48 protein-coding genes and 1 pseudogene (2 of these 49 cut by a window edge) are annotated in these 57,671 nt (G+C 72.7%); 25 read left to right on the top strand and 24 right to left on the bottom strand.

Features of this window, described 5'->3' with window-relative positions; translation table 11 throughout:
• From PUR61_RS44610 to PUR61_RS44595, 4 genes are all read left to right on the top strand, one after another.
• Window positions 1–831: the 3' portion of a nucleotidyltransferase domain-containing protein gene (locus PUR61_RS44610; RefSeq protein WP_329885680.1), read on the top strand. The gene continues 165 nt to the left of window position 1, outside the view; only the last 831 of its 996 coding nucleotides appear in the window; its start codon lies off the left edge, out of view; it ends in the stop codon at window positions 829–831.
• Window positions 832–841: 10 nt separating this feature from the next.
• Window positions 842–1,516: a histidine phosphatase family protein gene (locus tag PUR61_RS44605; RefSeq protein ID WP_329885679.1), complete on the top strand. Its 675-nt coding sequence runs from the start codon at window positions 842–844 to the stop codon at window positions 1,514–1,516.
• Window positions 1,517–1,525: 9 nt separating this feature from the next.
• Window positions 1,526–2,662, top strand: a complete 1,137-nt coding sequence (locus PUR61_RS44600; protein ID WP_329885678.1) for a hypothetical protein — start codon at window positions 1,526–1,528, stop codon at window positions 2,660–2,662.
• Between the two features lie 92 nt (window positions 2,663–2,754).
• Window positions 2,755–3,222 (top strand): NUDIX hydrolase, encoded by a 468-nt coding sequence (locus tag PUR61_RS44595; protein WP_329885677.1) that lies wholly within the window; start codon window positions 2,755–2,757, stop codon window positions 3,220–3,222.
• A gap of 39 nt (window positions 3,223–3,261) precedes the next feature.
• Here PUR61_RS44595 and PUR61_RS44590 read toward each other — a convergent pair whose 3' ends face one another.
• A complete protein-coding gene (locus tag PUR61_RS44590) occupies window positions 3,262–4,650 on the bottom strand; it encodes a Shedu anti-phage system protein SduA domain-containing protein (protein WP_329885676.1) in 1,389 nt (462 codons plus the stop codon).
• A 186-nt stretch (window positions 4,651–4,836) separates the two neighbouring features.
• Between PUR61_RS44590 and PUR61_RS44585 the strand changes: the two genes are divergently transcribed.
• Both PUR61_RS44585 and PUR61_RS44580 read left to right on the top strand, forming a co-directional pair.
• Window positions 4,837–6,513, top strand: coding sequence for an Eco57I restriction-modification methylase domain-containing protein (locus PUR61_RS44585; RefSeq protein ID WP_329885675.1), 1,677 nt, complete (start codon window positions 4,837–4,839; stop codon window positions 6,511–6,513).
• Between the two features lie 12 nt (window positions 6,514–6,525).
• On the top strand, window positions 6,526–7,296 hold the full coding sequence (locus tag PUR61_RS44580) for a PaeR7I family type II restriction endonuclease (RefSeq protein ID WP_266270908.1): 771 nt from the start codon (window positions 6,526–6,528) through the stop codon (window positions 7,294–7,296).
• A gap of 243 nt (window positions 7,297–7,539) precedes the next feature.
• Here PUR61_RS44580 and PUR61_RS44575 read toward each other — a convergent pair whose 3' ends face one another.
• From PUR61_RS44575 to PUR61_RS44565, 3 genes are all read right to left on the bottom strand, one after another.
• Window positions 7,540–8,808 carry a sugar ABC transporter permease gene (locus PUR61_RS44575; protein WP_329885754.1) on the bottom strand — a complete coding sequence of 423 codons (1,269 nt, stop codon included), beginning with the start codon at window positions 8,806–8,808 and terminating at the stop codon, window positions 7,540–7,542.
• 56 nt (window positions 8,809–8,864) lie between these two features.
• On the bottom strand, window positions 8,865–9,644 hold the full coding sequence (locus PUR61_RS44570) for an ATP-binding cassette domain-containing protein (RefSeq protein ID WP_380357017.1): 780 nt from the start codon (window positions 9,642–9,644) through the stop codon (window positions 8,865–8,867).
• 136 nt (window positions 9,645–9,780) lie between these two features.
• Window positions 9,781–10,887, bottom strand: a complete 1,107-nt coding sequence (locus PUR61_RS44565; protein WP_329885673.1) for a sugar ABC transporter substrate-binding protein — start codon at window positions 10,885–10,887, stop codon at window positions 9,781–9,783.
• Between the two features lie 338 nt (window positions 10,888–11,225).
• Between PUR61_RS44565 and PUR61_RS44560 the strand changes: the two genes are divergently transcribed.
• Both PUR61_RS44560 and PUR61_RS44555 read left to right on the top strand, forming a co-directional pair.
• Window positions 11,226–11,711, top strand: a complete 486-nt coding sequence (locus tag PUR61_RS44560; RefSeq protein ID WP_329885672.1) for a nuclear transport factor 2 family protein — start codon at window positions 11,226–11,228, stop codon at window positions 11,709–11,711.
• Window positions 11,712–11,851: 140 nt separating this feature from the next.
• Window positions 11,852–12,868, top strand: coding sequence for a DUF2332 domain-containing protein (locus tag PUR61_RS44555; protein ID WP_329885671.1), 1,017 nt, complete (start codon window positions 11,852–11,854; stop codon window positions 12,866–12,868).
• Between the two features lie 173 nt (window positions 12,869–13,041).
• Here PUR61_RS44555 and PUR61_RS44550 read toward each other — a convergent pair whose 3' ends face one another.
• On the bottom strand, window positions 13,042–14,589 hold the full coding sequence (locus PUR61_RS44550) for an MFS transporter (protein WP_329885670.1): 1,548 nt from the start codon (window positions 14,587–14,589) through the stop codon (window positions 13,042–13,044).
• 129 nt (window positions 14,590–14,718) lie between these two features.
• Between PUR61_RS44550 and PUR61_RS44545 the strand changes: the two genes are divergently transcribed.
• The 6 genes from PUR61_RS44545 to PUR61_RS44520 all read left to right on the top strand — a co-directional run bounded on the left by PUR61_RS44545 (window position 14,719) and on the right by PUR61_RS44520 (window position 31,043).
• On the top strand, window positions 14,719–15,711 hold the full coding sequence (locus PUR61_RS44545; RefSeq protein WP_329885669.1) for an Lrp/AsnC family transcriptional regulator: 993 nt from the start codon (window positions 14,719–14,721) through the stop codon (window positions 15,709–15,711).
• Between the two features lie 189 nt (window positions 15,712–15,900).
• Window positions 15,901–16,779: a sterol desaturase family protein gene (locus PUR61_RS44540; protein WP_329885668.1), complete on the top strand. Its 879-nt coding sequence runs from the start codon at window positions 15,901–15,903 to the stop codon at window positions 16,777–16,779.
• Between the two features lie 269 nt (window positions 16,780–17,048).
• Window positions 17,049–26,792 carry a non-ribosomal peptide synthetase/type I polyketide synthase gene (locus tag PUR61_RS44535; RefSeq protein WP_329885667.1) on the top strand — a complete coding sequence of 3,248 codons (9,744 nt, stop codon included), beginning with the start codon at window positions 17,049–17,051 and terminating at the stop codon, window positions 26,790–26,792.
• Between the two features lie 127 nt (window positions 26,793–26,919).
• A complete protein-coding gene (locus PUR61_RS44530; RefSeq protein ID WP_329885666.1) occupies window positions 26,920–28,110 on the top strand; it encodes a cytochrome P450 in 1,191 nt (396 codons plus the stop codon).
• Between the two features lie 63 nt (window positions 28,111–28,173).
• A complete protein-coding gene (locus tag PUR61_RS44525; RefSeq protein WP_329885665.1) occupies window positions 28,174–29,988 on the top strand; it encodes a phytoene desaturase family protein in 1,815 nt (604 codons plus the stop codon).
• A complete protein-coding gene (locus PUR61_RS44520) occupies window positions 29,985–31,043 on the top strand; it encodes an MDR family NADP-dependent oxidoreductase (protein ID WP_329885664.1) in 1,059 nt (352 codons plus the stop codon). The genes PUR61_RS44525 and PUR61_RS44520 overlap by 4 nt, the downstream gene beginning before the upstream one ends.
• Window positions 31,044–31,129: 86 nt before the next feature.
• Here the strand turns inward: PUR61_RS44520 and PUR61_RS44515 are convergent, their stop codons facing one another.
• From PUR61_RS44515 to PUR61_RS44505, 3 genes are all read right to left on the bottom strand, one after another.
• Window positions 31,130–31,714 (bottom strand): TrmH family RNA methyltransferase, encoded by a 585-nt coding sequence (locus tag PUR61_RS44515; protein WP_329885663.1) that lies wholly within the window; start codon window positions 31,712–31,714, stop codon window positions 31,130–31,132.
• Window positions 31,711–32,355: a class I SAM-dependent methyltransferase gene (locus PUR61_RS44510; protein ID WP_329885662.1), complete on the bottom strand. Its 645-nt coding sequence runs from the start codon at window positions 32,353–32,355 to the stop codon at window positions 31,711–31,713. Before PUR61_RS44510 ends, PUR61_RS44515 begins: the two co-directional genes overlap by 4 nt.
• A 138-nt stretch (window positions 32,356–32,493) precedes the next feature.
• Complete coding sequence (locus PUR61_RS44505; protein ID WP_329885661.1) at window positions 32,494–33,036, bottom strand: carboxymuconolactone decarboxylase family protein; 543 nt, start codon at window positions 33,034–33,036, stop codon at window positions 32,494–32,496.
• A gap of 210 nt (window positions 33,037–33,246) precedes the next feature.
• Between PUR61_RS44505 and PUR61_RS44500 the strand changes: the two genes are divergently transcribed.
• Window positions 33,247–33,438, top strand: a complete 192-nt coding sequence (locus tag PUR61_RS44500; protein WP_329885660.1) for a hypothetical protein — start codon at window positions 33,247–33,249, stop codon at window positions 33,436–33,438.
• An 86-nt stretch (window positions 33,439–33,524) separates the two neighbouring features.
• Here the strand turns inward: PUR61_RS44500 and PUR61_RS44495 are convergent, their stop codons facing one another.
• Window positions 33,525–36,107, bottom strand: coding sequence for a lysylphosphatidylglycerol synthase domain-containing protein (locus PUR61_RS44495; RefSeq protein WP_329885659.1), 2,583 nt, complete (start codon window positions 36,105–36,107; stop codon window positions 33,525–33,527).
• A 205-nt stretch (window positions 36,108–36,312) separates the two neighbouring features.
• Here PUR61_RS44495 and PUR61_RS44490 point away from each other — a divergent pair, with 205 nt between their 5' ends.
• From PUR61_RS44490 to PUR61_RS44480, 3 genes are all read left to right on the top strand, one after another.
• Window positions 36,313–36,579: a UBP-type zinc finger domain-containing protein gene (locus PUR61_RS44490; protein ID WP_329885658.1), complete on the top strand. Its 267-nt coding sequence runs from the start codon at window positions 36,313–36,315 to the stop codon at window positions 36,577–36,579.
• 174 nt (window positions 36,580–36,753) lie between these two features.
• A complete protein-coding gene (locus tag PUR61_RS44485) occupies window positions 36,754–37,026 on the top strand; it encodes a hypothetical protein (RefSeq protein WP_329885657.1) in 273 nt (90 codons plus the stop codon).
• Between the two features lie 293 nt (window positions 37,027–37,319).
• On the top strand, window positions 37,320–38,336 hold the full coding sequence (locus PUR61_RS44480) for a sigma-70 family RNA polymerase sigma factor (protein WP_329885656.1): 1,017 nt from the start codon (window positions 37,320–37,322) through the stop codon (window positions 38,334–38,336).
• 183 nt (window positions 38,337–38,519) lie between these two features.
• Here the strand turns inward: PUR61_RS44480 and PUR61_RS45685 are convergent.
• A pseudogene (locus PUR61_RS45685) lies at window positions 38,520–38,747 on the bottom strand (hypothetical protein); the annotation flags it as partial.
• A gap of 140 nt (window positions 38,748–38,887) precedes the next feature.
• Between PUR61_RS45685 and PUR61_RS44475 the strand changes: the two are divergent.
• Both PUR61_RS44475 and PUR61_RS44470 read left to right on the top strand, forming a co-directional pair.
• Entirely contained in the window at window positions 38,888–39,325 is a 438-nt protein-coding gene (locus tag PUR61_RS44475) for an SRPBCC family protein (RefSeq protein ID WP_329885655.1), read from the top strand.
• A 221-nt stretch (window positions 39,326–39,546) separates the two neighbouring features.
• Window positions 39,547–40,038, top strand: a complete 492-nt coding sequence (locus PUR61_RS44470; protein ID WP_329885654.1) for an NUDIX hydrolase — start codon at window positions 39,547–39,549, stop codon at window positions 40,036–40,038.
• Between the two features lie 57 nt (window positions 40,039–40,095).
• Here the strand turns inward: PUR61_RS44470 and PUR61_RS44465 are convergent, their stop codons facing one another.
• The 3 genes from PUR61_RS44465 to PUR61_RS44455 all read right to left on the bottom strand — a co-directional run bounded on the left by PUR61_RS44465 (window position 40,096) and on the right by PUR61_RS44455 (window position 42,255).
• On the bottom strand, window positions 40,096–40,845 hold the full coding sequence (locus tag PUR61_RS44465) for a Clp protease N-terminal domain-containing protein (protein WP_329885653.1): 750 nt from the start codon (window positions 40,843–40,845) through the stop codon (window positions 40,096–40,098).
• Window positions 40,846–40,996: 151 nt separating this feature from the next.
• Window positions 40,997–41,704, bottom strand: a complete 708-nt coding sequence (locus tag PUR61_RS44460) for a class I SAM-dependent DNA methyltransferase (protein ID WP_329885652.1) — start codon at window positions 41,702–41,704, stop codon at window positions 40,997–40,999.
• 107 nt (window positions 41,705–41,811) lie between these two features.
• On the bottom strand, window positions 41,812–42,255 hold the full coding sequence (locus tag PUR61_RS44455; RefSeq protein ID WP_329885753.1) for a GNAT family N-acetyltransferase: 444 nt from the start codon (window positions 42,253–42,255) through the stop codon (window positions 41,812–41,814).
• Between the two features lie 54 nt (window positions 42,256–42,309).
• Between PUR61_RS44455 and PUR61_RS44450 the strand changes: the two genes are divergently transcribed.
• Window positions 42,310–42,882, top strand: coding sequence for a GNAT family N-acetyltransferase (locus PUR61_RS44450; protein ID WP_329885651.1), 573 nt, complete (start codon window positions 42,310–42,312; stop codon window positions 42,880–42,882).
• A gap of 22 nt (window positions 42,883–42,904) precedes the next feature.
• Here PUR61_RS44450 and PUR61_RS44445 read toward each other — a convergent pair whose 3' ends face one another.
• Together PUR61_RS44445 and PUR61_RS44440 are read right to left on the bottom strand one after the other, a co-directional pair.
• On the bottom strand, window positions 42,905–43,642 hold the full coding sequence (locus tag PUR61_RS44445) for a tyrosine-protein phosphatase (RefSeq protein WP_329885650.1): 738 nt from the start codon (window positions 43,640–43,642) through the stop codon (window positions 42,905–42,907).
• A gap of 242 nt (window positions 43,643–43,884) precedes the next feature.
• Entirely contained in the window at window positions 43,885–44,619 is a 735-nt protein-coding gene (locus PUR61_RS44440; RefSeq protein WP_329885649.1) for a hypothetical protein, read from the bottom strand.
• A gap of 491 nt (window positions 44,620–45,110) precedes the next feature.
• Between PUR61_RS44440 and PUR61_RS44435 the strand changes: the two genes are divergently transcribed.
• The 3 genes from PUR61_RS44435 to PUR61_RS44425 all read left to right on the top strand — a co-directional run bounded on the left by PUR61_RS44435 (window position 45,111) and on the right by PUR61_RS44425 (window position 49,401).
• Entirely contained in the window at window positions 45,111–45,938 is an 828-nt protein-coding gene (locus PUR61_RS44435; RefSeq protein WP_329885752.1) for an RNA polymerase sigma factor, read from the top strand.
• On the top strand, window positions 45,935–47,296 hold the full coding sequence (locus PUR61_RS44430; RefSeq protein WP_329885648.1) for a hypothetical protein: 1,362 nt from the start codon (window positions 45,935–45,937) through the stop codon (window positions 47,294–47,296). Before PUR61_RS44435 ends, PUR61_RS44430 begins: the two co-directional genes overlap by 4 nt.
• A 557-nt stretch (window positions 47,297–47,853) precedes the next feature.
• Window positions 47,854–49,401, top strand: coding sequence for a protein kinase domain-containing protein (locus PUR61_RS44425; protein WP_329885647.1), 1,548 nt, complete (start codon window positions 47,854–47,856; stop codon window positions 49,399–49,401).
• Between the two features lie 185 nt (window positions 49,402–49,586).
• Here the strand turns inward: PUR61_RS44425 and PUR61_RS44420 are convergent, their stop codons facing one another.
• On the bottom strand, window positions 49,587–49,892 hold the full coding sequence (locus PUR61_RS44420; protein WP_329885646.1) for a cupin domain-containing protein: 306 nt from the start codon (window positions 49,890–49,892) through the stop codon (window positions 49,587–49,589).
• A 104-nt stretch (window positions 49,893–49,996) separates the two neighbouring features.
• On the opposite strand from PUR61_RS44420, the gene PUR61_RS44415 reads away from it, so the two are divergent.
• The gene (locus PUR61_RS44415; protein WP_329885645.1) at window positions 49,997–50,368 is read left to right on the top strand and encodes a VOC family protein; all 372 of its coding nucleotides are present in this window, start codon (window positions 49,997–49,999) and stop codon (window positions 50,366–50,368) included.
• A 64-nt stretch (window positions 50,369–50,432) separates the two neighbouring features.
• On the opposite strand, the gene PUR61_RS44410 is transcribed toward PUR61_RS44415, so the two are convergent.
• The 8 genes from PUR61_RS44410 to PUR61_RS44375 form a co-directional block, all read right to left on the bottom strand.
• The gene (locus PUR61_RS44410; protein ID WP_329885644.1) at window positions 50,433–50,957 is read right to left on the bottom strand and encodes a potassium channel family protein; all 525 of its coding nucleotides are present in this window, start codon (window positions 50,955–50,957) and stop codon (window positions 50,433–50,435) included.
• Between the two features lie 160 nt (window positions 50,958–51,117).
• On the bottom strand, window positions 51,118–51,858 hold the full coding sequence (locus PUR61_RS44405; protein ID WP_329885643.1) for a response regulator transcription factor: 741 nt from the start codon (window positions 51,856–51,858) through the stop codon (window positions 51,118–51,120).
• On the bottom strand, window positions 51,855–53,105 hold the full coding sequence (locus PUR61_RS44400) for a sensor histidine kinase (protein ID WP_329885642.1): 1,251 nt from the start codon (window positions 53,103–53,105) through the stop codon (window positions 51,855–51,857). The genes PUR61_RS44405 and PUR61_RS44400 overlap by 4 nt, the downstream gene beginning before the upstream one ends.
• Before the next feature lie 67 nt (window positions 53,106–53,172).
• On the bottom strand, window positions 53,173–54,657 hold the full coding sequence (locus PUR61_RS44395; RefSeq protein WP_329885641.1) for a hypothetical protein: 1,485 nt from the start codon (window positions 54,655–54,657) through the stop codon (window positions 53,173–53,175).
• A gap of 196 nt (window positions 54,658–54,853) precedes the next feature.
• Window positions 54,854–55,123, bottom strand: a complete 270-nt coding sequence (gene tatA, locus PUR61_RS44390) for a Sec-independent protein translocase subunit TatA (protein ID WP_443035345.1) — start codon at window positions 55,121–55,123, stop codon at window positions 54,854–54,856.
• Window positions 55,124–55,357: 234 nt separating this feature from the next.
• Window positions 55,358–55,831: a YidH family protein gene (locus PUR61_RS44385; protein WP_329885639.1), complete on the bottom strand. Its 474-nt coding sequence runs from the start codon at window positions 55,829–55,831 to the stop codon at window positions 55,358–55,360.
• A 198-nt stretch (window positions 55,832–56,029) separates the two neighbouring features.
• Window positions 56,030–56,668 (bottom strand): class I SAM-dependent methyltransferase, encoded by a 639-nt coding sequence (locus tag PUR61_RS44380; protein WP_329885638.1) that lies wholly within the window; start codon window positions 56,666–56,668, stop codon window positions 56,030–56,032.
• A 164-nt stretch (window positions 56,669–56,832) separates the two neighbouring features.
• Window positions 56,833–57,671 carry the 3' portion of an MFS transporter gene (locus PUR61_RS44375; protein WP_329885637.1) on the bottom strand. It continues 685 nt past the right edge of the window, so the window shows 839 of its 1,524 coding nt (coding positions 686–1,524); its start codon lies off the right edge, out of view; it ends in the stop codon at window positions 56,833–56,835.

Below are 57,671 nucleotides of genomic sequence, written 5' to 3'. Positions count from 1 at the left end.
GGCAGGCCGGAGTGCTACGTCTACTCCGACACCCTCGGCTGCGTCATCACCGGCATCCCGCGCGAGGACGTGGCCGTCCACTACTCCTGCCGCCAGGCCCTCGCAGCCATCCACGAGGCCCCCGGCGCGGTCGCCGACAACCCGGCCGGCAAGGACCTCCTGGCCATCACCGAGTGGATCACCGCGAACGACGCCCAGGGCCTGATCGGCGTCACCGGCTCCTTCCTCGTCGGCTGCTTCAACGAGCGCTCCGACATCGACCTCGTCTGCTACGGCCCCGAGGGCTACCAGGCCGCACAGGAGCTCTTCCAGCAGACCGACCTGATCCGGCCGTACGACGGAGACGACCTCACCCGGCTGTACATCCGCCGGGCCAAGTACATGGAGGGCAGCTCATTCGACGCCCTCATCAAGCAGGAACGCCGCAAGCTCCAAGGACTCACCGCCAACGCTGGCGCGCACATCAACTGCGAACCCATCCGCTCCGACCGCGACAAGACCTTCGCTCGGATCTCCTCTAAGGAGATCGGCGAGATCTCGCTCCTCGCCAAGATCACCGACCACGCCGAGGGTCTCACCACCCCGGCCGTCTACGGGATCAAGGTCAAGACCATCCTCAGCTCGACCATCGACGAGGCTGACTCCTTCGCCCGCCGGATCACCCACATGCGCTCGTACCTCGGCGCCTACACCGGCGCCTTCAGGTCCGGCGACACCGTGCACCTGTCCGGCAAGCTCGTCCACACCCAGGACGGCGAACACAGCGGCTTCGGCATCGAACTCACCCCTTGGACCGTCAGCGGCTCCTACGTCGCCAACCTCGCCGGATAGGAGCCTCGTCTTGCCCCTGCTCGTCATCCGACACGCCGAGTCCGTCGAGAACGCCGACAAGTACAACGGCTTCTACCAGGACCCCCGCCCCTACAGCGGAGCCGCCGCCCATGCGATCTCCCGCACCATCGTCGGCCTGACCCCGCGCGGCTTCCGGCAGGCCCAGTGGCTCGCCGAGGTCCTCCCGCAGCTCGCGAGCTCCGACCTGCACGTCTACACCTCGACCTACCGCAGGGCGATCGACACCGCCGCGATCGCCCTGCCAACCCTCCCCGATGGCTGGCCCCGGCAGACCGCGCTCCTGGACGAGCAGCACTACGGCGACGCCACCTACATGACCAAGCGCGAGCTCTACGACAGCTACCCCGCACTCGCCGAGGACCGCCGCCGGCGCAAGCACATCTGGACCGCGCCGGGCGGCGGAGAGTCGCTCGCCGAGGGCGTGCTCAAGCGGGCCGCCGAGTTCGCCGCCCTCGCCCAGGCCGAACTTCAGGAATCGCGGACCGTTGTCGCCTTCACCCACCAGACCGCCGCGGTGGCCCTTCGATCCCTGCTCGAAGCCCGCACCTTGCCCGAGATCCTCGCCGAGGAGCGGAAGGGCAAGATGCCCAACGCCGCGATCCTCCATTACGAACTGCGAGACGGCCGGTTCACCCGGACGGGAACGACCATCCCGCCGATCTAGGAGGAGCCCGTGCGACACCTGTTCCTCAACGGGCCCGTCCAGAACGGGCCCTTCACCCTCGCCACCCGGCCCGGCAAGGCCGTAGGCATCCGGCTTGCCGCCGCCCTCAACGCCATCCTCGGCTTACCGCTGGCGCCCCACCTGTGGAACACCGTCACCCTCGTCGGGGACCTCCGCCACCGTGAGGCCAACGGCCCGAGGATCCCCCGCCAGCGCTTCGAGGCCGACCTGATAGCCGACAAGTACCCGCCCGGGCAGTCCCCGGTGGGTGGCATCATGACCGACACCGACGCCGAGGTCGCCGGCCTCGCCCTGGAGATGATCGAGAACAACCTCCGCGCCCGCACCCTAACCATCAGCCGCGAGACCGTACCCTCGTGCCGGGCCTGCGGTCACATGACCGGCACCGGCAGCCATCCCTGCAACGCCTGCGGCAGCACCGACACCCGAGAACACACCGGCCTCCACCTCGTCGCCGAACTCGCGAAGGACCGCCCCGTCCTCGACCGCTCGGACATCCACGCCAGCCACCGCCAGCAGCCCAAGCACCTCCAGCACACCGCCGCCAACGTCGCCGAGCGGCTGATCCTCTCCCGAACCCGTGATCACGGCATCGACCTCTCGCCGCTCGGCCTCAACGGCCTCGTCCTCGACCCGCGCGTCGGCATCCACGCCACCGTCCTCGCCGCAGCCCGCCGGCACGAAGCGGACACGGCCGTCATGACCATCACCGAGAACGCGGCCAACCACATAGCCGCCCATGGCCAGCACTTCCGCGAACACGGCGGCACCCGCCTTCAGTACGCCCTACACGGTCACCTCCCCTACGACCACACGGCCAGCCTGCAGCCGCTGCACGAGGCGTACCGCGCCACCCAGGCGATCAAGGACGGTTTCGAAGAGTGGTTCCTCCCGCTCTTCTCCCTGAGGGCCAAGACCGCGACGAGCCCGGACCAACTGCCCTCGCTGTTCAAGCACTACATGCGGTCGCACCTGGCCAAGCCCGTTGCAGCCGACGGAGCCGTCCTCGAAGTCGTACAGCGCTCGGTCTCCGCCGGTGACACCGTATGGATCACGAACAAGCAGGCCGTGGCCAACGTGATGGCTGCCCGCGCGACAGTAACGGCCGCCGCTGCGGAGATCTGACAAGCAGGTCCGGGGTGCCCGTCTACTCTCGGCATGAATGCTGTCCGGGAGAGCCCCTCCTGGACGCCAGACCAGGAGGGGGACCGCTGCCCGTGGGCAGGACGGAGTACTACAACGACCCGAACGCGCCGAAGGCGAACACCCTCATCCCCGCCAGCAACCTGCTTGTCGTCGACGACCACGGTGCCATCCTGCTCCAGCGCCGCCGCGACACCGGCCAGTGGGCTCTGCCCGGCGGAGCTCAGGACATCGGCGAGACTGCCGCCAAGTGCGCCGTGCGCGAGTGCTTGGAGGAGACCGGCATCGAAGCCGAGATCACCGGCTTCCTCGGTGTCTACACCAACCCCAACCACATCGTCGCCTACACCGACGGCGAGATCCGCCAGCAGTACGAGAACACCTACATCGGCTGCCCTATCGGCGGCGAACCCACGATCAACGACGAGGCCGACGGCGTCCGCTTCGTCCGGCCCGCCGACCTCGACCAGTTCGACATCCACCCCGGCATGTGCCAGCAGATCGGCGACTACCTCGCTGGCACCTACCCCTACCTCGGCTGACCGACGCCGCTTCTTCCGGTGTCACTCAGGTGATTCTGGCTACAGGGAGGTCTCTTCAAAGCTGAGAGCGCGTTCGGCCGAGTCGAGAAGATCTGCGTACGTCAGTACTTGAATTCGACTGAGGTGTGAGTTGTATGAGCGGATCGTCTGGTCGATTTGCTCCTTGGTTGCGCGGTCTGAAATGCACCTATCCTGGTATCCGATCACGACTGTTCCGCGAGCGCGTCGATAGTCGTAGTTCAGGCCGAGCTCGTTACTGTGCAGCGTTCGGAGGGATGCGCCCATCTCGTCAATCGTGCGAAGGTAATTCATGCACTGGCTAACCGCTTCATGAACTGCGCTCGTCACGATCAGGTGATTATCCCTTGCCCGGCGGACGAGCCGGGCCTCGGGGCCCTTGAGTTCAATAATGTGCAGGCTTCCGTCAGAGCAGACCAGGGGGAAGTCGTGCTCGTCTAAGTTCATTAGATCGCGCCGCGCTGCCACTCCGGTGTATTGGCCCCCGAATAGCCAGTAGTGGCCTTCCATGGCCTTGTGCATGGCGGTCTCATTGACCTCTGACTGGCGGGCGAGATCGCGAAGCTCCGCGACCAGCATGCGGCGTCGACGGACAACTGCCATCTCGGCCGCTGCCAGGCCAGCTGGCGTTGAGGTGAAGGCGGACATGACGTCGGCAATGTCGTCTCGACGCGCCAAGGCCTCACCGAACGAGGCTGAGGTCATACCGCCCTGATCCTGGGCGTAGCTCAGCGCGGAGACTCTGCTGGCGATTTCCGAGAGGAAGGCTTCAATTCCCATATCCCAGCACGGCTCTTCCGGGGAGGAATCGCCGTCGGGGCTGGCGGTGATGTAACAGATCCCGTCATAGACCCTGTCCTTCAGCAGTCGTCCGAAGACATCGGTAAACCGGTCTCGGTAGGACATTCCATCTACCGCTGATGGGAATCCGGTCACGGCTGGTGTGGTCTTCACGGGCCTTCTTGCGCCAGGGCCGTCCTCGAGAATGAAGAAGAGACCGAGATGCGGCTGGAGCTCCTTCAGGTCCGATTTCTCGTACTGTCGCCTGACGTCCAACGCCTGTTCGGTGACATCCTGGATTCGGTTTCTGAAATTGTTTCCGTAGGATGGCCCCATTTGGGATTTGATGTATATGGCTGCGAGTGGGAATCCATCTCGGGAAATCACCAGGTCCCAGCCGCTACTGATGCCCCCATAGAAGCTGGGGAGGCTGAGCCTCGGACCGCTTTTGATCCATTCCGGTGGAACCCCCCGAGACACGAGATCGGCGATGATGGACTGCTCGATTCGCTTGAACGCGTGTCCCGCTCTCACCGAACTTGGCGGGTAGGTGCCTGCAGCGGCTCGATCCGAGTCCAGGCGCCTGGCTTGCCAGACGTCCTTTACCGCGTTTACGACCGAGTCCAGCATCTTCCGCTCCTGTGTCGTCCGGGTGCTGCTCGAAAGCTATCGCTCTGGTCTGACAGCGACGGGCCCGTTGTGATCGGGGCTGGTGAGAGGCATGGTCGAGGGAACCGCTTGGTGACGGCCGGTGTATCTCCACCCTTTCGTGTTGAGTCCGCGGGGCCGCCGTAGGCGCCCCTGTAGGGTCAAGACGTGGCAACTCTGGCTCTCTTCGACTTCGATCATCAGACTCTGCCCGATCTGCCAGTGGAGGCGGTCGAGCATGGCGAGGTCTTTACGCGGCGCTGGGTGGTCGATCTCATCCTCGACCTGCTTGGGTACACGCCTGACAAGGACCTCGCCGAGCTGAGGGTCGTCGAGCCGGCATGCGGCGCGGGCGCGTTCCTTGGCGCGATCGCAGCGCGGATCGCCGAATCGTGCCGTAGCCACGGCCGGCCCATCACTGATGCTGCAGACGCGGTTGAGGCGTTCGACCTGTTGGAGAAGAACGTCGCGCAAAGCCGCGATCTCGTCGAGGAGCTGCTGCATGCTGACGGGTGGGAACGCGAGGAGGCGAGGCAGGTCGCGGGTGGCTGGGTCAGGCAGGGCGACTACCTTCTACAGGCGAGCCCACGCCACGAGGTGGACCTTGTGGTTGGGAATCCGCCGTACATCAGGCTTGAGGATGTCCCGGACGATCGGATGGACGCCTACCGGGCTGCCTGTAGCACGATGGGCGGTCGAGCCGACATCTACATCGGCTTCTACGAGATGGCTTTGCGCAGCCTGAGGTCCGGGGGCCAGCTCGGTTTCATCTGTGCTGACCGCTGGATGCGCAACCAGTACGGGCGCAAGCTGCGCCAGCTGGTCACGCGCCAGTTCAGCATGAATCTCGCTCTGGTCATGCACGACGTCGACGCCTTCCATGAGCAGGTCGCTGCCTACCCGGCCATCACGATCATCTCCAACCAGAAGCAGGGCACCGCAGTCGCGGCTGACACAACCCGTGCCTTCGGGGAGAGCCAGGCTCGCGAGTTCCTGTCTTGGTATGGAGCTGGCGAACAGCAGCCAGCTACGAAGGCGGCGTACCAAGCAGCCCGGATGTCCCACTGGTTCCCGGACGAGGACTCCTGGCCTGCAGCTTCACCCGCGCGACTCGCTGTCCTTGAGGACCTCAGCGAGCGATTCCGCCTGCTGGAGGACGAGACAACCGGAACCCGAGTCGGCATCGGTATCGCCACCGGGGCTGACAAGGTCTTCATCACCAACGAACCCGATCTCGTCGAGAAGGACCGGCTCCTGCCCCTGGCCATGGTCCGTGACACCACCAGCGGCACCCTCCACTGGAATGGCTCCTACCTCGTCAACCCGTGGAACTCGCAGGGCGAGTTGGTCGACCTTGCCGACTATCCGCAGCTCGCGAGCTACTTCCGGCAGCACAGCGGCGCCCTACGGAAGCGGTACGTCGCGGTCAAGCAGCCAGAGCGCTGGTACAAGACCATCGACAAGGTCGACCACCGCCTCACGGCCAGGCCGAAACTCTTCTTCCCGGACATGAAACTGACGATCCATCCGGTGCTGGATGAGGGAGGGCTGTACCCTCACCACAACCTGTACTTCATCGTCTCGGACGTCTGGGACATGCGCGTGCTCGGCGGCCTGTTGCTATCGAAGGTCGCTGAAGCGTTCGTGGAGGCGTACGCGGTCAAGATGCGAGGGGGGACGCTGCGCTTCCAGGCGCAGTACCTGCGCAAGATCCGCGTGCCCGACCCAGACTCCATCGCTGAGGGGGACCGGACTGCGCTGGCGGACGCCTTCGACAAGCGGGACGTGAAGGCGGCCACCGAGGCAGCACTACGTGTCTACGGGCTTACCGAGCTTCCCGATTAGGAGGAACCGATCTTGACGGTCAGCCGCCAGGACTTCGAGGACGCCGTCGCGGCGTACTGGGGTGTCAAACAGGCCCAGAACGAACAGTCGGCGATCAAGGCCGCGGTCGGCGCCGGCACTGCGGGTTCCGTCAGAGGTGGCAAGCACTTCGATTCCATTGCGGCCCTCCTGGCGAAGTTCTTCCTCGAAGCGGGCTATCCGCCTGAGAGCATCCGGGTCACCAAGTCCCAGCGTCTGGAGCTCCCTGGCTACTACAGGCCCCAGAAGCAGTGGGACGTCGTCGTCGCCTACGAGAACACGCTGGTTGCTGCCTTCGAGATGAAGGCCCTGGGCGGGCCGTCCTTCGGCAACAACTACAACAACCGGGTGGAGGAAGCCCTCGGCAGCGCCGTCGACCTTCGAAGGGCGGCGCTGGCTGACCTCTACCCCGGGGAGAAGCCCTGGCTCGGTTACTTCTTCATCATGCAGGACGAGGACGGGTCGAGGCGGCCGGTGAAGCCGGCTGCGGGGGCTCTACCGGTGGAGGACATCTGGCACGGCAAGTCCTACCAGGAGCGCTTCGGCATCTTCTGCCAGCGGTTGATGGCCGAACAACTCTACGACGCGGTCTGCTACGTCACCTCGTCCGCGACCGACCCGAAGCCGAACGAGCCGGTTGCCAGCTTGGACTGGAGGCACTTCTCAGCTGCCATAAACGCGCGGATCGGTTACCTGCAGGAGCTGGGACTGCCGAAGCCACATTGGCCCCATAGTTCTCTGTTCGGGGACCTCGGCCAAGGCTGATTTGCGTGAGCGATGCGTGAGCGGACGGGGCAGCACGTGCCGGTTCGAGCAAGATCTCGGAACACAGTGCAGCGTCCTGACCTGCGGGTTCATCACCAAGTGACCTACGGCGACACCAGCCAACATGATCACTCTCGGGCTCGTAATGCGTAGGTCGCGAGTTCGAATCCCGCAGGCGGCTCGGACGGAGCCCGGGGCGGATGTATCCGACCCGGGCTTCTGCGTGCGCGGGGTGGTGCTGGGTCAGGCGCGGCCGGCGGCCTGCTGGGTGCGGCGGGCCAGGGAGTCGATGACGACGGCGGCGAGCAGGACCGCGCCGGTGATCATGAACTGGATGGCGTTGCTGAGGCCCTGGATGTTCATGCCGGACTGGATCGACCCGATCACCAGCGCGCCGAGCAGGGCCGACCAGGTCTTGCCGCGTCCGCCGAAGAGACTGGTGCCGCCGATGACGGCCGCCGCGATGGCGTTCATCAGCAGGTTGCCGCCGCCGGAGGTCTGGCTGGCCGACTGGATCTGCGCGGCCAGGAAGAGGCCGCCGATGCCCGCCATCGTCGAGCAGATGACGAAGACGCTGATGCGGATCCAGGAGACGTTGATGCCGGCGCGGCGGGCGCCCTCGATGTTGCCGCCGAGGGCGAACACCTGGCGGCCGTACCGGGTGCGGCGCAGCACGAAGTCCAGCACCACGATGAAGATCAGGAAGATCAGCAGGGCCAGCGGGAGCCCCTTGTACTGGTTGAGCGTGTAGGCCGCCAGGAAGGCGATGACGGCCAGGACCGCGGTGCGCAGCACGATGTCCACGATCGGCCGGGAGGGTACTCCGGCGCGCTGGCGGCGGCGGGTGTCGACCAGCGTGGCGAGGAGGAACAGGGCGACGCCGACCAGGGCCGCGCCGTACGCGGCGGCCTGCTGACCGTAGATGGTGCTGTACAGCCTGGAGACGATGTCGTTGCCGGAGAGGTTGACCGTGCCGCTGGAGCCCAGGATCTGCAGCATGGCGCCGTTCCAGCCGAGGTTGCCGGCGAGGGTGACGACGAAGGCGGGCACGCCGACCTTGGCGAAGAACAGGCCCTGGATCAGGCCGACGACGGCGCCGCCGGCGACGGCCACGATCAGCGCCACCCACTGGTTCACGCCGTGGGTGACGTTCATGACCGCGAAGATCGCCGCGCACAGGCCGCTGACCGAGCCGACCGACAGGTCGATCTCGCCGAGCAGCAGGACGAAGACGACGCCGATCGCGATCATGCCGGTGCCGACGATCTGCTGCGACAGGTTGGAGAGGTTCTGTGCGGAGAGGAAGCTGCTGTTGAGGCTGCCGAACACGGCCCAGATGACGATCAGGGCCAGGACGACCGGCAGCGAGCCGAGTTCGCCGCTGCCGAGGCGGCGGCGGAACTCGCCCAGGTAGCCCTTGACGCCCTCCTGGCGGACGATCAGCCGGGGGTCGACGGCGGGGGTCGCCTCGGGCGCCACCGGGACGGGTGCGTTGACGCCCCCCTTCGGCATGCTGTCCTCGGGCAGCGGGACGTGGCGGCGCTGCTCGCCGCCCGGGGTGTCGTCGCTCACTGGGTGCCCTCCGTGCCACGGGCCTGCCGACGGGTCACGGCGTTGTCCGTGGCACCGGTGATGGCCGAGATGATCTGTTCCTGGGTGGTGGAGCGCCGTTCGAAGACGCCGTTGTTGCGGCCCAGGCGGAGCACCGCGACGGTGTCCGCGACCGCCATGACGTCCGCCATGTTGTGGCTGATCAGGATCACGCCGAGGCCCTTGTCGCGCAGCCGCTCGACGAGGTCGAGCACCTGGGCGGTCTGTTCGACGCCGAGCGCGGCGGTCGGCTCGTCCAGGATCACGACCCTGGGCGAGCCGATCAGCGCGCGGGCGATCGCCACCACCTGGCGCTGGCCGCCGGAGAGCGAGGCGATCGGGATGCGGACGCTGGGGATGCGGATGGAGAGCGTGTCCAGCAGTTCGCGGGAGCGCTTCTCCATCTCGACCTCGTCGAGCACGGTGAAGCGCCGGATCTCCCGGCCGAGGAAGAGGTTGGCGACCACGTCGAGGTTGTCGCAGAGCGCGAGGTCCTGGTAGACGGTGGCGACGCCCAGGTGCTGGGCGTCCTGGGGCCGGTGGATGGAGACCGGCCTGCCGTTCCACTCGATGACGCCCTCGTCCGGCTGGTGCACCCCGGCGATCGCCTTGACCAGGGTCGACTTGCCGGCGCCGTTGTCGCCGACCAGGGCGAGCACCTCGCCGGCGTGCACCTCCAGTTCGATGTCGGTGAGCGCCTGCACGGCGCCGAACCGTTTGGAGACCCCGCGCAGGGCCAGGACGGTCTCACCTGCCACAGTGACCAACTCCCTTGCCCCGCCCGGGCATGGGCGGGGCGTCTACGGATTCGGGGGCCGGCCTTGTGGTGCGGCCGGGTGCAGGCCTCGGACGTCGGGGCCGGTGCCGGTGCCGGGTGGGCCGGGCGGCGTGCTGCTAGGAGATGCCGGCCTCGGCGCACGCGGCGGCGTAGTCGGCGGTGCAGATCTGCTGCGGGGTGTAGAGGCCGTCGGCGACCACCGTGGTCTTGATGTTGTCCTTGGTCAGCACGATCGGGGTGATCAGGTTGGCGGGCACGGAGTTGCCGCTGCCGTTGGTCACGGTGGTCGGCAGCAGCGCGGGATCGGGCGTCCTGCCCTGTGCGAAGGCGACCGCGATCTGGGCCGTGGCGTCCGTCTCCGGCTTGAACGGCTTGTAGATCGACATGGTCTGGGTGCCCACCAGGATCCGCTGGACGCCGTCGAGCTGGGCGTCCTGGCCGGTCAGCGGGACGCTGAGGCCGGCGGCCTTGAGCGCGGTCGCGATGCCGGCGGCCATGCCGTCGTTCGCGGAGTACACGCCCACGACGTTCGGCGCGCCGATCGCGGTGATCGCCGCCGCGGCCTCCTGGTTGGCGTTGTTCGGGTCCCAGTTCGGGGTGTCGTACTCCTTGCCGATCTGGAGCTTCCCGTCGATCGCGCTGTGCGCGCCCGCCTTGAAGTCGGCCGCGTTGGGGTCGGTGGGCGAGCCGTTGATCATGATGATCTGCCCGGCGTTCGCCTTGTCGCCGACGGCCTCCACCAGGGCCTGTCCCTGGAGCTCGCCGACCTTCTTGTTGTCGAACGACACGTAGGCGTCGACCGGGCCCTGCGCCAGACGGTCGTAGGCGATCACCTTCACGCCGGCGTCGTGCGCCTTCTGGACGGAGGACTGGATCGACTTGGAGTCCACGGCGTCCAGGATCAGCACCTTGTCGCCCTTGGTGAGGGCGGTGTCGACCTGGGTCTGCTGGGTGGTCGCGTTCTCGTTGGCGTTGTAGTAGTCGATCTGTGCGTTCGGCGCGAGCTCCTTGATCTTCTGCTCGATCAGCGGACGGTCGAACTGCTCGTACCGGGTCGTCTTGGTCTCCGGCAGCAGCAGGCCGATCCTGATCGTCGCGCCCGACGCCGCGCTGCCCGAGGACGTGCTGCCGGTCGACTCCTTGGCGCTGCCGCAGGACGCCAGGCCGAGACCGACCGACGTCACCGCGATCACCGCGAGGACGTGGCGAAGACCGTTGCTCATGAGGATGCCTCTTCCGTATGGGTCCGACCCTGGAGTCCGCCCCTGCATCGAGTCTGCGAACAACGGCCGCGCACCACGATTCGGGTTGAGCCGAGCGGGTGCCTCCGGGTCGCGCCGCCTCGCTCCGCCGCGGGAAGCCGGAGCCGGAGCTCGGGGCGGCGCCGGACGGGGCGTCCGGCCCGTCGGCGGTGCCTCCGGACGGCCGCGGGGCCGGTGGGCGCCTGCGCCCCTGCGTGGCTGTGGAACGCTCCGGGCCCGGGGAGGGCGGGACGCCGTCGGCCGCCGGGAGGTCCTAGAGTCCATGACGGGTCGTCACCATGTCGAGCAGGGGTGGAAACGTGTATCACGCCATCGTCCGGCGCAACCTGCGCAACTCCTTCGCCGAGGTCAATCGCGGCAACTACCCGGCTGTCGTCCGGCAGTTCGCCCCCGACGCGGAGCACTGGTTCTCCGGCTCGCACGCCCTGGCGGGCGGGCGGCACGACGCGGAGCAGATCCAGCGCTGGTACGACAGGCTGGCCGAGGTCATGCCGGACCTGCGCTTCGAGCTGAAGAAGGTCGTCGCCAAGGGCTGGCCCTGGGACACCGTGGCGTTCGTCGAGTGGGTGGATCACCTCACCGACCGGGAGGGCAACCACTACTCCAACCAGGGCGTGCACGTCCTGCGGATCAAGTGGGCGAAGATCACCGAACTGCACATCTACTGCGACACGGCCCTGCTCGCGTCGGTCTGCGACGCCCTCGGGCAGCAGGGCGTCACCGAGGCCGTCGCTCCGCCGATCGGGCACCCCGGGCCGTTCCGCGCGGCACTCCCGGCCGGGTGACGCGCGAGCTGCCGGTACGGGGGCGGGGGAGGCTCCGGCGGCGGCCCGGCCCGGCGTCGGCCCGCCGGAAGGCCCCGTGGCGGACTCCGGGGCGCTCCTCGTATGCTGTCGGCTCGATCGTCCGGGAGGGGTGGCGGGAAGTGGACACGGCGGGGCGGTACCGGCAGTTCGCGGCGACGGAGGCACGGGGCAACTCCCCCTCCTACGAACGGCTTTCCTCGGCCGTCTCCGGCGACCCGGGTCTGCTCGCACTGATCGACGAACTCCCGCCGCCCAAGCGTCAGCCCAACCTGCTGCTGGGCGCGGTGCGCTTCCTGGGCGGCCCGATCGACGACGAGTCCGCCTTCCGTGACTGGACCGCCCGGCACTGGCCCCGGGTGCGCGCCACCGTCCTGGAGCGCCGGACGCAGACGAACGAGCCGGGCCGGTGCGCCGCCCTGCTCCCGGTGCTCGCCCGGTTGCCGCAGCCGTTGGCCCTGATCGAGGTCGGCGCCTCGGCGGGCCTCTGCCTGTATCCGGACCGGTACCGCTACCTGTACCGACACGGCGACGTTGTCACGGCTCTCGGTCCGGCCGACAGCCCGGTCGTTCTGGAGTGCCTCACGACGGGCAGCGGGTCCGGTGCCCCGCCCGGCGGTGACCGGGGCGGGGCGGTCGTCCCGGAGCCCGTCCGGCTGCCCGAGATCGCGTGGCGGGCCGGCGTCGACCTGAACCCGCTGGACGTCACCGACCCGCAGGACGTCCGGTGGCTGGAGTCCCTGGTCTGGCCCGAGCAGCACCAGCGGCTGGCCCGGCTGCGGGGCGCCGTGCGGATCGCCCGCGCCGAGCCGCCCGAGCTGGTCCGCGGGGACCTCAACGGGACGATCCGAGAGCTGGTGGCGGCCGCCCCGGCGGGAGCGACGCCGGTGGTCTTCCACAGCGCGGTCATCGCCTATCTGACGCCCGACGAGCGGGAGTCCTTCGCCGCCACGATGCGTGAGCTGGCATGCCCCTGGATCTCCAACGAGGGCCCGGGCGTGCTTCCGGAGGTGGACCGCCGTCTGCCGGACGTCCCCGCGACCGAGCACCTGCTCTTCACCCTGGCCCTGAACGAGCGGCCGCTCGCCCGTACCGGCCCGCACGGCCAGTCGCTGGAGTGGCTCCCCTCCGGGGGCTGAGAAAGGGCCCCGGCCCCGGACCCCCGGCCCCGGACACCGGGGTTCCGGTCCGGGGACGATCCGAACCTCGCGACGGACCAGCTGCCCGGGCCGGTCCTGATCCGTTCCCCCCGTTCCCCCCGGCTCCCTCCGTTCCTTCAGGACGTCCTGCGCGGGCGCGAGTCGGCGGACCGTCATCGCTGGGCGAGTGTGCCCTTCGGCCGCTCCTCCGTGGCCCGGCCGTTCGCAGAGGGTCGACCGTCCGCCGGAGGCCGGGCCGGGGTCGGCCGGGCCCGGAGGAGGACCGCGACGACTGCGGCGCCGACCAGCGCGGTGAGGGCGGCGACCAGCAGGGTGCGGTCGAGCGCGGTGGCGAACGCGGCGCGGACCAGCTCGGAGGGGATACCGGGCACCGGCGCTCCCGCGCTCAGGGCGCGGGCGGCGGCCTCCGGATCGGGGACGGCGGTGGATCCGCCGGTTGATCCGTCGGCGAGCGAGGCCCGCAGCCCCTGGTGGAGGACGAGACCGAGGACCGCGATCCCGAGGGCCTGACCCAGCTGGCGGAACGTGTTGAGGGCGCCGCCCGCCATGCCGCCGCGCTCCGGCGGGACGGCGGCCATCGCGCCGGCCGCCAGGACCGGGCTGACCGCGCCCACACCGAGCCCGGTCAGGGCGAGGCCGGGAAGCAGCGCGGTCCAGGTGGACGAGGCGTCGAGGGTGCACTGGAGAAGGGCGCCCGCGCCGATCACGGCGAGCCCGCCGGCGAGCGGCACCGCCGGGGGGAGGACGGCGAGCCGGCGGCCGGCCAGGGCGGAGACCGCGAAGGCGACGAGGCTCATCGGCAGCAGCGTGAGACCCGCGGCCATCGGGCCCCGGCCGAGCACCGACTGGAGCCAGAGCGAGGTGTACGGCAGGTAGGAGAACGCGGTGGCGGAGTAGACCAGGCCGCAGAGCATGACCCCGGTGAAGACGGGGCTGCGGAACAGCGCGAGGTCCAGCAGGGGGTGCGGACTGCGGCGCTCGACCAGCAGGAACACGGCGAGCGCGGCGGCGGTCGTCCCGGCCGCACCGAGGACGGACGGTGAGGTCCAGCCGTCCGCGCCGCCGCGGATCAGCAGCAGGACGGCCGAGCCCGCCGCGACGGTGAAGGCGGCGGCGCCGGGCAGGTCGATTCGGTGTGCGTCCGGGTTCCGGGACTCCGGCAGCGTCCGGCGGGCGAGGATCACGGCGGCGACCGCGACCGGCAGATTGACCAGGAAGACGGACCGCCAGCCCAGGTACTCGGTGAGCAGTCCGCCCGCGACCGGCCCGGTGGCGGCCGCGGCACCGCTGACGGCGCCCCAGACGCCGAACGCCACCGCCCGGTCCCGGCCCCGGTAGGCGAGGTTGAGCAGGGCCATCGCGGTGGCGAACATCGCGGCCCCGCCGGTGGCCTGGACGATCCGCGCCGCGATCAGCACCCCGCCGTTCGGGGCGAGCCCGCAGCCCAGCGAGGCGACGGCGAAGACCGTCAGGCCCGCCGTGTACACCCGCCGCCGGCCGACCCGGTCGGCGAGCGCGCCGAGGCCGAGGAGCAGGGCCGCCAGCGCGAGCGCGTAGCCGTCCATCACCCATTGAAGGCCGTCGAAGTCCATGCCCAGCGCGGCGCCGATGTCCGGCAGTGCCACGATCACGATGCTGATGTCGGTCAGCAGCATGAACACCCCGAGGCTGACCGCGATCAGCGGCCACCACTTCCGCATCCCCGTACTCCTTCGTCCGTGCGCCGGCCCGGGCGGCCCGGCGCACCGTCACTCTCGGTCCGGAGCCGCCGTCCGCGCCGCCCGGTGGGGTCGTTCCGGCGGATCTCGACATCCACTACCGTCCCGGTGATGGAAACCGTGACACTGGACGAGCTGGACCGGGCGTTGCTGCACGCCCTGCAGGTGGACGGCCGGGTGCCGTTCCGGCGGATCGCCGAGGTGCTCGGAGTCTCCGACCAGACGGTCGCACGCCGCTACCAACGGCTGCGGACCGCCGGGGTGGTGCGGGTGGTCGGGCGCACCGACGCCCGGCGGCTCGGCGAGGTCGACTGGCTCACCCGGATCCGGTGCGTCCCGGACGCGGCGTCGGCGCTCGCCGAGGCGCTGGCCCGTCGGCCGGACACGTCCTGGGTCAGCCTGCTGTCGGGCGGCGAGATCGTCTGCAACACCCGCTCGCAGGTCCGGCCGGACCGGGAGGAGCTCCTGCTGGGGAAGCTTCCCCGGACGCCACGGGTGCTCGGCGTCAGTGCGCACTACCTGCTGCGGACGTTCGTCGGGGGGACGGTCGCGTGGAGCGGGCGGACCTCGGCACTGGACGCGGACCAGGTGCGTCGGCTGCGTGCGGGCCAGGCGCAGCCGACGGAGGCGGAGACGACCGTGGCGGCTGCGGTGCCGGTGGTACCGGACGAGCTGGACCGCGCGCTGCTGGCGGCGCTCGCGGTCGACGGGCGGGCGCCGCTGGCCGGGCTGGCGGCCCGGACCGGGGGTTCGGAGGCGACGGTGCGGCGCCGGCTGGCCGCGCTGACCGGGGCGGGTCTGCTCTTCTTCGACGTGGACGTGGAGACCCGGCTGCTCGGCTTCGAGGTCGAGGCGTTCTGCTGGCTGACCGTGGCGCCGGGGAAGCTCGCCGCGGTCGGGCGCGCGATGGCGGAGCATCCGGAGGTGGGGTTCGTGGCCGCGACGACCGGCCCCACGAACCTCGTGGCCGGGCTGGTCTGCCGGGACGTGGAGGCGTTCTACGCCTACCTGACCGGTCGGCTGGGCGGTCTGGAGGGGGTGGTGGCGCTGGAGACGGCGCCCGTGGTCCGGAGTGTGAAGCGCTCCGGAGTGATGATTCGCTAATCGATTGATCAGGGTCGCTTGGCCGATTCTTCACTCTTTCTGGCGGATAGTTTGTTTGCTTATCATCAGACAAATTGAACGCCATGTGATTCTTTTCTAAAATCCCTCGCATCGACTTCTGGGCGCCCTTAGTATCTGAACGAACACTTTCGGTGAGCGTTCGACGGTGGACTGCGAAAGGGGGTCGTCATGGGAGGGCAGCTCCGGGCCGCGCTGCGCCATGTCGCCTACCCGTCCCTGCTGGTCGCCCTCGTGGCGATAGCGGTCGCGGCCCTGCGCCTGCGCTGGGATCTCGGCCGGGCGAGTCAGCTCTTCCTGGTCGGAACCATCGCCTATCTGACGCTTCTGGAATGGTTGATTCCGTACGAACCGGAATGGACTCCCAGTGTGCGCGAGTGGGGTTGGTACGGCATCTACTTCGTGCTGACGATGATCGGCGGAGCCCTGTCCCAGGTGCCCGTGACGACGCTCGTCGGCTGGTTGGCGCCGCCGCATCCGGCCCTGCCGCTCTGGGCCGAGATCCCGGTGGCGATGCTGCTCGGCTCGCTGGCCAACTACCTCGTCCACCGGTGGTGTCACACCAACCCCCGGCTCTGGCGGTTGCACGGCGTGCACCACGTGCCCGACAAGGTGAACGTCGCCAACAACGGCGTCAACCACCTGCTGGACGTGGTGCTCACCCAGGGCGCGGTCCAGGTGTCGCTGGCGCTGGCCGGGTTCTCGGCGGAGGCGGTGTTCGTCGTGGGCCTGTTCGTGGTCGCCCAGGGCTACTTCGTGCACGCCAACATCGACGTCCGGATCGGTCTGCTCAACCACGTCCTCGCCGGACCCGAACAACACCGGCTGCACCACAGCGTCGACCTGGCGGAGGCCGGCCACTACGGCTCCGACCTCTCCGTCTGGGACCACGCCTTCGGTAGCTTCACCTGGCGGCCCGGCCGGCGGCCGGTCGAGGTGGGGCTGCAGAACCCGGCCGACTTCCCCGCTACCGGGGAAGTGATCGCCAGTCACCTCCAAGCCTGGCGTCGGCCGGTGCGTGCCGACGACTCCCCGACCGGATCGACCTGACCCGTCCGACTCGCCGGGGCGACCGAGTCGACCTGACCGCCCGGGTCGCGCCGGCAGGTCCGGTCGGTCCGGGGCCCGGGGGTTCGGCCGGCCGGCCCTCCGTTCCCGTCCGACCGTCCGCGCTCAATCCCGGCTCTCCTCCGGCCCGTCCCTCTCGGCCGGCCCGTCTCCCGGCCTGCCCGGAGCCGGGCCACGGCCGCTGTTCCCATGCCCGTGCGGCTCTCCCACACTCGTGCCGCGCGCGAACGCAGCGACTCAAGGACTCGACCATGACGGATTCATGCTTCGCCGCATCCCCCGACTCTCCTGATTCAGCCGACCTCTCCGACCTCTCTGACCTTTCCGACCTCTCCGCGCCCGTTGACCCCGTCGACCCCGTCGACCCCGCCGGCACTGCCGGTACCGCTGCTCACGCGCGGGCCGCCTCCGCCCCTTCCCCGGCCGGCGAGGACCGGGAGAAGATCGCGATCATCGGGATCGGCTGCCGCCTGCCCGGCGGCGCCTGCGACCACCGGTCGTTCTGGCAGAACCTGGTGGAGGGCAAGGACTGCATCACGCCGACCCCGCGCAGCCGGTACGACGTGGCGACCCTGGGCAGCCGGGACAAGGCCAAGCCGGGCCGGTTGGTCGGCGGCCGGGGCGGCTACATCGACGGTTTCGACGAGTTCGACCCGGCCTTCTTCGGCATCAGCGGCCGTGAGGCCGACCACATGGACCCGCAGCAGCGGAAGCTGTTGGAGGTGGCCTGGGAGGCGCTGGAGGACGGCGGGCAGAAGCCCTCCGAGCTGGCGGGCCGTGAGGTCGGCGTCTACGTGGGCGCGTTCACGCTGGACTACAAGATCGTCCAGTTCTCGGACCTCTCCTTCGAGACCCTGGCCGCACACACCGCCACCGGCACCATGATGACGATGGTGTCGAACCGGATCTCGCACTGCTTCGACTTCCGCGGCCCCAGCGTCTCCCTCGACACCGCCTGCTCCTCCTCCCTGGTCGCCGTCCACCTCGCCGCACAGAGCCTGCTGCGCGGTGAGACCGATCTCGCCCTGGCCGGCGGCACCCTGCTGCACATCGCGCCGCAGTACACGATCGCCGAGACCAAGGGCGGGTTCCTCTCCCCGCAGGGCCGCTCCCGCACCTTCGACGCGGCGGCCGACGGCTACGTCCGGGCCGAGGGCGTCGCGGTGGTCGCGCTCAAACGGCTCTCCGACGCGGTCCGCGACGGCGACCCGGTCCACGCCGTCATCATCGGCAGCGGCGTCAACCAGGACGGCCGCACCAACGGCATCACCGTGCCCAACCCGGACGCGCAGGTCGCGCTGATCGAGCGGGTCTGCGCCGAGGCCGGGATCGTCCCCGGCGGCCTGCAGTACGTCGAGGCGCACGGCACGTCCACCCCGGTCGGCGACCCGATCGAGGCGAACGCGCTGGCCCGGGCACTGGCGGTCGGCCGCCGCCCCGGCGACCGCTGCTACGTCGGCTCGGTGAAGACCAACATCGGGCACACCGAGTCGGCGTCCGGACTGGCCGGGCTGATCAAGTCCGCGCTGGCACTCAAGCACCGGCTGATCCCGCCGCACATCAATCTGGAGCAGCTCAACCCGGCGATCGACCCGGCCACCCTGCCGTACGAGATCCCCACCGAGCCGACTCCCTGGCCGGCGCACGAGGGGCCGGCCCGCGCCGGGGTCAACTCCTTCGGGTTCGGCGGTACCAACGCGCACGTCCTGCTGGAGGCCGCCCCGCAGCCGTCGCTCCCGTCGTCGCGGGAGCCGTCCCCGGAGCATCCGGCGCCGGAGCAGTCCTTCCCGCAGTCGTCCCCGCAGCCGGTGCCGGTCGCGCAGCCCGAGCCGGACGGACAGCCCGTCTGGACCGTCCTGCCGCTCACCGCCCGGGAGGCCGCCGCGCTGCCCGAGCTGGCCGCCGGCGTGCAGGCCGAGCTGGCCGGCGTCCGCGGCGGGACCGCGGCCCGCCCGGTCGACCTCGGCCACACCCTGGCCCACCGCCGCCAGCACCACGACGCCCGGCTCTCCGTGGTCTACGACTCCCGGGGCCGCACCGCCCGTGCCTCGCTGGACGAGGCGTTCAGCGCCTACCTGCGGGGCGAGCCCCACCCCCGGGTGCTCACCGGCCACCGTCGCGAGACCCGGCACCGGAGGCTGGCCTGGGTCTTCACCGGCATGGGCCCGCAGTGGTGGGCGATGGGCCGTCGGCTCTTCGCCACCGAACCCGTCTACCGGGAGGCCGTCGAGCGCTGCGCCGAGCACCTCGCCGAACTCACCGGCTGGTCCCTGACCGACGAGCTGGCCGCCGACGAGGCGCACTCCCGGATGGCCGAGACCTGGCTCGCCCAGCCCGCCAACTTCGCGGTCCAGGTCGGTCTGGCCGCGCTCTGGCGCAGTCGCGGCGTCCGGCCGGACGCCGTCGTCGGTCACTCGACCGGTGAGGTCGCCGCCTTCCACGAGGCCGGCGTCTACGACCTGGCGGACGCGGTCAAGGTGGTGGTCCACCGCAGCCGGCTCCAGCAGAAGCTGGCCGGGACGGGCGGCATGCTGGCCGTCGCACTCACCGAGGCCGAGGCGGTCCGCCGGCTCCGCCCGTACGGTGACGCGGTCTCGGTGGCCGCGATCAACAGCCCCACGTCGCTCACCCTCGCCGGTGACGAGACGGTGCTGGCCGAACTGGCCGCCGCGCTCACCGCCGAACAGGTCTTCGTGCGCCCGCTGACGGTCGAAGTGCCCTACCACAGCGCCCGGATGGAGCTCATCAAGGACGAGCTGCTGGAGTCGCTCGCCGACCTCAAGCCCCGCCCGGCCCAGGTGCCGCTCTACCTCACCGGACGTGAGGGCACCGCGCGGGGCACCGAGCTGGACGCCGCCTACTGGTGGCAGAACGTCCGCGACAGCGTCCGCTTCCAGCAGGCGGTCGAGCGGCTGGCCGACGACGGGTACGCCCTCTTCCTGGAGATCGGCCCGCACCCGGTGCTCGGCCGCTCGATCCAGGAGACCGTGGAGGCCCGCCCCGGGGGCGCCGACCGTCCCGAGGTCCGCACGCTGCCCTCGATCCGCCGCCAGGAGGACGAGCAGGCGACCTTCACGGCCTCGCTGGCCGCCCTGCACAACCTCGGTGTCGAGGTCGACTGGTCGGTGCTCCAGCCCGTCGGCCGGACGGTTCCCCTGCCGCGCTACCCGTTCCGACGGGACCGGCACTGGGTCGAGCCCCGGTCGGTCGAGGCGGTCCGGCAGGGCCGGCTGGACCACCCGCTGCTCGGCCGCCGGCTGGCCGGCGCCGAACCGGCCTGGGAGGCCAGGCTGGACGCCGAGGCGCTGCCCTACCTGGAGGACCACCGGATCCAGGGCGAGGTGCTCTTCCCCGCCGCCGGCTACCTGGAGATGGCCGTCCAGGCGGTCCGCGCGCTGACCGGCGGCACGGACGCCGCGCTGGCCGGTATCGAGCTGCGCAAGGCGCTGTTCCTCCCGGACGACGAGAGCCGCGCCGTCCGGCTCACCCTCTCCGCCGAGCACGGGGGCTTCACCATCGCGACCGGCGGCGCGGGAGCCGGAGGCGTCGCCGCGGGCGGCGAGGACGGCGCCCCGGGCGGGGGCGGCCCCGAGCGCACCGTGCACGCCGTCGGGACCGTCCGTCCCGGCCAGCGGCGCCGACCGGGGCGACCGCTGGACGTCGCGGCGATCCGCGGACGGGCCGTCCGCCATCTCTCCGGGGCCGACTGCTACGCGGCGCTGGCCGGGCTCGGCTACCACTACGGCCCGGCGTTCCAGGGCATCGACGAGGTCTGGATCGGTCCCGGCGAGGCGCTGGCCAGGGTCCGGCCGACGACGGCGGTCGCCGGGCAGGGCGCGGACCACCAGGTGCACCCGGTGGTGATGGACGCCTTCTTCCAGACCCTGCTGACCCCCCAGCTGCTGGTGGCGGGCACCGGTGCCGGGAGCGGGATCCGGCTGCCGGTCGCCATCGAGGAGGTCCGGCTGGAGGCGGTCGGCGACCGCCCGCTCTGGGTGCACGCGACCGTCACCCGGGACGCCGGCTTCGAGCTGGTCGGTGACATCGCGGTGCACGACGAGCACGGCGCGCCGCTCGGCGGGGTCACCGGGTTCCGGGCCGCCGACATCGAGCAGGCGGCCACCGCCGTCGGCCTGGCCACCATCGACGGCTGGCTCGTCGAACCGGCCTGGATCGAGCTGCCGGAGGCTGCCGGGGCCCCCGACCTCCTGGCCGAACACCCGGACGACTGGCTGCTGTTCGCCGACGGTCAGGGCGTCGCCGAGGCGCTGGCCCGGCAGATCGCCGCGCGCGGCGGCAGCTGCCAGCTGGTTCTCCCGGCCACCGGCTACCGGCCTGCGGCCGACGGCCGGCCGGCCACCGTCGAGCCGGGCTCCGCCGCCGACCTCGCCCGACTTCTGGCCGACCGGCGGGCCGCAGGCGCGCCCGACCCGGCGGCCGTCGTCCACCTCTGGAACCTCGACCGGCCGGAGCTGGCCGCCGCCGATCACGACGCGGTGGCCGGTCACACCGGTGCCGGCGCGTACAGCCTGGTCACGCTCGCCGCGCTGCTGGCTACGGAACTCCCGCACAGCCGGCTGCACATCGTCACCCGGTCCGCGCAGGCCACCGCCCCCGGTGAGCCGGTCGAACCGCTCGGTGCGCCTGCCTGGGGGATCGGCCGGGTGCTTCGCCACCAGGAGCTGCCCGGGCACCCGGGCAAGCTGGTCGACCTCGGTCCGATCACCGGGTCGGGCGTCGGTCCGGGCGTCGGTCCGGGCGTCGGTCCGGGCTCCGGCCCCGGTACCCGTCCGGCCGCCACCACAACCGCCACCGCCGTCGACGCCGAGGCGGCCGCGCTGCTGCGCGAGTTCGCGCTCGCGGACGAGGACGAGATCGCGCTCCGTCCGGGCCGACGGCTGACCAGCCGGCTCCGCCCGACCGAGGGGCTCAGCCGTCCGCTTCCGCCCTGCCTCCGACCGGACGCCGCGTACCTGGTGACCGGTGCGTTCGGCGCGCTCGGCCGGCTGCTCTGCCGCACCCTGGTCCGGCGCGGCGCCCGGCGGCTGATCCTGGTCGGCCGCAGCCCGCTGCCGCCGCGCGAGCTGTGGCGCGACCTCGACCCGGCGAGCCCGGACGGCCGGCGCGCGGCCTTCCTGCGCGAGCTGGAGGCGCTCGGCGCGGAGCCCGTCCCGGCACCGCTGGACATCACCGACGAGTCCGCGCTGGCCGACTGGCTGGCGGAGTACCACCGGCTGGACCGGCCGCCGATCCGCGGTGTCTTCCACCTCGCCGGGCAGGTCCGGGACACTCTGGTGGGCGAGCTGGACCGCGGGACCTTCGACGCCGTCCACGCCCCCAAGGTGCTGGGCGCCTTCGCCCTGCACCGCCGGCTGGCCGGCGAACCACTCGACCACTTCGTGCTCTTCGCCTCCATCGCCTCGCTGCTGACCACCGCCGGTCAGACCAACTACGCGGCCGGGAACGCCTTCCTGGACGCCCTGGCCCACCACCGCCGGTCCCTCGGCCTGCCCGCGATGAGCCTCGACTGGGGCCCCTGGGCCACCGGCATGATCGAGGAGCTCGGCCTGATCGACCACTACCGGAACAGCCGCGGCATGAGCTCGCTGGCCCCGGAGACCGGGATGGCCGTGCTGGAGCGGGTGCTCGGGCAGGACCGGGCCCAGCTGCTGGTCGCCACCGTGGTCGACTGGCCGGTCTTCCTCTCCTGGTACCCGGCCCCGCCGCCGCTGGTCGCGGACCTGGCCGCGAGCGCCCGGGAGGCCGTGCCGGTGACCGAGCGGGCGGGCCTCCTGGACACCCTGCGGGCCGCCGGCGAGGCCGAGCGGCTGGTGTTGCTCGGCGAGCGGTTCGTCCACCTGGCCGCCACCGTGCTCCGCGCGCCCGTCGAGCAGATCGACCCCGGCGCCGGCCTCGGCGGCCTCGGTCTGGACTCGCTGCTCGCGATGGAGCTGCGGGCCCGGCTCAACACCGAACTCGGCACCACCCTCCCGGTGGTGGCGCTGCTGAGCAACGCACCGGTGGGCGAACTGGTCGCCCGGCTGCACGAGTCGCTGGCCGAACTGCTGGACGAGGACCCGGTCGGCGTCGGCTCGGTCGCGGTCGAGCGCCACGAGGACGAGACGGCGTACCCGCTCACCCAGAACCAGAAGGCGCTGTGGTTCCTCAAGCAGCTCAACCCGGACGGCTTCGCCTACAACATCGGCGGGGCGGTCGAGGTCCGGGTGGAGCTGGAGCCCGAGCTGATGGCGGTGGCCTTCCGGACCATGGTCGAGCGCCACCCGGGCCTGCGGGCCAACTTCGTGCTCGACGGCGGCCGGGCCGTGCAGCGGATCTCGGCCGCGGTGGAGCCGGACTTCGGGGTCTTCGACGTCCAGCACCTGGCCTGGGACGAGATCCACGCGCTGATCGTCCGCGAGTACCGCCGGCCGTACGACCTGGAACGCGATCCGCTGGTGCGGTTCCGGCTGTTCCGGCGCGGCCCGGACCGCTGGGTGATCATGAAGGCCGTCCACCACATCATCTCGGACGCGATCTCCACCTTCACCTTCATCGAGGAACTGCTCGCCGTCTACGAGGGGCTGCGGCAGGGCCGGGCGCCCGAGCTGCCGCCGGTCACCGCGCGGTACCTGGACTTCCTCAACCGGCAGAACGCCTTCCTGGCGGGCCGCGAGGCGCCGAAGATGCTCGACTACTGGCGCTCTCACCTGCCGGCCGAGGTGCCGATCCTCAGCCTGCCCACGGACAAGCCCCGCCCGGCGGTCCAGACCCACAACGGCGCCTCCGAGTTCTTCGTCCTCGACGAGGCGCTCAGCGCCCGGGTGCACGCGCTGGCCCGCGAGCACAACGTCACGGTCTTCATGGTGCTGCTCAGCGCCTACTACCTGCTGCTGCACGCCTATGCGGGCCAGGACGACATCATCGTCGGCAGCCCGGTGACCGGCCGCACCGACGAGGAGTTCGCCGGCGTCTACGGCTACTTCGTCAACCCGCTGCCGCTGCACGTCTCGCTGGCCGGTGAACCGACCGTGGCGGAACTGCTGGACCGGGTGCGGACCACCGTGCTCGGCGGGCTGGACCACCAGGAGTACCCGTTCGTGCTGCTGGTGGAGAAGCTCGGACTGCAGCACGACCCGAGCCGCTCCGCCGTCTTCCAGGCGATGTTCATCCTGCTCCACCACAAGGTGGCCACCGAGAAGTACGGCTATCGCCTGGAGTACATCGAACTCCCCGAGGAGGAGGGCCAGTTCGATTTGACCCTGTCCGCCTACGAGGACGAGGCGGAGCACCGCTTCCACTGCGTCTTCAAGTACAACACCGACCTCTTCCTCCCGGAGACGATGGCACGGCTGTCCGGCCACTACGTGAACCTCCTGGAGGGGCTGACCGAGGCCGGCCCCGGGCGGGCGGCCACCGGGCTGGAGCTGCTCGGCCGCGAGGAGCGCGCCCTGGTGCTCCGAGGGTGGAGCGGCGCGGACCGGCAGGTGGCCCACGAGGAGCCGGTGCACGAGCTGATCCTGCGTGCGGCGGCGGCCGATCCGGCGGCGCTCGCGGTGGCGGCGCCCGCCGAGTCCGGTTCGACCGTGCGGCTGAGCTACGGCGAGCTGGCCGAGCGCTCCCGGCGGGCCGCGGCCCGGCTGCGGGCGCTGGGCGCCGGGCCCGGTACGGTGGTGGCGCTCTGCCTGGAGAAGTCGCCGGAGCTGATCGTCGCCCTGCTCGCGGTGCTCCGCACCGGGGCCGCCTACCTGCCGCTCGACCCGGGTCACCCGGCGGACCGGCTGGCGGACATGGTGGGGCGGGCGGGCGCCGGGCTGCTGGTCGGCGACGACCGGGAGCGGCTCGGTCGACTGCCCGCCCGTCTGGTCACCACCGACGAACTGGACGAGGAGCAGGACCGTGAGCCGGGTGAGTTCACCGACGCGGCGGTGGGCCCCGACGATCCGGCGTACGTGATCTACACCTCCGGCTCCACCGGCAGGCCCAAGGCCGTCCGCGTCGGCCACGGCAACCTGGCCTCGGCCTACCAGGCGTGGCGGGCCGAGTACCGGCTGGACACCGAGGTCAGGGTCCACCTCCAGATGGCCGGCCCCTCCTTCGACGTCTTCACCGGGGACGTGGTCCGCGCGCTCTGCTCGGGCGGCGCCCTGGTACTGGTCGGCCGGGAGCTGCTGTTCAACACGGCCCGGCTCCACGCGGTGATGCGCGCCGAGCGGGTGGACGCCGCCGAGTTCGTCCCCGCGGTGGTCCGCACGGTCGTCGGCCACTGCGAACGGACGGGCCTGGACCTGGGGTTCATGCGACTGCTGGTGGTCGGCTCGGACGTCTGGAAGGTCGAGGAGTACGAGCGGCTGCGGGCCCTCTGCGGTCCGGAGACCAGGCTGGTCAACTCCTACGGCCTCACCGAGGCCACCATCGACAGTGCCTACTTCGAGGGACCGACGGACGGCTTCGAACCGAGCCGGATGGTCCCGATCGGGCGGCCGTTCCCGAACAGCGCCTTCTACCTCCTCGACGATCACGGGCGGCCCGTCCCGCCCGGCGTCACCGGGGAGTTGTGGATCGGCGGCTCCGGGGTGGCGCTCGGCTACGTCGGCGACGAGGAGCAGACCGCCCGGCGGTTCGCCGTCCTCCCGCTCGGCGGTGCGGACGGCACCGAGCCGGTCCGGCTCTACCGCACGGGGGACCTCGCCCGCTGGGACGCGGACGGCGGGGTGCACCTGCTCGGCCGGGCCGACTCGCAGATCAAGGTACGCGGCCACCGGATCGAGCTGGGGGAGATCGAGACCCAGCTCGCCGAGTGGCCGGAGCTGGAGCGGGCGGTGGTCACCGTCCGGCCCGACCGCGGCGGCGAGCACGTGCTCTGCGCGTACTGCGTGCCGGCGCCCGGGCGGACGCTCGACCGCCGCGAACTCCGCCGCCACCTGGCCGGCTACCTGCCGACCTTCATGATCCCGACCCACTTCACCGAGCTGTGCACGCTGCCGCTCACCGCCAACGGCAAGGTGGACGTCGCCGCGCTGCCGGCGCCCCGGGCGGATGCGGCGGACCGGGCCGTCGAGCCGCCGGTCACCCTCTACGAGGTCCGGATGGCCGAGCACTGGCGGACCCTGCTGGGCGTCGAGGAGCCCGGGTTGCAGCACGACTTCTTCGAGTCCGGGGGGTCCTCGATCCGGCTGATCGAGCTGATCCACGGCCTGCAGGCCGAGTTCAACATCAGCATCCCGGTCAGCCAGCTCTTCAAGGTCACCACCCTGCACGGGATGGCGAAGACCGTCGAGGCCATCATCACCGGCCGGATCGAGGGAGCCCAGCCGTACCTCTGGTTCAACCGGGAGCAGCAGCAGACGCTGTTCTGCTTCCCGCCCGCCGGCGGCCACGGACTGGTCTACCGGCAGTTCGCGGCCCACCTGCCGGAGTACCGGATGGTCGCGTTCAACTACGTGACCGGGGACGACAAGGTCGACCGGTACGCGGACCTGGTCGAGTCCCTCCAGCCGGACGGGCCGTGCGCCCTGCTCGGCTACTCGCTCGGCGGCAATCTCGCCTTCGAGGTGGCCAAGGAGCTGGAGCGGCGCGGCCGGGCGGTGCCCAACGTGGTGATCATGGACTCGCACCGGATCCCGGAGTCCTTCGACCTCGCCGACGAGCACGTCCAGGCCTTCGAGCGCGAGCTGGCCGAGCACCTCCGGCGGCACACCGGTTCGGACGTGGTCGCCCAGGAGACCCGCGAACAGGCCCGGGACTACCTGAGGTTCTGCAGCCGCACCCCGAACCTCGGGGTGGTCGCGGCCGCGCTCAGCGTGATCTCCGACGACGAGAAGGTGTCCCTCTACGAGGCCGGCCGGCACGGTGCCTGGCACGGGAGTTCGGCCACCCGGACCGCGGTCTTCAAGGGCTTCGGCACCCACGCCGAGATGCTCGACCGCGAGTTCATCGCCCACAACGCCGGGCTCGCCCGGTCGATCCTCACCGGAGTCGACGTCCATGTGTCCTGAGACCGGTACCGCCCTGCCCGCCCCCGGCCGGCCGCGCGGCAGCACCACTCCCGGCGCTCCCGCTGTCCCCGGCGCCCCTGCTACCCCCGCTACCCCCGCTACCCCCGCACGAGAGGCGGACCCCCTCATGCTCAGGCAGCACCAGCCGCTGTCCTACCCCTTCGAGCCGACCGGACTCGAACTCGACCCCACGTACGCGGAGTTGCGCGACAAGCCGCTGGTCCGGATCCGGATGCCGTACGGCGACGGCGCCTGGCTGGCCACCCGCTACGAGGACGTCCGGACGGTGCTGGCCGACCCGCGGTTCAGCCTCGCCGCCGCGATGGGCCGGGACCAGCCCCGGATGCGCCCGGTCGCCCGCACCGGCGCCGGCCTGTTCTCCACCGAGCCGCCCGACCACACCAGGCTCCGTTCGCTGGTGGCCCGGGAGTTCAGCGCCCGCCGGGTCGAGCGGCTGCGGGCGCGGGCCCGGGAGCTGGCGGACGAGCTGATCGACGGCATGATCGCCGCCGGTCACCCCGCCGACCTGGTCGAGGACTTCGCCATCCCGATGCCGACCACCATCATCTGCGAGGTGCTCGGCATTCCGGCCAAGGACCACCGGATGCTCTGGAGCTGGGCCGAGACGGTGCTCTCCGCCGTCACCCCCGGCGAGGTGCTCGCGGTCGAGGGCCAGGCGTTCATCGACTACATGGCGGGCGTGCTGGAGCTGCGCGGCCGGGAGCCGGGCGACGACCTGCTCACCGTGCTGGTCCGGGCCTGCCGCGAGCAGCGACTGATCGGTGAGGAGGAACTGCTCTCGATCGCCTGTGACCTGCTGATCGCGGGCTTCGTCTCCACCACCAACCAGATCGGCAACTTCTTCTACCAACTGCTCGTGAACCCCGAGGAGATGCAGCGCCTGCGGGAGCAACCCGAGCTGATCCCCAGGGCCGTCGAGGAGCTGATGCGGTACGTGCCGCTGCTCACCGGCTTCAGCCTGCCCCGGTACGCCACCGCCGACGTCGAGCTGGGCGGGGTGACCGTCCGGGCCGGCGAGGCCGTGATGATCGCCACCGCCGCCGCCAACCGCGACCCGGAGGTGTTCGAGGAGCCGGAGCGCCTCGTCCTGGACCGCCCGGGCAACCCGCACATCGGCTTCGGCCACGGCGTGCACTACTGCATCGGCGCCCATCTGGCCCGGCTGGAGCTCCAGGTGGCGATCGAGCGGGTGCTGGCCCGGCTGCCCGGTCTGAGGCCGGCCGTCCCCGAGCGCGAACTGCGCTGGAAGGAGGACGCGATGGTGAACGGCCTGCAGGCGCTCCCGATCGCGTGGTGAGCACCCTCCGACAACGGCAACGCAACGGCAACGCACCCAACGGTACGGACGAGGAAGGCTGGAATGACGACACGGGAACCGGACGCCAAGCGCCGACGGGAGACGATGATCATCGTCGGCGGCGGCCTCGGCGGCCTCTCCACCGGGTGCTACGCCCGGATGAACGGCTACCGGACGCAGGTCTTCGAGATGCACGAGATCCCCGGTGGCTCGTGCACCGGATGGGACCGCAGCGACTTCACCTTCGACTGGTGCATCAGCTGGCTGCTCGGCAACGGACCGGGCAACGAGATGTACCAGATCTGGCTCGAACTGGGCGCGCTCCAGGGCAAGGAGATGCGCCACTTCGACGTGTTCAACATCGTCCGGGGCAGGGACGGCCGGGCGGTCCACTTCTACTCCGACCCGGACCGGTTGGAGGCGCACCTGCTCGACCTCTCCCCGGCCGACGCCGCGCCGATCCGGGAGTTCTGCGCCGGCATCCGGACCTTCCGCAAGGCACTCGCGGTCTACCCGTTCCTCAAGCCCGTCGGGCTGATGGGCAGGCTGGAGCGCTGGCGGATGCTGGCCTCGTTCGTCCCGTACTTCAACACCATCCGCAAGTCGATCACGGTGCTGATGACGGACTTCGCGCTGCGGTTCCGCGACCCGCTGCTGCGTGAGGCGTTCAACTTCATCCTCTACGAGAAGCACCCGGCCTTCCCGGTGCTGCCGTTCTACTTCCAGCTGGCCTCGCACGCCAACCAGGCCGCAGGGGTGCCCGAGGGCGGTTCGCTCGGGCTGGCCCGGTCGATCGAGGAGCGGTACCGCAAGCTGGGCGGCGAGATCACCTACAACGCCAAGGTCGAGGAGATCCTGGTCGAGCAGGACCGTGCGGTCGGAGTACGGCTCAGTGACGGCCGGGAGTTCCGCGCCGACATCGTGGTCTCCGCCGCGGACGGCCACACCACGGTGATGAAGCTGCTCAAGGGCCGGTACCTCAACGACACCTACCGGCGGCTGTACACCTCCCTGATCGACGAGCCCGGCCAGCTGTCGCCCGGCTACGTCTCCCTCTTCCTGGGGCTGCGCCGGCCCTTCCCGCAGGGCGATCCCTGCACCACCTACCTGCTGACGGAGGAGCAGGCGCGGGAGCTGACCGGGATCCGCTGCCGTTCGATGAACGTGCAGTTCCGCACCCGGCACTACCCGGAGCTGGCGCCGCGCGAGTCGACGGTGGTGTTCGCGACGTACTTCTCGGACATCGCCCCGTGGCGGGCGCTGCACGAGGGGCCGGAGCAGTCGTCCCGGGTCCGGCGCGGCGAGGAACTGCACACGCTGCCGGTGAAGCACGGCCGGGAGTACATGGCGGCCAAGCGGCGGGTCCGCAACGGCATCGCCGGTTTCCTGGACGAGCGCTTCCCGGGTTTCAAGGACGCGGTGGCCGTCGCCGACGTGTCGACCCCGCTGACCCAGGTCCGCTACACGGGCGTCTACGACGGCACCTTCCCGGGGTGGAACCCGTTCGTGGAGGGCGCCGAGACGGTCGAGGCGGAGATCAAGAAGAGCGGTCCGGTGCTGCCCGGGCTGTCGGGCTTCTACCTCTCCGGGGTCTGGGCGACCATCGGCGGTCTGATCCGGGCGGCCGCCGCCGGCCGGCACGTCGTGCAGTTCATCTGCCGGGACGACGGTCTGGAGTTCGCGGCCGAGGTCGATCTGAGCGCGCCCCTGCCGACGCACCGGGTCATCCCGGTCGGCGGGCCGCCGCGGCAGGCCGGGCCGGCCGACGGGGGCGGCGAGGGCGGGGAGACCGGCGGGACGGGCGGGACCGGTGGGACCCCGGGGAAGCGTGACGCCGCGAAGGACACCGAGAACATGGAGACAGGAGCCCTCGCATGAGGATCGAGAAGTGGGTGGTCCGGGAACACCTGGACGGGGTGCCCGACGTCAACCGGATCTACCGGAAGGTCGTCGAGGACGTCGAGATCGACCTCCGGCCGGACGAGATGCTCTTCCGGACGCGGTACGTCTCGGTCGACCCGTACCAGAACGGGCTCGCCCTGGAGACACCGATCGGCCACCACATGGGCGCCGACTCGATCATGGAGGTGATCGAGGCCGGGCCGGAGGCGGCGTTCCGGGTCGGCGACCTCGTGCAGGGGTTCGGCGGCTGGCGTAGCCACGTCGTGCACAACGGTGCCGAGGAGCTGTGGAGGACCGGGACCTTCCCGATGGTCTTCCCGGCCTACCGGCGGCTCGACCCGGCCTGGTACGACGAGCGGCTGCCGGTCTCCACCGCCCTCGGCATCATGGGCGCGCCGGGGATGACGGCGTGGGGCACGCTCACCCGGTTCATGGCGGTGCGGCCCGGCGACACTGTGGTGATCAGCGGCGCGTCCGGCTCGATCGGCACCCTGGTCGGCCAGTTGGCCAAGCGGTCCGGGGCCGGCCGGGTGGTCGGCACCACCGCCTCGCCGGGCAAGGCCGAGTACCTGCGGGGGCTGGGCTTCGACGAGGTGGTCCTCTACGACCAGACCGACGACGCCGAGAAGGTCCGTCAGGCGCTGTCGCTCGCCGCGCCCGACGGGGTCGACCGGTACTTCGACAACCTGGGCGGCACGGTCACCGACGCGGTGTTCACCATGCTCAACGTGGACAGCCAGGTGGCCGTGTGCTGGCAGTGGGCGACCACGGTGAACGGAGATCTCACCGGACCCCGGTTGCTGCCGTACATCATGTTCCCGCGCACCACGATCCGCGGGATCTTCGCCCAGGAGTGGTTCACCGAGCCGCTGTTGGCGCAGATGCACCAGGAACTGGGCGGGCTGGTCCGGGACGGGGAGATCCGTTACCACCAGACCGTGCACAAGGGGTTCGACGAGATCCCGAAGGCGTACCGGAGCCTCTACGTGGACCGGGAGGGCAACCGGGGCAAGGTGCTCGTCGAGGTCTGACGCACGCCGCCGGCGGGAGGGGGCGTCCCCTCCCGCCGGCGGCGGGTCGGTCGTCGTGCCCCGCCGGAGCGGGTCGGTCGTGGCGGTCAGTCGTCGCCGAGGTCACCCTCGTCGGGACCGCCCGCGTCGGAGCCGTCCGGGGCTCCGGTGATCGCGTACCCCTGGCGGCGCGCCTCGTAGCAGGCGACCGTCGCGGCGGCGGAGACGTTCAGCGAGCCGACCCGGCCCAGCTGCGGCACGAACACCACCTGGTCGCAGAGCGCCAGCGCGTCCGCCGTCACACCGCGGTCCTCGTGGCCCAGCACGAAGGCGACCGCCGGGGTCAGCTCGGCGGCGAACATCGGCACCGCCTCGTCCGCCAGCTCCAGCCCGACGACCTTGAAGCCGTCGCCCTTCGCCGCGGCCACGGCCTCGGCGATCGTCGGGAAGTACTCGACCTTCAGGTACTTGTCGGTACCCATCGCGGCCTTCTGCGCACCCGCCGACCGCACCGACGGGGTGTCGCCGGTGAGGTACAGCTTCTCCGCACCCATCGCGGAGGCGGTCCGCACGATCGAGCCGACGTTGAACGGCGACTGCAGGTTTTCGAGGATCATCGCGAGCCGGAACTCGTTGCCACGCCGCCACTGGCGGTGCAGCCGCTTCAGTTCGGTCCCGCGGAGCTGCTTCACGACGTCGTACCTCGTCCACTCTCGGGGCCCTCGCCCGCCGTCGGGCGGGGCCGCGCTTCAAGAATCCGGAACCCGTTCACCGACGTGACGCGGGTGGTCGGGTAGCCCTGGTCGTTCAGCCACTGCTGCAACGAGTCCGAGCCCAGGTGCTTCTGGACCACCAGGAACGCCGAGCCGTCCGGGGTCAGCCGGCCGATCCACTGCTCCAGCAGGCTGCGCAGCGCGGTCTTGCCGATCCGGATCGGCGGGTTGGAGTAGATCGCCGCGAACCGCTGGTCGGCGGGGACCTCCTCGGGCAGTGCGGCCTGCACGTTGCCCAGCCGCAGCGCCTCGGCGTTCAACCGGACCAGCTCCAGCGCGCGGGTGTTGACGTCGACCGCCCAGACCGGCAGCCGTTTGCGCCGGCTGGCCCAGGTCAGGGCGATCGGGCCGTAGCCGCAGCCGATGTCCAGGATCGGGCCGCGCACCCGGGGCGGGGGCGCGTGCTCCAGCAGGATCCGGGTGCCCGGGTCCAGCCGAGTGCGGGAGAAGACGCCCGCGTCGGTGGTCAGTTCCAGGGTGAGGTCCGGCAGGGTGACCGTGATCGGGCGGCGTTCGCTGGCGACCTCGGGTGCACCGGTGAAGTAGTGCGAGCCGGACATGATTTCCCCGTCGTTCGTATGGGCCTCGGGGCCACCGGGAGGTGTGGGTAAGCCCTGCTGGTACGGCACCGATCGTACCCCCGGCGGCCTGTGACCCGTTCTCCCCGAGGACGGGGGTGCCGGTGGCGCGGCCGGCGGCTACCGGGTGCCCGGGGCCTTGCGGGTGGCCACGTTGATCCGGTTCCAGGCGTTGATCGTGAAGCAGAGCGAGATGAGCTGGGCGAGTTCCTTCTCCTCGAACAGTGCGGCGGCCCGCCCGTACACCGCGTCGGAGACGCCGCCGCCGATGTGGGTGATCTCCTCGGCCAGCGCCAGGGCGGCGCGCTCGCGGTCGCTGTAGACACCCTCCGGGGCCTCGTGCCAGACCGGGAGCAGGTAGATCCGCTCGTCGCTCTCACCGGCCTTGCGGGCGTCCTTGACGTGCATGTCGAGGCCGTAGGCGCAGCCGTTGAGCTGGGAGGAGCGGACGTGGACCAGCTCGATCAGGGCCGGGGCGAGGCCCTCCCGGGCGGCGGCGTCCAGGGCGATCATCGCGCGGAGGACCTTGGGGACGGTGCGGGCGTAGTCGAGGCGGCCGGCAGGCGGGTGCTCCTCGTGGGTCCGGGTCCGGGTCCGGTCCTGGTCCTGGGGCTGGTCCTGGGTCCGGGTCTGCGCGGCGTTCGTGTTCGTGTTCGTCGTCATGGCGAGGAGCCTAGGGAGCGGGTGAACCCCGTTCATGGTGCATTTACTGGTCTCTTTCGCGGGTCAATCCGCCACCGCCGGGCGGGCCCGCAGCGGCCGCGGACGTACGCCGGTCGGCGGGCGGCGCGTCGCGCCCGGGCGCCCGGCGGCGGATACTTCCAGTACCCCCACCGGACCCGAGGGAGCCTCCGAGCAGCGAGGACGGACGTCATGCCGCAGAACCACGAGGACTACCTGGACGAGGTCGCCGAGGCCGTGGAGCCGGACGAAGAGGTGGAGGAGGACGAGTACGACGAGCTCGCGGAGCGCCGGGCACTCGGCGCGGACCCGGCCACCGACGTCGCGGACGTCGCCGAGCAGAGCCGGGTGGTACAGCTCGACGAGGACGAGTACCGGGAGTAGCCGCTCACCGGAGCGCGCGCCGGGGCGCCCGGAAGCCGGGCCGACGCCGGTCGGAGGTCAGGGACGGCCGGGCCCGGCGGTCGGTGCTACAGGGCCCGGCGGCGCTGCAGCCAGGTGAACGCGGCCCAGCCGGGCAGCACCGGCAGGACGAGGGTGAGCAGCCGGTAGAGCGCGACGGCGGCCAGTGCCCCGCCCTCCTCCATCGACGCGGTGTGCTCCAGCAGCGCCACCAGCGCACTGTCCACGACGCCGGCCCCGCCCGGGGTCGGCGCCGCGCTGCCGGCCGCGTTGCCGATCAGGAACACCACCGCGACCGAGGCGAAGGCCGGCTCCCGCCCGACCGCCCGGGCACAGCAGTACAGGCAGGCGACCAGCGAGATCGAGACCAGCAGCTGGCCGGTGATCCCGACCGCCAGCCGCCCCGGGTTGCGGAGCAGCTCCAGCAGCCGGGGCAGGACCTCGGCGGTCAGCGGACGCAGCCTGGCGGCCAGCCACCGCCGGGCCGGCGGCACGGTGGACACCACGGCCAGCAGCACGGCCGCCCCGACGAGGCCGCCGACCACGGCGGGCAGGGCGTCCAGCTCGGAGCCGCCGGGTTCCAGCCCCAGCAGGTAGACGAAGGCGCCCAGCTGCAGCAGGTGCAGCACCAGGCCGAGGAGCTGGCCCACGCCGACGCTGGACACCGCCTGGGGGGTCGGGATGCCGGCCCGTTGGAGGAAGCGGATGTTCAGGGCGACGCCGCCCACCCCGCCGGGGGAGACCAGCTTCACGAACGAGCCGGCGACCTGGGCGAGCACCGCGTTGCGGAAGTCCAGCCGCTCCGGGACGAAGCCGACGAACCCCATCGCCGACATGACGTGGCTGGCGGCCGCGGCGAGCAGGGCGAGGACGAGCCAGAGCGGATCGGCATCGACGACGGCGGCGATCGGGTTCTGTTCGGTGGCGAAGAACTGGGGCAGCAGCAGCCAGCCGGCCACCACGCCGCCGCCGACCGCCAGGAGGGTGCGGGGACGCAGCCGCTCCAGCTTGACCGGGCGGACCGGTGCCTGCGGCCGGGTGCGGAGCACCTCGGTGCGGATGGCGTCGAGCAGGTCGGGAGGCGTCGCCGCGGCGGGCGCGCCGTCCGTGCCGGGCGCGCCGGGCGTGCCCGCTGTGTCCGGCGCGGGGCGCTGGGGCGGGACGGCCGCCGGGGCCGGTGTGCAGTGGGCGAGGGCGGAGGACTGCTTGAGGGCGTGCCGGGTGCTGCGGGACAGGGCGATCGGTTGCAGCAGCGGGAGGGCCGCGCCGACCGCGTCCGGGCCGAGTACCGCGACCGCGGCCCGGACCGAGCGTTCGGCGCCGGTGCGCAGCGCGAGGGTGGTGAGCAGCTGGGCGATGTCACAGCGCAGGACGAGGTCGCTCGCCGCGATGTCGCCGTCCGCGAAGTCCACCAGGTGCACCGAGCCGGCCCCGTCGACCAGCAGCGCGGACGGGACCAGCGCCCGGTGGGAGATCTCGCGCCGCTGGAGCAGGGCGAGCTGGCGCCAGGCGTCGACGAGCAGCGCGTCGGTGACCTCGTCGTCGGCGAGCAGGTCGAGGGTGCGGCCGGGCAGACGCTCGTACGCGACGAGTGCGGTGTCCCGGCCGAGTTCGGCGGTGGCGGCGATCCGGCAGGTGCGGACCCCGGCGGCGACGGCCGCGTACGAGACCAGTGCCTCGTGTTCCAGGCCGGTGCGGAGCGAGCGCAGCGCCCGCGGGTGCGGGGCGGTGCGCAGGCGCAGCCGGCGCCAGGCCCGTTGCACCAGGGCGGCGGTGACCGCCTGCCGGTCGAGTACCTGGACGTCGAGGTCGGGGCGGCCGGCCTCCTGGTGGACGAGGTAGCGGTCGGGGCCGGCCGGGACGGCGGCGACCGGGCGAAGGCCCGCCTCGCGCAGGGTGTGCAGGAGCTGCGCCGGCCGGGGCCGGGGGTCCGGGGTGCCGACGGCGTAGCGGGTGCCGTGGGCGGCCGTCCAGCCGATCAGCAGTCCGAGCAGCAGGGCGGTCGGGGTGGCGAAGCCGCCGGCGAGCCCGGCGAGTCCGGAGAGGGCGAGGACGGCTCGGGGCACCCGTCGTTCGCGGGCTCCGGACGCGGTGAGGAAGGCGAGGACGGGAGCGAGGTAGCCGTACACCGGTTCGGTGCGGGCGAGGGCGTCGCCGGGCAGGGGCTGGGTCAGCGCGGAGACCAGGGAGAACGGGGCGGGGCCGTCGATCCAGAGATCGATGACGAGCGAGACGCCGTACGCGAGGACGGCGGCCAGCAGGCCGTCGGCGAGGTGCTGGAGGACGTGCCGGCGGTCGGGCACCGCACCGAGCAGCCGCCGGGTCGCCGAGTAGGCGGGGACCAGCAGGAGGGCGGCGGTGGTGAGTCCGGCGGCGATGCCGGCGAGCGGGGGCGGCACCAGCTCGGCGACCTGGGCGACGTCGGCGGCGATGCCGCCGGTGGTCGCGCGGGCGTAGTCGGCGAGCAGGAGGGTGAGGGTGATCGCGCCCAGGCCCACGAGCAGACGGATCAGCGCCACGGGCTGCCGGACCCGGCCGGTGCCCGCGATGCCCGGAAGGTCGGGCGGGGCCCCGGCGCTGCTCGTCGGCGCCTGGTCGGGCCCCTCGGCGGTGGGGGTGCCACCGGTGTCGCTGTTCGTTCTCCCCGTCACGTCCACCACGGTTGGCATGCTCCCACGCCGGGGTCGGCCGCCGGGCGGGGGTGCCGGGCGTGGTCCGGTGTCGGAGGCGGGGTCGGGTGGGTGGCGGACCGGCCGGCGGTCCGTGTCCGTGTCCGGGGCGGTCCGCGGCGGGGCGGGTGCGGAGTGCAGCGTGTCTCGGGGCGCGGTCCGGGGCGGTCGTCACTACTCTGCGTCCATGAGTGCCTGCGAAGACCTCGCCGCCGCACCCCGGGACATCGCGCCCCTCCCGCCCGCGGACGGCTGCTCCGACTGTCTCGCCGAGGGCCGTCGGGACTGGGTGCATCTGCGGGTCTGCCTGGACTGCGGCCACATCGGCTGCTGCGACTTCTCGCCGCAGCGCCACGCCACCTCGCACTTCCACGACAGTTCCCACCCGGTGATCCGCTCGTACGAGCCGGGTGAGGACTGGCGTTGGTGCTACGTCCACGAGGTGATGGGCTGAGGCGGTGGTGCGGGGTGTGCGGTTCAGGGTCCGCCGCCGGGGGTCGGTGCCGACGGTTCCCCGCCCGGACACCGGAACGGACTCCCAGGTGTAACTCGGCCATAATCGGGACATAACGCCCGTGCGGTCCCTCCGGCCGACACCCGGCCGGCCACCGCCGATGGGAGGCCGACGATGACCAAGCGAACACCGGGCAGCGCCGACAAGCTCCGTAGGGGAACCCAGGAGCTGCTGGAACGCCGGGGCATGGCGACGACCCCGATGACGTCCCCACCGAGCCCGCGCACCGGCGCCGCGGCGGGAGCCGGCGGCGCGTACGGAGGTGACGCGGCCTTCCGGCACGGCGGCCGGGACATCCGGACGGGGTCCGTGCAATCCGCACCCGCGCAGCACGCCGAGCTCAAGGGCCACCGGCACCGTGGGGCCGAGAAGCACTCGGCGCACTGATCGTGCACTGATCGCGCGCTGATCGCGCGCTGATCGCGTTCGGCCGCGCGCGCCGGTCATGGGCCGGCCGGATGCCGACCGCGCGTCGGTTCGTCGGCCGTTCCGTCCTCCACCGGGGCGGGAGCCGCACGACGGCTCCCGCCCCGCCGCCGTCCGTTCGGGGTGGGCGACCGAAGCGTCGGCGAGGCCGGAGCCGTCGACGCCCCGGTCGCGACGGCCGGTGTCGGTGGTCTGCGATACGTTCGTGCCGATCACCGGCAGGGCCGGAAACGGTGTGGGACGGGGGCAGGGCGATGGCCGACCTGATGACGGAGGAGCCGGTCGAGCTCCAGCTGGAGCGGCACCGGACGGAGTTGACCGGATACTGCTACCGCATGCTCGGCTCCGTCTTCGAGGCCGAGGACGCGGTGCAGGAGACCATGGTCCGGGCCTGGCGCGGGTACCGGGGTTTCGAGGGCCGGGCGGCCCTGCGGTCGTGGCTGTACCGGATCGCCACCAACGTCTGCTTCGACGCGCTGAACGGCCGCAACGGCCGGGCCCGTCCGATGGACCTGGCCGGCCCGTCCACCGTGGCCACCGCGACCGATGCCCAGCTGCCCGAGGTCACCTGGATCGGCCCGGCGCCGGACGGCCGGGTGGTGCCCGAGACCGGGGACCCGGCCGAGGTGGCCGCCCAGCGGGAGTCGGTGCGGCTGGCCTTCGTCGCCGTGCTCCAGCGGCTGGCGCCCCGCCAGCGGGCGGTGCTGATCCTGCGCGAGGTGCTCGCCTGGAAGGCCGGCGAGGTCGCCGAACTGCTCGGCGTGACCGTCGCCTCGGTGAACAGCGCGCTCCAGCGGGCGCGCGCCACCCTCGCCGCCGACACCGCCGCCGCCCGCCCGGCGCCCGTGCTGGACGAGGACCACCGCGCGCTGCTCGCCCGGTACGTCAGCGCCTTCGAGGCCTACGACATGGACGGGCTGGCCGCGCTGCTGCACGAGGACGTCACGCTCAACATGCCGCCGTACGCGCTGTGGCTGACCGGGCACACGGACATCCGCGAGTGGATGCTCGGCCCGGGCCACGGCTGCCGGGGCTCCCGGCTGGTGCCGGTGGTGGCCAACGGCAGCCCGGCCTTCGGGCAGTACCGGCCGAGCCCGGAGGGCGGCCACGAGCCGTGGGCACTGATCGTGCTGGACGTTTCAGCGGGTCGGATCGCGGGGCTCACCAACTTCCTCGACACCGACGCGCTCTTCCCGCTGTTCGGCCTGCCGCCCCGGCTGGAGGCCGGTCAGGAGATCGGCCAGGAGATCGGCGGGGAGATCGGGCGGTAGCCACGGCGGCAGATCCGTCAGCTGCCCGGGCTGCGGTTCGGGGATCGGGCCGGGCGGCCGGTCGGGGGCCAGGAACGGGAGCTCGCCGGGCGGGGCCGTGGCGGTCACGGCCTCCGTGGCCTCCGTGGTCCCGGGGGCGTCGGTAGGTGCCTGGGCGGGGAGGACGGCGGCCAGCCCGCTGAACGCGAGCAGTTCCCGCAGAGGGCCGCTCGCGTTCCGCAGGGACAGGCCGACGCCCTGCCGGGCGGCGGCGAGCCGGAGCCGGGCGAGGGCGTCGACGACGGCGAGGTCGGGGTCGGGCAGGGCGCCGAGGTCACAGGTGACCTGGCGCGTGGTGGTCGGTCCGGCCGTGGGTCCGGTGCTGGGTCGGGTGTTCACGTAGGTGAGACCGGTGCTGCGCTCCCGGCTCATCGGCCGGTCGGGAGGATTCCCGAAAATTCTCGAAGAAGTTCGCCGAGGAGCGATGAGTTCCGTGCGGTGGTCCGGTCTACCCCTTCGAGAGCGCGACACCGAGCCGCACCAACGCGGCGGAACACAGCAGAGGAAACGACATGAGCGAGAACCTGGGCGAGCTGACCATCATCCGCGAGCTGCCCGCCACCCCGGCGGACGTCTTCCGGGCGTACGTCGAGCCCGAGCAGTTCGTCCGCTTCTGGGGTCCGGTCGGCACCCACGTGCCGCTGGACACCGTGACCATCGAGCCGAAGGTCGGCGGGCGGTTCGACAGCACGATGGTGATCGAGGAGACGGGCGACCGCTACCCGGTCCGGGGCACGATCACGGCGATCCGGGAGGGCGAGCTGCTGGAGTTCGTCGAGGACGGCATCGGGATGACGGGCAGCCTCACCTTCGTCGACCTGGGCGAGGGCCGCACCAAGGTGGTCATGCAGCAGCGCGACGTCCCGGAGATGTACCTCGGCCCGGAGGCCGAGGCGGGCCTCAACTCCAGCTTCGACCGCCTGGTGGAGCACCTCGCGGGCCGGAGCTGACCCGGCAACGGCGCTCCGGGCCACGGCGGGCCTCGGCGGGCCACCACGGACCGCCGAGGCCCGCTCCCGCGGACCACGCCTGCCGGCCACTCCCGCCGGCCACTCCCGCCGGCCTCGTCTCCGACCGCGTTCGTGAACGCCCGTGACGGTCTGAGGCTGCCCGCGGCGGGGCGGGATGGCAGAGTGGGCGCAGTCGTCCCCTGAGCCGGAGGAGGTCCGCCGTGGCGGCCGAGCCGTTGAAGTCCCGTGAAGAGTGGTTGGCGTCACTGCCCCGGATCTACGCGGCGGCGGGGTGCGTCCTGCGGGACGAGTCCGGACGGATCCTGATCGTCAAGGCCGGGTACCGGGAGTACTGGCAGTTCCCGGGCGGGACGATCGACCTCGGTGAGGGGCCGGTCGAGTGTGCGGCCCGTGAGCTGGAGGAGGAGACCGGGATCGTCCGCCGGGCCGGTGACCTGCTGGCCATCTCCTGGACCCACGCATCGGACGAACTCGACCACCCGGCCCAGCACTTCCTCTTCGACTTCGGCACCGTCCCGGACGGTACCCCCGTGACCGTCCCGGCCGGTGAACTGGACGACCACCGCTGGGCCGACGACGAGGAGGCGCTCGAACTGCTCGGTCCGGCGCGGTCGTTGCGCCTCCGCGCGGCGGTGGAGGCGGCGGCCGACGGGCGGGTGCGGATCATCACCACCCACGTGTCGGGATTCTGAGTCCGCGCACCGGGGGTTCCGGGGCCCCGCCCGTCCCGGGGCCCCGGAACGCTCCGGTCACCCCTGGTCGGTGGCGCTCGACGCGATGAACGCGGCGAGGAGGTCGGTGATGAAGGCCTCGGTCTCCGGCTTCCCGACACCGAGGTCGTTGAGCACGCCGGCGCCGTTCTCCAACTCCAGCAGCGCCAGCAGGATGTGCTCGGTGCCGACGTAGTTGTGACCGAGCTTCAGCGCTTCGCGGAACGTCAGTTCCAGCGCCTTCTTGCCCTGGGCGTCGTACGGGATGAGCGCCGGCACCTCGGCGGCGGCGGCCGGCAGCACCGCCGCCGTCGCGGTCCGGACGGCCTCCGGGGTGATGCCCTGGCCGGCGAGGGCCCGGACGGCCAGGCCGTCCGGTTCGGCGAGCAGGCCGAGCAGCAGGTGTCCGGCACCGATCTCGGCGTTGCCGGCCCGACGGGCCTCCTCCTGGGACGCCATCACGACCTTGCGGGCCCGGTCGGTGAACCGGCCGAATCCCTGGCTCGGGTCGAGGTCGGCGGGGGTGGCCGGGTCCTTGGGGACGAAGCGCTTCTGGGCGGCCTGCTTGCTGACGCCCATGCTGTGGCCGATGTCGGTCCAGGAGGCCCCGGAGCGACGGGCCTGGTCGACGAAGTGGCCGATGAGGTGGTCGGCCAGCTCGTCGAGGTGGTCGGCGGCGATGACCGCGTCGGCGAGCTGGTCGAGCGCGTCGGTGTGGATCTTCTTGATCGCGTCGATCAGGTCGTCGAGACGCAGCGGAGTGGTCTTGGGAACGATCGGATTCTCCATAGCGTCAACCTTAGGTTGTCGCCACAGGATCGTCAACCGATGGTTGACGATCCTGCGAGTTGTGTCCTCCGACCGTCTCCCCGACCTGCCTGCCTACCTGTCCTGCTCGGCCCGTGCGCCCCGGCTGCCCGCCCGCCGGTTCCGTCGGGACTCAGGCCCGCTTCTCCCAGACGTACGCCGCCGAGACCGGGTGGCTGCGGTATTTCTCCCACTTCGGCTTGAGCGCGATCCACGCGTCGTCCACGACCGCCTCCGCCATCTCGACCAGCGTCCAGCCGGCCGCCAGGCCGGCGGTGAGGTGGTCCGACACCAGGTGGACGTGGGTGGTGATGGCGATGTCGGCGCCGCCCTCACCGGTGAAGTGGGTCGGCATGCCGGCCGCCATGATGAAGTACGGGTGTAGGCCCACCAGCACGCAGCGGCCGCCCGGGCGGGCCAGCCGCCAGGCCTCGCGGTAGTACGGGCCGAGGTCGGCGAGGTGCTCGTCGATCAGCGAGGAGACGACCAGGTCGTACCCGCCCTCCGCCAGGCCGGTGGCGGCGACGTCGCCCTCGGTGAGGCTGTCGTGGGCGCCGCGCTCCCGGGCCGCCGCGAGCATCTCGGGGGTGAGGTCCACCCCGTCGAGCACCAGGCCGTCCGTGGCCCGGGCGCGCAGCCAGGCGCCCGTGCGGCCGGTGCCGCAGCCGAGGTCGGCCGCGCGGCCGACCTCCGGCCAGGCCGGAGTGGTGAGGCGGTCGAGTACGGCGAGGTCCATCGCGTCCTCGACGGTCTGCTCGTACGTGGCCACCCACTGGGCGTAGCCGGTCCTGACGTCCACGGTGGGGTAGTTGCGGGTGTCGAAGTCGGAGAAGTGCACCATGTCGGGCAGTATCGTCGGCGGCGCCGGTCGGCCGCGAACGATTATCGGGGCCGGTCGCGGACCCGGTCATGGCTCGGCGACGGGGCGCGAGGGGCGCAACCCGCCGCTCAGAGGGCCAGCTTGAACCCGTCGTGGCTGCGTTCGAAGCCGAGCGAGGCGTAGAACCGGTGCGCCCCGGTGCGGCGCTTGTCGCTGGTCAGCTGGACGAGGGTGCAGCCGCGCGCGCGGGCCCGGGCGACCGCCTCGGTCAACAGCTCGTGTCCGAGGCCCGCACCCCGCCGGTCGGCCCGCACCCGGACGCCCTCGATCAGCGCGCGTTCCGCGCCGCCCCGGCCGAGGCCGGGGATGTAGGTCAGCTGGAGGTAGCCGATCACCGTGCCGTCGCCCTCGTCGAGCACCAGCATCTCGTTGCGGGCGTCGGCGTCCACCTCCGCGAAGGCGCGGGCGTAGGCTTCGTCGACCCGGACCTCGGCAGGGTCGGTCACGCCCTCCTCGTCGACGAGGAGGGCGATGACGGCGGGCAGGTCCTGGCGGGTCGCGGTGCGGAGAATCGCGCCCGGAGTCTGCCGGAGCGGCGTCCGGGAGGGTCTATCGGAGGAGCGGTGATGCGGACGGTCACTCTGGCGGAGGCCGAGGTGCCTCGCGAACTGAAGCTCCAGGTGGCCGAGTTGCAGGACCAGGTCTGGCCCGGGCCGACCGGCCCGTCGGCCGAGCCGGTGCACGACCCGGTGTTGCGTCCGCGGTCGATGCTGCTGCTGGACGGCGACCGGGTGGTGGCCGCGCTCGACGTGCTCTCCACGTCGCTGGACCACGCCGGTCGGACGTACGCGGCGAGCGGGCTGAGTGCGGTGGTCACCGACCGGGCCCTGCGGGGTCGCGGGTACGGGCGGCGGCTGGTGGTCGCGGCCCGCGCGGCGATCGAGGAGAGCGGCGCGGATCTCGGGCTCTTCACCTGCGACCGGGAGCTCCGGACCTTCTACGAGGGGGCGGGCTGGGAGCTGCTCCCGGGTGCGGTGCTGGTCGGCGGGACGGTCGAGCGGCCCTTCCCGAGCGATCGGGAGGGGTTCGACAAGCTGACCATGGCGGCGTTCCTGACCGGGCGTGCCCGGCGGCACCGGGCGGACTTCGCCGGTGCCCGGATCGGCCTCTACCCCGGTGAGATCGACAAGCTCTGGTAGAGCCGGCCGGGATGGCGGGACGTCAGATGGTGATCAGGCGGTCCCGGGCGGCGGCGAGGTCGGACGGGTCGACGCCTGCGGCCAGCAGGTACGGCACGGGGTCGAAGTCGTCGAGAGTGGCGTGCAGGGCGTCCTCGGCGGTGGTGCCGGCTTCGGCGAGCACCGCGTCGATGCGGCGGTACTGGTCCGGGAGGCCGAGCATGCCGTACAGCGGGCGGACGTTGGGCGCGCTCAGCAGGTAGTCGGTGACGATCTCGGCGGGCTCGACGCCGGCCAGGGCGAGCAGCAGCAGGGCGGCCAGGCCGGTCCGGTCGCGGCCGGCGCCGCAGTGCACGACGAGGCCGCCGGGGCGGGCGCCGGCGATCGTGGTGATCAACTCGGCTGCGGCGTGCGGGCAGTGGTCCAGGTAGGGGCGCAGCGCCAGGGGGGTGCCGTCGAGGTGCCCGTACGCCTCCCACCAGGCGGGGCCGGCGAGTTCGTCCAGCGGTACGCGGATCAGCTCGACGCCCTCCGGGAGCGGGAGGAGCGGTTTGTACTCCTCGATGTTGCGCAGGTCGACGACGGTGCGGACGCCGTGGTCGAGGAGGGCGTCCCAGCCCTCGGCGGTGAGCCGGTCCAGGTTGTCGGCCCGGGTGATCGAGCGGCGGGTGGTGCGGGCGCCGGTCGTGGTGCGGAGGCCGCCCAGGTCGCGGACGTTGAGGCAGCCGTCCCAGACCAGGGTGCGGTCCTCGGTGGTGGTCTGCGCGTGTGTCCGGCTCATTGGCTCCCCGTTTCCCGAACGGGGGCTCGTTACCCCCTCGTTATCTATGGACTCTCAGGGGGTCCGGATGGTTCCTCTGATGTTCGGACGATCGTATGCCTGATGGGGCGTCAGATGGGGTGTGATCGACGAGAGTGACGGGCCGGAGTACGGGACGGCGGGGCGGGTCCCCGCGGTCGGACGGAGGCTCCGCGCCGACCGGCAGGCTGCCTTCGGGGCTGTTCACCGGCGCGGGAGTCGGCTCACCGCTCCGGGTGGCGGCCGTCGCCGCCCGTGCCCCGGTCGAGGCCCGGGCCGAAGTGCCAGAGCGGCCGCCCGAGCGTGTCCTGGCAGCGGACGGTGCGGAAGCGCTCGTCCTCCGCCGAGAGGAACCCCCGGGCGACGCCCCGCAGGACGGTCCGGGCGGCCGCGTCTGCCCTCGTCCACGCGCCCGTGAGCACGAGTGCCTTGTCGACCAGCTCGGCGCGCTGGATCCGGGCGACCGCGACCGCCAGCAGGGTCGCGTTGACCTCCTCCAGTTCGGCGGGGGAGAGGTAGGTCTCGCCGACTTCGCCGCCCCGGTCGCGCTCGGCGCGGCGGCGCAGCTCGGGAAGGCCGTAGTGCCGGACGGCGGCCACCGAGTCGTCCAGTGCGACCCGCCAGCGCGGCCCGGGCAGCACCTCCCACCAGACGTCCTCGCCGACCGGCATCAGCTCGCCGATCCGGGCCCGCCAGGCCTCGATGCCGTAGACGGCGCGCGGGTCCGGACGCGGGCCGGGGAAGGCGGCCCCGGCCCAGTCGGCGCGGCCGACCAGGCTCAGGTCGAAGGTGTAGCGGAGCCGGTCCTCGGTCCGCTGCTCGACCAGGCCGAGCAGCGCCCAGTGGGTCTCGTCGGGGAGGCTGAAGGTCCGGAGCCGTCCGGTGAGACCGAGGAGGCGGAGGGCGGGGGCGAGGTGGTCGCGCAGCCCGCGCTCGTAGAGCTCGTGGGCGGTCGTCATGGCGGGTCCTGAACGGTCGTGTCGGGCGGGCGGGTGGTGCCGGTGGGGAGGCGGAAGGGGCCGGGACTCCAGTGGTGGCCGCAGTCGGGGAGGCGGGGCTCGGCGGTCCGGGGAGGGCGGTCCGGGGCGAAGGGGGTGGCGGCGCTGTGGGCGGGTGCGGGCTGCCGGACTCGGGCCGCCCGAAGCGGGCGGCCGGGGCCGGCCGCCGGGTTCGGAGGCCGGATCCGAAGGTCGGGATCCGAGGGCCGGGGAGAGGCCGGCCGAATGGATCGTCCACTGACAACATAGGTAGGGGGACGCTTCGACCGCTGCGGGCCAAGGCCAGCGGGCGGCAGGACCTTCGACCCGAAGGCGGGCTGTCCTTGGTCCGGCGGACCGGCATCCCCGGCCGCGGTCACGGACCGCCCGCCGGACCCGTGCCCGCCCGTCCCCCGGGCCCCGCGTAACGGTCCGACTCCGCCACGGCCGGCTGTTCGCCCGGATGGCGCATGATGTGGCGGGTGCAGAGTGCAGAACGCCCCGGAGCGGGCACCGACAGGCACGTCGGCCGGTCCGTCCCGGTGACGACGTCAGGCCCGCCGCTCGGCCCGCCCGCGCGCGCGGCCACCTCCCCCGTCGATCTGACCGAGGCCGTACGGGCCGCGCAGGACGGGGACGAGGAGGCCTACCGGCTGTTGTTCCGGAGCGTTCAGCCGGGTCTGCTCCGCTACCTGGGCGTGCTGGTCGGTGGTCGGCCCGAGGGCGCCCAGGACGCCGAGGACATCGCCTCCGAGGCCTGGCTGCAGATCGCCCGGGACCTGCGCTCGTTCTCCGGCGACGGGGACGGTTTCCGGGGGTGGGCCGCCACCATCGCGCGCAACCGGGCGCTGGACCACCTGCGGTCCCGGCGCCGCCGGCCGGTCGCGGACCTGCCGTTCGAGTACCTGGCCGAGCTCGCCGCAGGGGACGACACCGCCGGTGCGGCCCTCACCGCGGTCGGCACCTCGGACGCTCTGGCGCTGATCGCCCGCCTGCCGCGGGACCAGGCCGAAGCCGTGATGCTCCGGGTGGTGATGGAACTGGACGCCGAGAGCGCCGCCCGGGTCCTGGGCAAGCGGTCGGGCAGCGTCCGGATGGCCGCGCACCGGGGGCTGCGGCGGCTCGCCAAGCTGTTGGAGCAGCCCTTCGTGCCGGGGCCGGCCGGACCGGGGATCCCCGCCGCCCGGACGGGCGGGGGCGCCGGCAGGGCTGTCCGGGAGGGCGCCGGGACGCCGGTCGAAAAAAGTTCTCCGCAGGGTGTGACAGAACGCCGGGCCGCGACGCTGAAGGACATGAGATGAGCACCAACCGACCCCGTCGGATCGACCGTGACACCGCCGAGCAACTGCTCTCCGGTGCCGTGGGAGGCCCGTCGGCCGGGCAGGGCGCCTCGCTCACCGGACCGGACGGCGGAACCGCGCGCACCGGCCCCAGGCCGCCCGAGGACGGGCGGACGGGGCAGGTCGCCCGCGTGCTCGCCGCTGCGGCGGCTCCGGCGACGCAGGGTGAACTGGCCGGGGAGGCCGCGGCCCTGGCCGCGTTCCGGGAGGCCCGTCTCGCACCTGTTCCGGCAGTGCCCGCCGCACCTGCCGTACCCGCACCCGTCCGGAGACGAACGATGGCGACCGCCGCGCTGACGAGGGCCTTCAGTACGAAGGCCGCTGCCGTCGTGCTCGGCGCCACGGCGCTCGGCGGGGTCGCGGTCGCGGCAGGCACGGGCAACCTGCCGTCGGCGCTGGGCGGCGGCGCGGACGAGCCGCGCCGCAGTCCGGTCGCGCCGACCGGCGCGGGCCCGTCGTCCTCCTCTGCGGTGCGGCCCGGAGCGGCGACCGGTACGCCGTCGCCCGCGCCGCTCACCGCGGGTCCGTCCGCCGGGTCGTCGGCCGGATCCTCCGCAGCCCCCTCCGCCGGGTCGTCCGCAGGTTCGTCCGCGGGGTCGTCCGGCACCTCCTCCGGCGTCCCGTCCGAAGGCCCCACCGCCTTCGGCCCGTCCGCAGGGGTCGGCCGTCCTGCGGTTCCGGGTACGTCGGCCTCGCCGGACGCGGAGGGCCGGGGCCTGCCGGGTCAGGGCGTGTCGGCCGCCCTCTGCAAGCGCTTCACGGACCGGGCGGGCAAGGGCGAGCGGCCGCGTCAGCTGGTCAAGGACCCGCAGTTCGACGCGCTCATCGCGGCGGCGGGCGGGCCGGAGAAGGTGGAGGCCTACTGCGCGGACGTGCTCCGGAAGTCGGAGGACGATCGCCGGGGCAACTCCTCCTCGCGTCCGCAGCCCGGCGGGAACGGATCCGGCAAGGGCTCCGACGACGACCGCGACCGCGACCGCGACCGCGGCGGCCGCTCGGGCGGCTCGGGCGGTTCCGGGGACGGTCGCGGCACCGGTGGCAGTGCCGGCAGCGGTGGTGCCGATGGTGCCGGTGGTGCCGGTGGGGGGAACGACACGGGCAGGGCGGACGCGGGCGCGGTGACCCCGCCCGTGACCGCACCGCTCCCGCCGTCCACGGGCGCACCGGGCGGCCCGTCCACGGCCGCGTCCGCGCCGGCCGACCGGTCCGCCACCGGCCGTCCGACACCCGACCGCGACAGCAGGCCCGACAGTCGACCCGACGACAAGGTCGACACCCGGTCCGACACCCGGTCCGACGACGCCTCGTCCGAGAGGTGACCCAGAACTCCGGGTGGGCGGTGAGCGAATCCCCCCGGGCTCGCCGCCCATCCGGACCGCCCCACCCGGCACCACCCGTTCCACCCGCGTGACCCGTTCCACCGCAGTACCCAGCTCCACCCGAAGACTCCGGGTGGCCGGTCGGCTCCCCCGTGCCCGCCGCCCACCCGGCCCGGCCCCGGCCGGACCGGCGGGCGCACCTCCCGGACGCGCCCCCGGCCCGGCCGGGCCGGACACCCGCCGGCCCGCCCGCCCGCAGTCAGGGCGGGCCGGCACCCCCGCACCGCCGACTGCTCAGCTCCACAGCTCCACAGCTCCGCACCCGGACCCGACCGTGCCCGTCACCTGGTACGACCACGAGCCGGCGGCCGGGGATCCGCTGCCCGGTTCCCCGGCCGTCTTCCCCCCTCCGACGGGCCGCCGGGACCGCCGCCGCCCCGTGCTCCCGGACTTCCCCGGCCGCTGCCGCCGCCCGGGCGCGTCGCCCGCGGGGGCTATCGTGCACAGGTGAACGAGGCGGTCCGGGCCCCGGACAGGGCGCGTGAGGGGAGTTCCAGGTGATCGGACGGGCGCTGAACGGGCGTTACGAACTCGTCGAGATGCTCGGCGTCGGCGGCATGGCCACCGTCTGGCGCGGGCTGGACCACGTGCTGGGCCGCCAGGTGGCGGTCAAGGTCCTCAACGGGGGCCTCGCCGACGACCCGCGGTTCGCCGAGCGGTTCGGCCGCGAGGCGCAGCACGCCGCCATGCTGGTCCACCCGAGGATCGTCATGGTCTTCGACTCGGGGGTCGACCAGGGCTCGCCGTACATCGTGATGGAGCTCGTCCAGGGCTGCTCGCTGGCCGCACTGCTGGCCCAGCGGCCCGGGCTGCCGGTCGAGCAGGCGGTCGGGATCGCGGCCGCGGTCTGCGAGGGCCTGGCCGTCGCGCACGGCGCCGGCCTGGTGCACCGGGACATCAAGCCCGGCAACATCATGATCACGGACGACGGCGGGGTGAAGGTCGTCGACTTCGGGATCGCCCGGGCCGGCTCCTCCCACAACCTCACCCAGGCCGCCTCCGTGCTCGGCACCGCCGCCTACCTCTCGCCCGAGCAGGCCACCGCCAGTCCCCTCGACGGCCGTACCGACCTGTACGCGATCGGCTGCGTCCTGACCGAAATGCTCACCGGTGCCCCGCCGTTCGTCGCCGAGACGCCGGTGGCGATCGCCTACAAGCACGTCGGCGAACTGCCGCTGCCGCCCTCGGCCCGGCGGCCGGGCCTGCCGCCCGCGCTGGACGCCGCCGTGCTGCGGCTGCTCGCCAAGAACCCGGCCGACCGGCCGGCCGACGCGGCCTCCGCGCGCGCCGAACTGCTCTCCTGCATACCGGGGCTGATGGTCCCCGACCCGACCACGGAACTCCTCGCGGCGGTGCCCGTGCCGCAGGCCTACCCGGTCGCGGACCAGCAGCACACCGCGTTCCTGCCGCCGCAGCCCCCGGCGCCCCGGCCGCCTGCCGCGACCTCGGTCATGGCGCCCGTACCGGCCCCGCGGTCGATGCCCGAGCCCGTCCAGGAGGACCGGCGCAAGCCGCTGATCTTCGGTGCCCTCGGCCTGGTGGGGATCGCCGGCGCCGCGATGATCGCGCTCACGGCCTTCGACGACCCGGGAGCCCCGGCCGCGGGTGCCAGACCCGGCGTCAGCGCCAGCGCGACGGCGACCACGCCGACGCCGACCGCGCCCACCCAGACGCCGACCGCGACCCCGACCCCGTCGTCGGCACCCACCAGCACGCCCACCAGTGCCCGCCCCACCACACCGGCGCCGCACAACCCGGCTCCACTGGTCCAGATCAACGCCCTGCGCCAGAGCATCGCCCAGACCCAGGTGGAGAAGGACCGCAGCCGTCAGGTCGACCTGCTCCGGACGCTGGACGACGCCACCGCCCGGCTCAACGAGGGGCAGACCGACAGCGCCGTCCGCGAGTTGAAGGGCGCCCAGAAGACCGTCCGCGACCTCGCCCGGAAGCACTCCATCGACGGTCAGACCTACCAGAACTGGAACTCCCGGCTCTCCTCCCTGATCACCTCCCTCAACGCCACCGCCGACGACGAGGAGGACTAGCCGGCCGGGACCTCGCCCCGAAGTCCCGCAGGAGCCGCCTCGACGCCACGAGGGGGCGCCGGGCCACACGGGCCGACACGGGGTGGTCGGCAGGGCCGGGGTGCGTGGTGATCGTCCGATGACGATTCGGGGAGCGGGCGTCGGCAGGCCGCGACGGGTGGGCGGGGGCGGAGCGCACCCCGCCGTCATGTCGCGGTCGACTCCACGATGACGAGCGTCCCCAGGCTCCCCTCCCTGACCGTGTGGCGTGCGCCGGCCGGCACGACGCACAGCTCGCCCGGTCGCACGGACAGGTCGGCGCCCTCGACGGCCAGTTCCAACCGGCCGTCGAGGACCAGCAGCACCTCGGCGACATCGTGCACCTCCTCCGCCACCCCCGTCCCGTCCATCCGCAGGACCTTGACGCGGGCGGTCCCCACGTCGCCCAGCGCGCGCGAACTCCAGGCGTGCGGCAGTGCGGACGCCGTGCGGAACAGGTCGACCGGGTTCATGGCATGCCTCTCTCCGGTGGAGGCTCTCGCCTCGGGTCGGTGGATGTCTCGACGCTAGCCGGATCCGGGCCCCGATCGGTCGACCGTTTGGCAAAATCACCCGCATGCTGAAGATCGGTTCGGTGGTGCTCGGAGCGGCGGACGTGCGGCGGGCGGCGGCGTTCTGGGGCGAGGCCCTGGGGTACGCGCCGCGGGGCGGCGAGGAGGTCGGGGACCGCTGGGTGGTCCTGGTCGCGCCCGGCGGGGCGGGTGTCCAGGTGGCGCTCGGGCGCAGCGAGTCGGCCGTCCAGGAGCACCCCCGGGTCCACCTCGACCTGTACGCCGACGACGCGGCGGACCAGGCGGCCGAGGTCGAGCGGCTGGTGGGGCTCGGCGCGCAGCGGGTGGACTGGGACCTCTACCCGGAGGACCCGGATTTCGTGGTCCTGGCGGACCCGGACGGCAACAGGTTCTGCGTCATCGACACGAGCCTCTGAGCCCCGGCCGCCGCTGAGCCCCGGGCCGGCGGTGAGCCCCCGGGCCTGGGTGGCCGCGGCGGTGTCAGCCCGGGCCGTGCCGCCGCACGCGCTGTTCGACGCCGCTGCGGATGTGCCTGCTCAACACTCCGGCGGCCGCGGCCAGGAAGACGAAGTTGTAGACGATCTGCATGATCACCACCAGCCGCGGCCCCTGCCCCTCCGCGGTGATGTCCCCGTACCCGACCGTCGCCATGGTGACGATCGTGAAGTAGAGCGCGTCGAGCCGGGTGTTCAGGCCGTCGAACTCGCCGGCATGGGCGGCGAGGACGTAGTAGCTGCCGGCGAAGACGGTCAGCGCGAGGCAGATCAGGAACACCAGCCAGACGCCCGGGTGGTGGCCGGTGCCGCGCAGCATGTCGGCGATCCTGGCGAGCAGGAGGGCGGAGAGCAGGACGAGGGCGGCTGCGAAGACCAACCAGCTGAGCACCGGCCGGTCGTCGCCGAGGGTGCGCAGCGGCAGGGTGAAGTAGCCGATCATCAGCAGGGTGAACGAGCCCAGCAGCAGGCCCCAGGCCCGTCGGTCGACGCGGTCCCCGGGCGGCTGCACGGGCGGCTGCCGTGGGGTCGGTTGCGACGGTGGCTGCGGTGGAGGCTGGTCGGCGGACATCCCCGCCAGCGTGCGGCACGCCGACCGGTGCCCGCCCGCCGGGCTGCTCCGTCCGAGGGGCGGGGGGGCGTGGCGCGAGGGGCGTGGGGCGTGGTCCGGGTCAGCCCGCCAGCCCCTGCCGGATCGCCAGTACCGCCAGCCGGACCCGGTTCGGGCTGCCGGTCTTGGCCATCAGGTTGGAGACGTGCGTCTTCACCGTGGTCACTCCGAGGTGCATCCGCTCGGCGATCTCGATGTTCGACAGCCCGCCCGCGATGTGCCGCAGCACCTCGTGCTCGCGCCCGGTGAACCGGGCCACCGGCTGCCGCCGGCCGTCCTCGCCGGTCCAGTCCGTGGCGGCCCGGGCCACCACCCGGCGCAGCACCTCGGGGCTGTACGGGCTCTCCCCGACCGCCGCCCGCCGCACCGCGTCCAGGACGGCGGCCGGTTCGACGTCCTTGGCGAGGAACCCGCAGGCGCCCGCAGCGAGCGCCGGGTAGAGGCGGTCGTCGTCGTCGAAGGTGGTGAGGACGACGACCCGGGTGGCGGGGAGCAGGCGATGGAGTTCGCGGGTGGCCGTGATGCCGTCGGTGCCGGGCATGTGCAGGTCCATCAGCACGACGTCCGGGCGGAGCCGCAGGGCCAGGTCGACGGCGTGGGCGCCGTCGGCGGCCTCACCGGTCACGGTCAGGTCGGGGGCGGACTCGCAGAGCATCCGGACACCGGCCCGGACGAGCTGCTGGTCGTCGACGATCAGGACGCCGATGGTCGCGGGGCCGCCGACGGCCGTGGGGCCGGGGCGCGCGGGATCGGCGGTCGCGGCGCCGGTGGCCGCGGGGCGGCCGTTCGGGATGCCGGTCATGCGGCTCCTCCGCGGACCCGGGGCGGTGCCGCCGGGGTCGGTACGGGTGACGGTGTCGGTACGGGTGACGGCGCCGATGGAGCCCCGGCTCCCTCCGGGAACGGCCAGGAGGCGGCCAGCCGCCATCCGCCCGGCACCGGTCCGGTCTCGATCGTCCCGCCGACCAGCGCCACCCGCTCGCGCATGCCGAGCAGCCCGTGCCCGCCGTTCATGTCCGTCCGCCCCTTCTCCGCCGTGTCGTCCGGTAGTTCGTTCTCCAGCTCCAGCCGCACCCGGGCGCCCTCCGTGGTGGCCCGCAACCGTACCCGGGTGGCGGTCCCGGCGTGTTTGGCGACGTTGGCCAGGCCCTCCTGCACCAGCCGCAGCACCGTCAGGCCGCCGAGCGCGTCCAGCTCCGCGAGCCGCCCGCCGATGTCCGCGTCGATCCGCAGGCCGGCCTGCCGGGATCGTTCGACCACGCCGTGCACGGTGGCCGGCAGGTTGGCGGTGTCGGCGAGCAGGGGGGCCAGCTGCCCGGCGTCGGGCTCGCGCAACGCGGTGAGCAGCCGCCGCAGGTCGGTCAGCGCGGTGGTGGCGGAGGCGTGCACGTCGTCCAGGACGGCGGTCATCCGGGGGTCGGCGGACGGCAGGACGTGCCGGGCGATCCCGACCCGCAGCACCGTCGAGGCCAGGTGGTGGGCCACCATGTCGTGCAACTCGCGGGCGATGGCGGCGCGTTCGCCCATCCGGGCGCCCCATTCGGCGAGGTCCCGGTTTCGTTCGGCCTCGCGGGCCCGCGCCTGGGCCGCCCGGGTGGCCTGCTGGGCCGAGCGGATGTAGCCGGCCAGCAGGACCGGCACGCCGCCGACCACCGCCGCCCGGTAGCACGCGCCCACCACGCCGCCGGGCAGCCCCGTACAGGCGTGCGCCAGCTGCACGGCGAGGAGGACGCCGACCGCCCACCCGACCCGGGGGCCCCACTGGCGGACGGCCAGCTCGAAGAACGCCGCCGCAGCGCCGACCTTGACCTCGATCTGGACGGGGTGCGCCACCAGCGGCGCCATCAGCGCGCACTGACCGAGCGCCACGGCGAACGGCCACCGCCCACCGACCGTGGCCAGCACCAGCGCGCCCACGCCCACCGCCCGGTCGACGGCGTCCAGCAGACCCGGGCCGCCCGCCCCGCCCGCCAGCAGCAGATAGCCGAGCCCGGACACCACGAGCGCGGGCCGCAGCAGCCGGAGTCCGATCCCTCGCGTTCCCCACACGGTGTCGAGCGTAGGACGGTGGGCGGCCGGGGTGATCGTCCCTCAGGCCGATCCCGGGCCTCCTCCTTCAGGCCGGGTGTCCCGCGCCGCCGCCCGGTTCGTCCAGGAACTCCAGGACCGCGAGCACCGCCAGTAGCGCGAGCGCCAGACAGAGGGTCACCAGGGCGGTCGGGTAGCTCCAGAACAGGAACGCCAGCGCCGCACCGGCCACCGCCACCCAGCCGAGCCACGTCTTCCACCGGTGCACGAACCGGCCGACCGGCCCGAACCGAAGCCCGGCCCGCTCCGCGCTGTGCCGGACGGCGGCCAGCCCGGACGCCCACATGCCCCGCACCGTCCTGGCCCAGCGCCCGGGGCCGCTGAGCCAGGCACCCAGGGCGACCAGCAGACCGAGCGCGATCACCACCCGGACGGCCGACCGCAGGTACCGCACCAGCGCGTCGTAGACCGCCGAGGCCGCCGCCTGGTCGACACCGGCCGGCAGTTTGTCGAGGTAGACGGCCCGGAAGACGGAGAGCCCGATGCCCAGGACCAGTGCGCCGCCGGCGATGCCCAGGGCGACGGTGACGGCGGCCCTGCGCCGTCGGACGGCCAGCAGGACACCGGCGACCGCACAGGCCACCGTCAGCACCGGCAGCCAGAAACCGGCCAGGTCCAGCAGCCGGAAGGCGGTCCGGACCTTGGGGATGGCGTCCGACTGGACCAGGGTGTACTCGGTGTGCACCTCGGGGATCTTCGAGGCGACCGACAGACCGCTGTCGATCAGTCGGGTCTTCGCCCGGTCGATCAGCGGCGCGAGGTCCAGCACCACGGTGTCGTCCTTGATCGCGACGGCCCCGCCGCCGTGCCCGGTCAGCATCTTCTCGACGGCCGCGTGCGCGTTGCGGTTGATCTCCGTCCAGACGGTGGCGAAGGCGTCGCTCCCGACCAGCTGCTCGACGCGGTCGTGCACGAATCCGGTGAGTCCGCTGGTGAGCGCCTGGCTGACGGGGCCGAGCAGTGCGCTCAGACGGGGCCGGTCGTCGGGCGCGACCGACTCCAGCAGCGACTCGACCGGGATGTGCTTCATGATCTCGGTGGTCACCCGGTCGGTGACGGCCGCCTGGATCGCCGGGTCCCGGGCGAGCGGCGCCATCGTGGCGACGTACCGGTCGGTGTCGGTGATCTGGGACTTGGTCCAGGCGGCGGCCACGCTCAGCGGCGTCAGCACGCAGGCCAGCAGGACGAGGAGGACGGCGAAGGAGGACCGGACGCGGTGGTGCCGCTGGGTGGCCTGCGCCTTCAGCCGGGCCGTCAGCCGGGCGTCGTGGTCCTCGACGGCGCTGAGGCGGGCGCGCAGCTCGGCGAGCTCGTCGGAGTGCCGGTCACCGGGCGGACGGTCACCGGGCGGCCGGACGCCCGGGGACGGGTCGCCGCGGGGCCGGTCGTCCGGTTGCCGGTCTCCCGGGGGAGGGGCGTCGGGCTGTCGATCGCCGGGGGGTGGGGCGGGCCGGCCGGCGGGCTGCTGGTCGGGCTGATCGCCGGGGCGGTCGGCCGGCTCGTTCGTCGGCATCCCTCAACTCCGTTCCTCCGGTGGTGCATTTCAGGAGATAACGGATCAAGAGGGTCGGCCAGCCGGGTCGGCCACTCGGGCCAGACGGCCCCGGGCCCGGTGGTGGGCCCGGTGGTGGGGCCCGGACACGACGAAGCCCCCGCCGTGATGGCGGGGGCTTCGTCGACGCTCGGACGGCCCGGGTGCGGGGCCGGTCTCAGGCGGTGGTCGTGGACCGGGGCTGCTCGGTGGCCTTGGTCACGTGGGTCGGCGTGACGGCGGGCTGCGCCGGCTGGGCCGCGGGCTGGGCCGGTGCGGCAGTGCTCTGCGCGGTGCCCGGGGCGGCGTCGGCGGCGGGGGCGGCGGGGGTGTCGTCCTCGCGCATCGCCTTCGTCTCCGCCTTGAGGATTCGCATCGACTTGCCGAGGCCGCGGGCCATCTCCGGCAGCTTCTTCGATCCGAACAGCAGGATTACGACAGCCAGCACCACGAGTACGTGCCAGGGCTCAAGACCGTTCCGCAGCATCCCTGGCCACCGGTCCCTTCTTGTCTAGAGGCGTCCGTCACAGTTGGGCAAAAGCGCCCGACCTGGCCAGTATGCCTGGCCGTACCGGCGAACGTATACACCGGCCGGGAAACGCTGGTCAAAAACCAGATGTTGCGGGAACGGCCCAGGGACAGTGGTCGGGGCGGGCCGGCGTGCCCGGACACGCCGGTCCGGTCAGTCCGCGTAGCCGATGATCAACGCGCAGAACACCGCCGCCACCAGGGTCACCCCGACCGAGAGGATGAGCAGCGTCGGAGTCCTCGGCAGCGGGGAGCCGGTCCGTATCGCCGCCTCGACCTTCACCCACCGCCGGTACGCGGCGGCGCCGAGTGCCGCCCCGCCGAGCGCGCAGATCACGGCCAGCGTGATCCGCAGCGGTGCGGGTGCGACGTCGGGGGTGAGCTGGTCCACGGCGATGCCGCCGGCCAGCAGGCCGAGCGCGGTGCGGATCCAGGCGAGGAAGGTCCGCTCGTTGGCCAGGGTGAACCGGTAGTCGGGCGCCTGGCCGCCCGCCACTCCGGTGGGGGTCGGCCCGTCGTCCAGATCGTCCCCCGGCCCGTCGGCCGCCCCGTCGTCCAGGTCGTCGGCGGACCTTCCGTCCGCCGGACGGTGCGGTGGACGGACCGGCGGCTCCTCCGGCTGCGGCATCGGGCCTCCGTTCCGCGCCGCACGTTGGCCGGTTCCGGACCGTGGCCCGGACCGTGCGCGGCCGTGGCGGGCGCTCCCCGCCGACCCTAGGACGGGCGCTGCCCCGCCGCAGCTCGGGCGGCGGTCGACACCGGCGGCGGCCGAAGCCGGCGACGGCCGGCCCGGGCGGCCGGTCCGGTCAACCGTGATCGGCCCCGGTCAGTCGCGGCGGGCTAGCAGGTAGCCCCGGCGGGTCTCCGCCTCCAGCGGGTAGGGGCCGCGTTCCAGCCGGGCCGTCACCGTGAACCCGGCCTCGGCCAGCAGCCCGGCGACGGTCTCCGGATCCAGGAAGTGGAAGTCGACGTCGACCGGGTGCCCCCACCACTCGTCCAGCCGTCGCACCTCGCTGCCGAGGTGGAACGCGACCAGCAGCACGCCGGACGGCCGCAGCACCCGCCGCATCTCCCGGAAGGCGGGCCGCAGCTCGGCCGCCTCCAGGTGGATCACGGAGTAGAGCGCCACCCCGGCGGCGAACTCGCCGTCGGCCGCCGGAAGTCGCAGCAGGTCCCCGACCCGGAAATCCGCCCCGGGGTGGTCCCGCCGTGCGACCGCCACCATGGCCGGCGAGAGGTCCACCCCCACCGCCGTCACGCCGTGTTCCGCCAGCCACCCGGTGACGTGTCCGGGGCCGCAGCCCAGATCCGCGACCGCGCCGCCCGCGGCCTCCTCGACCACCGCTCCCAGCAGCGCCCGGTCCATCACCTTGTACGCGAGCTCGCCCCCGATCCGCTCCCGGTACTCCTCCGCGACGGCGTCGTAACTCGCCCGTACCCGACCGTGGTTCACCTCGTCCGACATGGCGGCAGCCTGGCACATCCGTTCGGCCGGGTGCACCCGGACGGCCTCCGGCTCCGGCTCCGGGGCGGGCGCGGAGACGGCGAGAGCCCCCGTCCCGGGTGACCGGGCGGGGGCTCCTGATGACGCGCGTGCGGGTGGATCGGTGCCGGTCGGTGCCGGCGGTGTCAGACGGCGGGACGGGCCGGAAGGTGACGCATCAGGCGGTAGGCGAGGAAGGAGGCGGCGACCGCGAAGAGCAGGCCGACCACGGCGGCGACGTGCAGGCCGTCGGTGAAGGCGACGCGGGCGGTGTCGAGGAGGTCGGTGCCGAGCCGGCCGGGGAGGCGGGCGGCCACGGTGACCGCACCGCCGAGGGTGTCCCGAGCGGCGTCGGCGGCGGCGCCGTCCAGACCGTCGGGGAGGGTGCCCTCCAGGCGGGAGCGGTAGACCGCGGCCCCGGCCGCGCCGAGCAGCGCGATGCCGAGGGAGCTGCCGAGTTCGACGGCGGTCTCGGAGGTGGCGGAGGCGGCACCGGCCTGGTCGACGGGGGCGGCCGTGACCACCATCTCGGCGGTGAGGGTCATGGTGCCGACGGTCCCGGCGGCCAGTACGCCCGCCGCGGTGAGGACGAGGGCGAGCGGGGAGTCCGCGCCGACCTGCGTCATCATCCCGAAGCCGGCCGCGCCGATCAGGAAGCCGCCGGCCATCAGGACCGCCGGGCGGACCTTGCCTGCCAGCGCCGAGCTCACGCCGACGGCCGCGCCGACGCCCACGCTGGGGACGAGCGACCAGAGCGAGGCGGTCAGCGGGCTCATGCCCTTGACCAGCTGCAGGTACTGGGAGGTGAAGAGCGTGAAGCCCATCATCGCGAACATCGCGACGGTGTTGACGCCGATCGCCCCGCTGAAGGCGCGGATCCGGAAGAGGCTCAGGTCGAGCAGCGGGTTGGCGGCGGTGCGCTGGCGCCGGTAGAAGGCGCCGGCGAGGAGCAGACCGGCGGGGACGGCGAGGACGGGGAGCGGGC

Source organism: Streptomyces sp. BE20, from assembly GCF_036322525.1.
Lineage (GTDB): Bacteria > Actinomycetota > Actinomycetes > Streptomycetales > Streptomycetaceae > Kitasatospora.
The sequence above is the reverse complement of the archived record's forward strand: the minus strand, read 5'-3'. Positions and strand labels throughout refer to the sequence as shown.

Bases quoted from the DNA above. Each gene is read 5' to 3' on its own strand.
- PUR61_RS44590 (WP_329885676.1), bottom strand. From the start codon at position 4,650: ATGCTGGACTCGGTCGTAAACGCGGTAAAGGACGTCTGGCAAGCCAGG.
- PUR61_RS44575 (WP_329885754.1), bottom strand. From the start codon at position 8,808: ATGCCGAAGGGGGGCGTCAACGCACCCGTCCCGGTGGCGCCCGAGGCG.
- PUR61_RS44565 (WP_329885673.1), bottom strand. From the start codon at position 10,887: ATGAGCAACGGTCTTCGCCACGTCCTCGCGGTGATCGCGGTGACGTCG.
- PUR61_RS44550 (WP_329885670.1), bottom strand. From the start codon at position 14,589: ATGCGGAAGTGGTGGCCGCTGATCGCGGTCAGCCTCGGGGTGTTCATG.
- PUR61_RS44545 (WP_329885669.1), top strand. From the start codon at position 14,719: ATGGAAACCGTGACACTGGACGAGCTGGACCGGGCGTTGCTGCACGCC.
- PUR61_RS44540 (WP_329885668.1), top strand. From the start codon at position 15,901: ATGGGAGGGCAGCTCCGGGCCGCGCTGCGCCATGTCGCCTACCCGTCC.
- PUR61_RS44535 (WP_329885667.1), top strand. From the start codon at position 17,049: ATGACGGATTCATGCTTCGCCGCATCCCCCGACTCTCCTGATTCAGCC.
- PUR61_RS44530 (WP_329885666.1), top strand. From the start codon at position 26,920: ATGCTCAGGCAGCACCAGCCGCTGTCCTACCCCTTCGAGCCGACCGGA.
- PUR61_RS44525 (WP_329885665.1), top strand. From the start codon at position 28,174: ATGACGACACGGGAACCGGACGCCAAGCGCCGACGGGAGACGATGATC.
- PUR61_RS44520 (WP_329885664.1), top strand. From the start codon at position 29,985: ATGAGGATCGAGAAGTGGGTGGTCCGGGAACACCTGGACGGGGTGCCC.
- PUR61_RS44510 (WP_329885662.1), bottom strand. From the start codon at position 32,355: ATGTCCGGCTCGCACTACTTCACCGGTGCACCCGAGGTCGCCAGCGAA.
- PUR61_RS44505 (WP_329885661.1), bottom strand. From the start codon at position 33,036: ATGACGACGAACACGAACACGAACGCCGCGCAGACCCGGACCCAGGAC.
- PUR61_RS44500 (WP_329885660.1), top strand. From the start codon at position 33,247: ATGCCGCAGAACCACGAGGACTACCTGGACGAGGTCGCCGAGGCCGTG.
- PUR61_RS44490 (WP_329885658.1), top strand. From the start codon at position 36,313: ATGAGTGCCTGCGAAGACCTCGCCGCCGCACCCCGGGACATCGCGCCC.
- PUR61_RS44485 (WP_329885657.1), top strand. From the start codon at position 36,754: ATGACCAAGCGAACACCGGGCAGCGCCGACAAGCTCCGTAGGGGAACC.
- PUR61_RS44480 (WP_329885656.1), top strand. From the start codon at position 37,320: ATGGCCGACCTGATGACGGAGGAGCCGGTCGAGCTCCAGCTGGAGCGG.
- PUR61_RS44475 (WP_329885655.1), top strand. From the start codon at position 38,888: ATGAGCGAGAACCTGGGCGAGCTGACCATCATCCGCGAGCTGCCCGCC.
- PUR61_RS44465 (WP_329885653.1), bottom strand. From the start codon at position 40,845: ATGGAGAATCCGATCGTTCCCAAGACCACTCCGCTGCGTCTCGACGAC.
- PUR61_RS44460 (WP_329885652.1), bottom strand. From the start codon at position 41,704: ATGGTGCACTTCTCCGACTTCGACACCCGCAACTACCCCACCGTGGAC.
- PUR61_RS44450 (WP_329885651.1), top strand. From the start codon at position 42,310: ATGCGGACGGTCACTCTGGCGGAGGCCGAGGTGCCTCGCGAACTGAAG.
- PUR61_RS44445 (WP_329885650.1), bottom strand. From the start codon at position 43,642: ATGAGCCGGACACACGCGCAGACCACCACCGAGGACCGCACCCTGGTC.
- PUR61_RS44440 (WP_329885649.1), bottom strand. From the start codon at position 44,619: ATGACGACCGCCCACGAGCTCTACGAGCGCGGGCTGCGCGACCACCTC.
- PUR61_RS44435 (WP_329885752.1), top strand. From the start codon at position 45,111: ATGTGGCGGGTGCAGAGTGCAGAACGCCCCGGAGCGGGCACCGACAGG.
- PUR61_RS44430 (WP_329885648.1), top strand. From the start codon at position 45,935: ATGAGCACCAACCGACCCCGTCGGATCGACCGTGACACCGCCGAGCAA.
- PUR61_RS44420 (WP_329885646.1), bottom strand. From the start codon at position 49,892: ATGAACCCGGTCGACCTGTTCCGCACGGCGTCCGCACTGCCGCACGCC.
- PUR61_RS44415 (WP_329885645.1), top strand. From the start codon at position 49,997: ATGCTGAAGATCGGTTCGGTGGTGCTCGGAGCGGCGGACGTGCGGCGG.
- PUR61_RS44405 (WP_329885643.1), bottom strand. From the start codon at position 51,858: ATGACCGGCATCCCGAACGGCCGCCCCGCGGCCACCGGCGCCGCGACC.
- PUR61_RS44395 (WP_329885641.1), bottom strand. From the start codon at position 54,657: ATGCCGACGAACGAGCCGGCCGACCGCCCCGGCGATCAGCCCGACCAG.
- PUR61_RS44385 (WP_329885639.1), bottom strand. From the start codon at position 55,831: ATGCCGCAGCCGGAGGAGCCGCCGGTCCGTCCACCGCACCGTCCGGCG.
- PUR61_RS44380 (WP_329885638.1), bottom strand. From the start codon at position 56,668: ATGTCGGACGAGGTGAACCACGGTCGGGTACGGGCGAGTTACGACGCC.